Source organism: Mycobacterium sp. NGS15 (assembly GCF_059813245.1).
The window spans coordinates 113,304-170,974 of sequence record NZ_JCALEF010000001.1; the positions used below are offsets into that span (position 1 = coordinate 113,304).

Sequence of the window (57,671 nt, forward strand, 5' to 3'; positions counted from 1 at the left end):
CCGAGAGCGCACCCAGCAGCCCGGCGAGGGCAATGGTCACGATGGCGGCGATCAACACCCGCTCAGTTTAAGCGGGATATGAGGACGGTTATGCCGCGGGCGGTGCCGGTGGGATGAGCGGAGGCAGGGTGGGCAGGGGTGGCAGGCCCGGGATGCCCGGTGCTGGCGAAGGCGGAGCGTTGGGGTCCGCGGGCGCGGGTGCCCCGGGAGCAGGCGTGACGGGAGCCGCGGGCAGGGCATCCGGATCGGCGAGCGCATTCGGGTCGGCCACCGGCGCGGTGACCGGTGCGGCGTCTCCGAAGCGCAGTCCGTTGACGATCAGGTCTGTCGCGGGAGCCTCGGCGATGGCGTTACCGACGGTGGTGGTGACGGCCAGCTGGACCAGGTACCGGTCCTTTCCCTGCGTGATGATCGCGGCACGGCGCGAGGTGTTGAGGGTTTCACCGTCCTGACGGAAGGTGCCTTCCACGACCGAGGACGGAAAGCCCTGGTAGGTGACCAGCGAGGCGTCTGTCGGCTGCCAGCCCTGCAGTGCCTTGACCTCGACGGGGCCGTGTGAGATGGCCTCGTTGGTGTCGAACTCGCCGATAAGCTTGCTCATCGTGACCTGCGCGTTGGACTGGTAGAGCCCAGTGCCGTTGGCCTTGCTGACAATCACTTGGTAGGCGTTCGGGACGTTGGGATCCGGTACGTTCGCCCAGTTGTTCGGTATCGGGATGCTGACGCGGGGTGCGCCGTGGCTGTTCTTGGTCAGCGGTTCCAGCTTCACGTTCTTGGAAGCGAAGAACTCTGTCAGCGTGCCTTCGTTGGCGGGTGCGAGCCCGCCGATCGGTGCGGCAGGCTGCAGCGGATTCGTTGACGCCGTGGGTGCCGCCACCGGTGCGACGGGGGCTGAAGTGGCAGCGTTCGGAGTGGCCACCGGTGCCGGAGGCACGGGCTGTGGGTCCGCCAACGCGATGGCGGTGGTCCCGGCGAGCAGTGCCGCGACGGAGGCCGTGGCCGCCGCGAACCTGACTGAATACCGTTTGGTCGTCACCTTCTCTGTCCTTCCGGCTCTGTCCGATGCGTCATGTGAGATTGTCTGCGCGTTGTGGATGACAACCGTGAGCGCGGAGGTGCCGACGGCGGTGTCGACAGGCGGGCTTTCGGTTGTGGCGGTCCCGAAGTTAATGAGCGCAGCTGAGAAACCACCCCGGACACCCCCGGAAGTGGCCGGATTGTGACCAGAGTGATTAACTCTCGTCGCCAAAGCGGCGATTTCTGTTCGCTGAGCTGCCGCATTTACCCTTGATGCGTGACCGAAGCCCAGCAGGACGCCACCGGAGATTCAGCGGAAACCGCTGAATTCCCCATGCATCGCTATACCGCGCAGCTCGCCGGGCAGATCGAGCACCACTGGCAACAGAGCTGGGCCGACCGCGGCACGTTCCATGTGCCGAACCCGGTGGGGTCGCTCGCACCTTCCGACGGCACCCCGATTCCCGCGGACAAGATGTTTGTCCAGGACATGTTCCCGTACCCGTCGGGTGATGGGCTGCACGTCGGACACCCGCTGGGTTACATCGCGACGGACGTCTATGCCCGCTTCCACCGGATGCGCGGCGCCAACGTGCTGCATGCGCTGGGGTTCGACGCGTTCGGGCTGCCCGCCGAGCAGTACGCGGTGCAGACCGGGACGCACCCGCGGGTACGCACCGAGGCCAACATCGTCAACTACAAGCGTCAGCTGGGGCGTCTGGGCCTGGGCCATGACTCACGCCGCAGCTTCGCGACCACCGACGTCGACTTCTACAAGTGGACGCAGTGGATCTTCCTGCAGATCTACAACGCCTGGTATGACGTCGACGCCCAGCGGGCCCGTCGTATCGACGAGCTGGTGGCCGAATTCGATTCCGGTGTACGTACGCCTACCGACGGCACGGTGTGGGGCGACCTGAGCGATGGTGAGCGCGCCGATCTTGTCGACTCGTATCGCCTTGTTTACCAATCGGATTCGATGGTCAACTGGTGTCCGGGGTTGGGTACCGTGCTGGCCAACGAAGAGGTCACCTCGGATGGCCGCAGTGAGCGCGGCAACTTCCCGGTTTTCCGTAAACGGTTGCGGCAGTGGATGATGAGGATCACCGCGTACTCCGATCGGCTGATCGACGACCTGGAATTCCTGGATTGGCCCGACAAGGTCAAGACGATGCAGCGCAACTGGATCGGTCGTTCACAGGGTGCGTCGGTGTTGTTCGCCGTAGCAGGCGCCGGCGATATCGAGGTATTTACCACCCGGCCCGACACACTCTTCGGCGCCACCTACATGGTGTTGGCTCCCGAGCACCCGCTTGTTGATTCGCTGGCCGGTGCCAGCTGGCCGGAAGGGACCGACGCGCGGTGGACCGGTGGTCAGGAATCACCACGTGCGGCGATTGACCAGTACCGGCGCTCCATCGCCGCAAAGAGTGATCTGGAACGTCAAGAGAACAAAGAAAAGACGGGCGTGTTCACGGGCGCGTATGCGACAAACCCGGTGAGCGGTGACCCGGTGCCGATCTTCATCGCCGACTATGTGCTGGTGGGTTATGGCACGGGCGCCATCATGGCGGTGCCCGGGCATGACCAGCGTGACTGGGATTTCGCGCATGCCTTTGGTCTGCCTGTGCGGGAAGTGATTTCCGGTGGTGATGTCACGGAGGCCGCATACACGGGCGATGGCGCGTTGGTGAACTCCGACTATCTGAACGGGCTGGACGTCGTCGCCGCGAAGGCCGAGGTGACCCGCCGGTTGGTGAACGACGGACGCGGCGAATCGCGCATCGAGTACAAGCTTCGCGACTGGCTCTTTGCGCGCCAGCGCTATTGGGGCGAGCCGTTCCCGATCGTCTATGACGCGGACGGCCGACCGCTGGCGCTGGGCGAGGATTCGCTGCCCGTCGAGTTGCCGGAGGTCGAGGACTATGCACCGGTGTCCTTCGATCCCGACGATGCGTCGAGCGAGCCCTCACCGCCGCTGTCGAAGGCCACCGATTGGGTGAATGTCGAGCTGGATCTGGGTGATGGGCTCAAGCGGTACACACGTGACACGAACGTGATGCCGCAGTGGGCGGGCAGCTCGTGGTACGAGCTGCGCTACGCGGACCCCGACAATGCTGACGCCTTCTGCGACAAGCAGAACGAGGCCTACTGGTTGGGTCCGCGTCCGGCCGAGCATGGGCCGGATGATCCCGGCGGCGTCGACCTGTACGTGGGTGGCATGGAGCACGCCGTGCTGCACCTGTTGTACTCGCGGTTCTGGCACAAGGTCCTCTACGACCTCGGACACGTCAGCTCCCGCGAACCGTATCGGCGGCTGCTGAACCAGGGTTACATCCAGGCGCACGCCTACACGGACGCACGCGGCATGTACGTCCCGGCCGCCGAGGTGCTCGAGGAGAACGGAAAGTTCTTCTGGCCCGGTCCCGAGGGAAAAGTGGAGGTGAAGCAGGAGTTCGGCAAGATCGGAAAGAGCCTCAAGAACTCGATCTCGCCGGATGACATCTGCGACAACTACGGCGCCGACACGCTGCGCGTGTACGAGATGTCGATGGGCCCGCTCGAGCTCTCGCGTCCATGGGCGACAAAAGATGTCGTTGGCGCGTACCGATTCCTACAGCGGGTGTGGCGCGCGGTGGTCGATGAGGAGACGGGCAAGGTCCGAGTCACCGACGAGAACCTGACCAGTGAGGGCACGCTGCGGGCGCTGCACAAGACGATCGCGGGAGTCGCCGAAGACTATGCAGCCCTGCGTAATAACACTGCTGCGGCCAAGCTGATCGAGTACACCAACCACCTCACCAAGGAGTATCCGGCAGGCGCTCCGCGCGCTGCGGTGGAGCCACTGGTGCTTCTGCTCGCACCGCTGGCGCCGCACCTGGCCGAGGAACTGTGGAGCCGGCTGGGGCGTGATGAGTCGTTGGCCCACGGCCCCTTCCCGGAATCCGATGAGCGGTGGCTGGTGGCCGACACGGTCGAGTACCCCATCCAGGTGAACGGCAAGGTACGCGGACGCATCACGGTTGCCGCCGACGCGCCTGCGGCCGATATCGAGGCGTCGGCCCTTGCCGAGGAGAAGGTGCTCGAGTTCCTGGCGGGTGCCACCCCGAAGAAGGTCATCGTGGTGCCGGGCCGCATGGTGAATCTGGTCGTCTAGGGAGCACGCTTGGATTGGGCCGTCGGTAGCCTTCCTTTTCAAGATCACGTTCAAGATCACGGAGGCCAGGATGGGCGGATGGACGCACACGATGCCGACGGCGTGATGATGCCGGATTTGGCGGCCGTTGCCGAAGCGGTCACCGCCACGATCCGCGAGGGTGATCGCGGTAAGGGCGAGTTCTTGGCCTACCTGGACCGGGCACTTCCTTACAGCGACATCTGGTGCCTGCCCCTGCGCGGCGACTGATTCAGTTCTGCCGCACCACGATCTGGTGAACGCGAGCATCGCGCGGAAGGCTCACGGCATCGGCAACCAGCTGCGCGACCGACTCGGGGCGCATGTACTCAGCCGGATTGTATTCACGCCCTTCATGTTCGGTGAGTTCCTGCTGCATCGGCGTGCTGATCCGGCCGGGATGCACCGAGGTCACCCGAAGCTGCGGCTCCTCGGCCCGCAACACATCGGCGAGTCCGCGCAACGCGAACTTGCTCGTCGAGTACGAGCCGATACCCGGGTGGGCGTTGATCCCCGCCCCGGAATTGATGAACACCACGTCACCCTGCGCCGCGCGTAGCGCGGGAAGAAGCGCCTTGGTGAGCGCTACCGGCGCTAGTACGTTGATCTCCAGGGTCTTTCGCCAGTCGGCCAGGCTGGAGTCGTCGATCGTCGCCGGGTACGAGACCCCGGCGTTGTGCACCAGAAGGTCGAGTTCGCCGATATTGGCTGCGGCCGCCAGCACCGCGTCCTCGTCGCCCAGGTCCACCGGCCACGCGGTGGCACCCAATCCGGCGGCCAGTTCGTCGAGCCGGGCGGAGGGCCTGCCGCCCAGTAGGAGGGCGTGAGTAGGGGCGAGTGCGCGCGCGATCGCGGTGCCGAGTCCGCCGCTTGCGCCGGTGATGAGAGCCAGGGGCATGCGGGCCAGGCTAGCCTCCTTCCGCCGAATGTCGACTTCTAGCGGGTTCCCCTCGCACTGTCGGGCCGAAAGTGCGCTTTCGGCGAGAGGGAACGGCCGAGTACGCCGCACAATGGACGGATGCCGTCCCACCCGATGTTCACTCCCACGCAGCTGGCGGCTCGCGCGGCGTACCTGCTCCGAGGAAACGATCGGGGGACGATGACCAGTGCGGCCCCCAAGTTGTACCCGCACATGTGGAGCTGGGATGCGGCCTTCGTGGCGGTAGGGCTGGCGCCGCTGAGCGTCGAACGTGCCGTTACCGAGCTGGACACGCTGCTCTCGGCGCAATGGGCCAACGGGATGATCCCGCACATCGTGTTCGCCAACGGGGTCGATGGGTACTTTCCCGGGCCGGCACGCTGGCGGACTTCGGAACTGGCTGCGAACGCGCCGTCGAATTGTCAGACATCAGGTATCACCCAGCCGCCGGTGCATGCCATAGCGGTGCAACGCATCTTGGATCACGCGCGTCGGCGGGGCCGCAGCGCCCGGGGGATTGCCGAGGCCTTTCTGGACCGGCGATGGACAGACTTGATGCGATGGCATCGTTGGCTCGCGGAGGCACGAGATCAGAACCAGCACGGCCGAATCACCCTGTATCACGGGTGGGAATCCGGGATGGATAACTCGCCGCGCTGGGATAGTGCGTACGCCAATGTGGTTCCCGGCGAGCTACCGCCGTATGTGCGGGAGGACACCGCGATTGTCACGGATCCGTCGCAGCGCCCCAAGGACGCCGAGTACGACGTCTATCTGTGGCTGCTGGAAGAGATGAAGTCGGTCGGGTATGACGATGCGCGGCTGCCTGACGTGATGAGCTTCGCCATGGAGGACGTGTTCGTCTCGGCGATCTTCGCGGTGGCCTGCGAGGTGCTTGCCACCATCGGCGAGGAGCACGCCCGGCCCCGCGCCGATGTGCGGGAACTGCACGGCTGGGCCGACCGATTCCGGAGCGGGGTTATCGACACCACCGAGGAACGCAGCGGTGCGGCAAGGGATTTCGACGTCAAGACGGGTAAGTGGGTTGCGACCGATACGGTGGCCATGTTTGCGCCACTGCTCTCCGGTGGTCTTCCGCGCCCGCAGGAGCTGGCACTGCTGAGGCTGCTGGAAGGTCCGCGATTCTGCGGCCATCCTGACCTGCGATATGCGCTGGTGCCGTCGACGTCGCCGGTGTCCCGGGACTTTCGTCCGCGCGAATATTGGCGGGGCCCGGTCTGGCCGGTACTCACCTGGCTGTTCTGCTGGGCGTTCGAGCGGCGCGGATGGAGTGAGCGTGCCTTCCTGCTACGGCAGGAAGGATTGCGGCAGGCGGGTGACGGGTCCTTCGCCGAATACTACGAGCCGTTTACCGGTGAGCCGTTGGGCAGCATGCAGCAATCCTGGACGGCCGCAGCGGTACTGGACTGGCTGGGCTGAGCATCAATCTTGCCCCGCGAGGCGCCGCAGCAGTGGTGTCATCCGGAATGCCACCAACTCGTGCATGGCAATCGCGATGGACGTTCGGGCGATGCCCGGGATATCCAGGATGTTCCCGGCGATTCGGTAGAGGTCGTCGCTATCGACGGCCACCACCTTGATCATCAGGTCATCGGCGCCCGCCAGGCCGTGCACCTGCACCACCTCCGGTACATCGGCGAGTGCTACGCCAATGGCCGCCAGCTGATGCTGGTCGATGCGAGCCGTGACGTATGCCGTCATGGGATAGCCCATCGCGCGCGGCACGATTTGATGGTCGATACCGGCCAGCGCCTCGTGCTGGTCCCAGCGGGTCAGCCGCGCCTGCACCGTGTTGCGGGACAGATTCAGCCGCTGTGCCAGCTCCACTCCGGACGCACGGGGGGTTTGCGTGAGTGCGAGTAACAACTTTGCATCGGTGGCGTCCAGAGTGGTCATAGCGCGCAGTATCGCACAGGACGGCACGGCGAATATGGGCAGAATGCTTAATTCGGCACGCATCGGTTGCGCAGTATGACTATCTGATGCACTGTGAGACATGACACAACCACAAGGTGGTGGTCATCGGTGGGCGGCGCATCACTTCGTTAGCGAGGCGGGTATGGAAACCATCCAGCTCCTGGATCCGGAAGGCAGCCGGGTCGAGAATCCGGCGTACACGCCGCTGGTCGCGGACATTGGCGATCAGCAGCTTGTCGCGCTGTACGAGGACATGGTGGTGGTCCGTCGCATCGACACCGAGGCCACGGCCCTGCAGCGTCAGGGTGAGCTCGCGCTGTGGGCACCGCTGTTGGGCCAGGAGGCCGCGCAGGTCGGCTCGGCCCGAGCGCTGGCGCACGACGACTTCGCCTTCACCAGTTTCCGTGAGCACGGCGTCGCGTACTGCCGCGGTGTCGAGCCCACCGCCATGCTCCAGTTCTGGCGAGGTTCAACGCAGTCGGGCTGGAATCCCCGCGACCACAACGTGACTGCACCGGCGATCATCGTCGGCGCGCAGACGCTGCACGCCACCGGATACGCCATGGGTGTCAAGTTCGACGGGGCGGATACCGCGGTCGTCGCATACTTCGGCGATGGCGCCACCAGTCAGGGCGATGTATCGGAGGCCTTTGCCTTCGCATCGAGTTTCGGTGCGCCCGTTGTCTTCTTCTGCCAGAACAACCAGTGGGCCATCAGCGAGCCGGTCCGGGTGCAGAGCCACCTACCGCTGGCGGCACGCGGCAGCGGATTCGGTGTACCGGGTATTCGGGTGGACGGCAACGATGTGCTGGCGGTGATGGCCGCGACGCGCGCGGCATTACGGCGCGCGCGCGAGGGCAGCGGGCCCACCCTCATCGAGGCGGTCACCTATCGGATGGGGCCGCACACCACCTCTGATGACCCAACCAAGTACCGCAACTCCGCCGAGCTTGAGGAGTGGCGTGCCAAGGACCCGCTCTCGCGGGTGGAAAAGTACTTGGCAGGACGAGGAGCCCTGACAGATTCGGAGAAGCAGCGCATCGCGGCGAAGGCCGACGAGGTCGCCGCCGAGATGCGCGCCGGATGCCTCGGCACGATCGAGCCGACGGCTGCGGACATGTTCAATGACGTATACGCAGAACCACATTCGCTCGTCGCCGCGGAACGACGCGACTATTTGGAATACCTCGCCGGCTTTGAAGACGAAGGGGTCGATGAGGCGCTTGCGCGAAGAGAAGGGACCTACGCATCATGACCAGAATGACGATGTCCGGTGCCCTGAACGCGGGTCTGCGCGCGGCCCTGGAAGACGATGACAAGGTGATCGTCATGGGGGAGGACGTGGGCAAGCTCGGCGGCGTCTTCCGGGTCACCGATGGGCTGCAGAAGGACTTCGGGGACCATCGGGTGATCGATACGCCGCTCGCCGAGTCCGGAATCATCGGTACCGCAGTGGGTTTGGCCATGCGTGGATATCGCCCGGTGTGCGAGATCCAGTTCGATGGCTTCGTGTACCCGGCCTTTGACCAGATCGTCAGTCAGGTGGCCAAGCTGCACTATCGGACCAAGGGTGCGGTGGGCATGCCGCTGACCATCCGTATCCCATTTGGCGGTGGAATCGGTGCGGTGGAGCACCATTCAGAGTCGCCGGAGGCGTACTTCGCGCACACGGCCGGCCTGCGGGTGGTGGCGTGCGGATCGCCGCAGGATGCTTACGACATGATCCGCCAGTCCGTGGCGTGCGATGACCCGGTCATCTTCTTCGAGCCCAAGCGCCGCTACTGGGAGAAGGGCGAGGTCAGCACCGAATCTCAGGATCTGCTCCCGCTGTCCTCCGCCCGCATCGTCCGGCCCGGCACCGCGGCCACCATCGCCGCATACGGTCCGATGGTCGCGGTCGCCACCGCCGCGGCGGATATGGCAGCCGCGGAGGGTGTGTCGATCGAGGTGGTGGACCTGCGCTCCCTCTCGCCGGTCGACTTCGAGACCCTGGAGGCGTCGGTGCGCAAGACCGGGCGGCTGGTGGTGGTTCACGAGGCGTCGGTGTTCATGGGGTTGGGCGCGGAGATCGCGGCACGCATCACCGAGCGGTGCTTCTATCACCTGGAGGCTCCGGTCCTGCGGGTCGGCGGCTTCGCCCTGCCGTACCCCGCCAACAAGGTGGAGCACCACTACCTGCCCGACGCGGAGCGGGTGATGGACGCCGTCGACCGCGCCATCGCCGCCTAGGAGGAATGCGAAATCCATGGCAGTCAAACAGTTTCTGCTCCCGGATCTCGGTGAGGGGCTCACCGAAGCCGACCTGATCTCCTGGAAGGTGAAGGTCGGTGACGAGGTGAAGCTGAACCAGGTGCTCGCCGATGTGGAGACGGCGAAAGCGATGGTGGAGCTGCCGTCCCCCTACGAAGGAACCGTGGTGGCGTTGGAGGCGGCCGAGAATTCGACCCTTGCGGTCGGGTCGCCGCTGATCTCGATCGAGGTTGCCGGTGCCGAACCGGACGCGCCCGCGAACCTTGTCGGCTACGGTCCGTCGGAATCGAGTGGCCAGACGCGTCGTCGGCGGCGCACGGCAGCGGGGTCGGCCGCGCTCGCGCTGGTGGAAGAGACGGCGGCGCCCACGCCGATAACAGTGCAGCCGGCGGCCGTGGACCAGCCCCGCCCCGCCGCCAAGCCGTCGGTCCGCAAGCTCGCTGCCGAACTCGGCGTGACTCTCGACCTGATCGCCGGGACCGGGATCGGGGGCAGCATCACCCGACAGGATGTGGAGGCCTACACCCGCAGCCTGACCGCCCGCGCTCCGCAGGTCGAGCCCGCGGTTTCGCTGGGAGGGGAGACGCGGATTCCCATCGCGGGTGTCCGCAAGCACACCGCCGCCGCCATGGTGCGCAGCGCCTTCACGGCGCCGCATGTCACCGAGTTTCTGACGGTCGACATGACCGCGACGATGGAGCTGCTTGCCGAGTTGAAGGCGAAGCACCCCGACCTCAAGCTCACCCCGATGACACTGGTCGCTCGGATGGTGCTGCTGACGTTACGGTCGCACCCCTCGCTCAACTCCAGCTGGGACGAACAAGCCGGAGAGATCGTCATCAAGCACTACGTGAATCTCGGCGTCGCCGCCGCGACCGAGCGCGGACTGGTGGTTCCGAACGTCAAGGGCGCCCAGGGGATGTCGTTGCGCGAGTTGGCCGTGGCTTTCGCGCAATTGGTGAGCACCGCGCGTGAGGGAAAGACCGCGCCCGCCGATATGACCGGGGGAACCTTCACGCTGACCAACATCGGAGTGTTCGGCGTCGACGCGGGCACCCCGATCCTCAATCCGGGTGAGGCGGCCATCTTGGCTCTGGGCTCGATCGCCAAACGCCCCTGGGTGGTGCACGGCGAGCTCGCGGTCCGTGACGTCACCACGCTGGCGCTGTCCTTCGACCACCGGCTGGTCGATGGTGAGCAGGGGTCGAAGTTCCTCGCGGATCTGGGTGCAATGCTCACCGATCCGCGCATGGCACTGGTGGTGTAGCTACACTCCTAGCAAACCCTGATCGGGGGTTGCGGGGATAGGGGTGTGTATGCGCCGAGGTATCGCGCTGTTGTGTGTGGCGCTTAGTTTGGCTGCTTGCACGCGGATTGCCGATGGTGAGGCGCTGGTGCCGGTAGAGAGGGGGAGCTTTTACCGAGAGATTCGGCCGGTAGATGGCAAGCTCCGCGGGCGGCTCCTTACTCCCGAGGAGATACGGGAAGTTACCGGCCTCCCGAGGCTGCTGGAGGTGTGGGAGCCGGTCGACGGCATGTTCGGGTCCACCAGCCCCGATCGTGCCTGTGGAATCGGCTATTCACTGGCCGAGAATGTGCAGTACGCGGGGTACGCTGCGGCACGGATCGAGGGCTACTCCCAAGAATCCGACGAGGCGCGGATGTATTCGGTGAGTGATGCGCTGGTGGTGTTTGCAGATGCGGCCGTCGCGCAGCGTGAGTTCCGGTCCTTCTCGGGCAAGATGTCGCAGTGTGATGGGGTTACGACAGATACGGGGCACGAATTCGATTCCGACGCCTGGACTCTGAGCGTCACCAGCGCCGATACCGCCGATGAGGTGGCGTGGACGCGTAGCGTGGTCGACTCGAGCTGGACCTGCTACATGGCCGCACGACAGCGGACCAACTTCGTGGCATCGTCGATGTTCTGCACCCATGGTTCTGATAACAAGGCGGGCGATGTGCTGGACCGATTGACGATGAAGCTCTCGGAGACACGGTAATGCGCTGGGTACCAATCATTTTGCTCAGCCTTTCTGCGCTGTTTACCTCGTGCACGCATGCGGTCGCGGGTGAGGCCGCCGCCCCCGCCAAGCCGGAGAGGCTCTACCCGGTGTTGCCGCCGAGGCAGGCCGACCTTGAAGATCGCCTGCTGTCGGCATCGGATGTTCGTGCGGCAGTGGGTCTTCCGGAGGTCAAGACCATTCCGCCGCTCGACACGGTGCTCTCGACGGCGAACACCGTGTCCGATTGCGCGTACGGGTACTCCCTGGCCACCCGGCAGCAGTACCTGAGCTTCAGCGCGGCACGCATCCAGGCGTACTCCGAAACCGTCGGAAAGGTACGCAGACACACCATCGGCACGGCGCTCATCGTGTTCGAGACCGCCACCTCGGCCAGCCAGCAGTTCGAGCAGTTTGCCCAGCGCATGTCCAGATGCGATGGAGTGCATGGCACTACCGCGGTGGGTGGCGTCCAGGAAAGCTGGACGCTCAGCATCGTGCACAGCGGTCGTGACGAGGTGAACTGGACGCGCACCACCGACCGCTCACCGTGGTCGTGCCGGCTGGTGGCACGACAGCGCGCGAACTACGTCGCCTCGGTGATGTTCTGCCGTCTCGATCCGGAGGACGACAAGACCGAAGCGCTGTTCACGCTGTTGCTGGACAAGCTCGCTCGCTGATCGAGCACAGCAGCCCTTGCGTTATCGGCGTCGCCTCTTTAATGTATCGATCGCCACATTAATGGAGGAGACTCGGATGCTGCAGGACAAGGTCGTCGTCGTCACCGGTGGGAGCCGCGGCTTGGGGCGAGCGATGGTGCAGGCGTTCGCGGCCCACGGCGCCGACGTGGTGATCGCGAGCCGGAAGATCGACTCCTGTAACGAGCTGGCCGCCACGGTGGAAGCCGAGCATGGCCGCCGTGCGCTCCCGGTGGCCTGCAATGTCAGCTCCTGGGCACAATGCGATGAGCTGGTCGACACGGTGTACCGCGAATTCGGCCGCGTGGACGTGTTGGTGAACAACGCGGGACTGTCCCCGCTGTACCCCAGCCTGGACCAGGTGTCGGAAGCATTGTTCGACAAGGTGATCGGGGTCAACGTGAAGGGCCCGTTCCGGTTGTCGGCATCGATCGCCACCAAGATGGCGGCAGGAGCCGGCGGTTCGATCATCAACATCAGCTCGATCGAAGCGGTGCGGCCCGACGCCACCGCGCTGCCGTATGCGGCGGCCAAGGCCGGTTTGAACGCCCTGACCCTCGGGCTGTCGCATACTTTTGGACCGACCGTGCGTGCCAACACGATTCAGTGCGGGCTGTTCAACACGGATATCGCGGCGGCCTGGCCGGAGGGATTCGCCGAGGCGCTCATTCCCAGCATTCCGTTGCGGCGTGTCGGTGAACCGGAGGATATCGTCGGCGCGGCACTGTATCTCGCAAGCGAAGCGTCGGCCTACTGCACGGGAACGACGATTCGCTTGGATGGTGGCATCCTGTGACGGAGGCCAGCGCCAAACCGCGACGGGGCCGGCCCCCCGCGTCCGACGGTGATGCCGCGGCGACCCGCCGGCGGATCATGGACGTGGCAACGGAACTCTTCGCGGAAAAGGGATTTCACGCTACAGGCGTCGCAGAGATCGGTTCGGTGGCAGGTGTGCGCGGTGGTGCGCTGTACTACCACATCGGATCCAAAGAGGAACTTCTCTGGGAGATCTTGCGCAGCTACATCGACGAGATGCTCACCGAGGCAGCGCATATCGCGGGCATGAACACCGCGCCGGACAAGCGTCTGCGCACGCTGATCGGCTCCTACGTCATCCTCATCGTCAAGTACCGCAAGCAGGTCGCCATCCAGGTCCGCGATGGTTCCGCGCTGACCGGTGAGCGCGCCGCGGAACTGCAGGAACTACGCGACGAGTTGCAGCGCTGTTGGCAGCGCGTCCTCGATGAGGGCCACGAGGCCGGGGTGTTTCGCTCGGCCGATCACCTGATCACCAACGCGATCCTCGGGATGCTCAACATGGTGGCGGTCTGGTATCGGGCCGACGGCAAGAGCCCGGCACAGATCGCCAAGCGCATCGCCGACATGGTCTTGGACGGTGTCCAGATGAACTGTCCCAGTGAACCCGAACCGACAGGAAGTGACTGACATGGCATGGGATTTCGAAACCGACCCGGAGTACCAGGAGCTGCTGGACTGGGCCGAGGAGTTCGTCCGCACCGAGGTCGAACCGCTCGATTACGTGTTCCCCAATCCGTACGATAAGTCCGACAAAGAGGCCATGGACTACGTACGTCCACTCAAGGAAGAGGTCAAGCGGCGCGGCCTGTGGGCCTGCCACCTCGGACCCGAACTGGGCGGTCCGGGCTTCGGGCAGCTCAAGCTGGCGCTTCTCAACGAGATCCTGGGCAGGTCGGTCTGGGGGCCTTCGATATTCGGATGTCAGGCACCCGACACCGGCAATGCCGAGATCCTCGCGCACTACGGGACGGAAGCTCAGAAGGCCACCTATCTGCAGCCGCTGATGGACGGTGACATCGGCTCCTGTTACGTCATGACCGAACCGCAGGGCGGATCCGATCCGACGTTGTTCAAGACCACCGCAGTGCGCGACGGCGACGAGTGGATCCTCAACGGGGAGAAGTGGTTCAACTCCGAAGCGCGGCACGCCGCCTTCTGGATCGTCATGGCCGTCACCAACCCGGACGTCAGTCCGTACCAGGGGATGTCCATGTTCATCGTCGACCCGAACGCCCCCGGAGTCGAGATCGTCAGAAATATCACCGTGCACGGGTTCAGCGAGGACGAGGCATATACCCGCTTCACCAACGCCCGGATTCCCGCCGAGAACATGCTGGGTGCCGAGGGCGCCGCGTTCGTGATCGCGCAGACCCGTCTCGGGGGCGGTCGCGTGCACCACGCCATGCGCACGGTGGCCCAGGTGCGCAAGGCATTCGACATGATGTGTGAGCGTGTCATCAGCCGGGAAGCGCGTGGCGGCACCATCGCCAAACTGCAGATGACGCAGGAGCGCATCGCCGACAGCTGGATCGAGATGGAGTCGTTCCGTCTATTGGTGCTCCGTACCGCCTGGCTGATCGACAAGCATCAGGACTACCTCAGGGTGCGCAAGGACATCGCGGCCATCAAGGCCGCCATGCCGAAGGTCATGCACGATGTAGCTCAGCGCGCGCTGCATCTGCACGGCTCGCTCGGGGTGTCCGAGGAGATGCCGCTGGCCAAGATGTTCCTGTACTCGGAGGTGATGGGTCTGGTCGACGGCCCGACCGAGGTGCACAAGGTGACCATCGCCAAGGAGGTACTCAAGGACTACACCCCGTACGAGGGGTTGTTCCCGCCGAGCCACATCCCGGCGCTGACCGAGAAGGCGCGGGCGCATGTGGCGGCCCGGCTGGAACACCGGGTGGGCAATCTGTAATGGCCGCGCCGCAGCATGTAGATCCGAAAAGCGTTGATTTCGACATTGTTTCGCGCTGGATGGACGAGCAAGGGCTCCCCGTGGGTGAGGTTGCGGATATCTCCGCGATCACGGGAGGCACTCAGAACATCATGGTGCGGTTCACCCGGGGCGGCCGCGAGTACGTGTTGCGGCGGCCGCCGAAGCACCTGCGTGAGGCCAGCAACAATGTGATCCGCCGCGAGGCGCGATTGCTGGGAGCATTACGTGGGCAAGGAGTTCCAGCGCCGGAACTCATCGCGGCCTGCGTCGACGAGACGGTGCTGGGTGGCGCGGTGTTCTACCTGATGGAGCCGGTCGACGGATTCAATGCCTCGGTTACCCTGCCGGAGTTGCATGCCAGCAGTGCGGATGTCCGGCATCAGATGGGATTGGAGGCGGTCAGCGGTATTGCTGCGCTGGGCGCACTGGACTACCAGACGCTGGGACTGGACGGCTACGGCAGTCCCGACGGCTTCCTGGAGCGCCAGGTGCCGCGCTGGCTCAAGGAGCTCGACTCGTATGCCAAGCATGAGGGATATCCAGGCCCGGATATCCCGGGCCTGCAGTCCGTCGCGGATTGGCTTGAGCAGCATCGGCCGTCGCAGTGGAAGCCGGGAATCATGCACGGCGATTTCCACCTGGCCAACATGATGTTCCGTCACGATGGCGCGCAGTTGGCGGCGATCGTGGACTGGGAGATGTCGACCATCGGCGACCCGCTGCTGGATTTGGGGTGGCTGCTGGCGACCTGGCCGTCGGAGGCCGACGATGCGTCACTGGGTGGAGCGCTCGTACAGGCCGGAAACCTGCCCACGCCCGGGGAGCTCGTGGCTCACTACGCCGAACGCACGGATCGTGATCTGAGTGCGATGGACTGGTACACGGTACTGGCCTGCTTCAAGCTGGGCATCATCCTGGAGGGTACGCATGCCCGTGCGTTCGCCGGGAAAGCGCCTGTGGCGGTGGGTGATTACCTCCATGGTCTGACCCTGCAACTGTTCGGGCGAGCGGTGGCAATTACCGGGTGACCGGTTCCTCGGGTAACGGGTCGCGTCGCCGGGTCAGCCGCAGGACCACGAAGGCGATCAGGATTACCGCCCAGGACAGCAGGCTGGCCCACAGCTGCGAGCGGGTGCCGTCCTGAAAGCCCATGGCAACCAGAATCGCCACGATGGCACCGGCAGTGAGAATCGTCAAGACCGGATAGCCCCACATCTTGACGATCAGCTTCTCCGGGGGTGTGCGGGGCCTGAGCACCAGCTGCGATACCGCAATCATGAAGTACACAAAGAGGATTACCGCGCCGGAGGAATTGAGCAAGAACAGAAAGACGGTGTCCTCGGCGACGTATGCCAGGACTACGCAGACGAATCCGATGAACGAGGACGCCAGGATGGCGTGCACGGGAACACCACGGGAGTTGACGCGTAGCCAGCTGCGTGGCGCCTCGCCCCGCCCTGCCAACACAAACAGCATGCGGGAGGCGGTGTACATCGCGGAGTTGAGACAGGACAGTACGGCGGTCAGCACCACTATCCGCATGATGTTGTCGGCGTGCGGAATTCCCATGGTCTTGAATGCGGTGACGAAGGGCGAGGTGCCCAGGGTGGGGCTATCCCAGGGCACGATCACCGCGATAAGAAAGATGGACCCCACGAAGAAGAGCCCAATCCGGTAGATGACCGAGTTGGTGGCTCTGCTGATGGCGCGCGCGGGGTCCTTGGATTCGGCGGCCGCGATGGTGGCTATTTCCGGGCCGACCATGGAGAACACCACGACCACGATGGCGGAGAAGATCGCACCGGCGCCATTCGGTGCGAATCCGCCCTTGGTGAGGTTGGAGAAGTCCATCTGTTTGTCCGGCCACCAGCCCAGGACGAACAGCGTGCCCAGGACCAGAAAAGCGATGATGGCAAGGACTTTCACGCTCGCGAACCAGTACTCGAACTCACCGTAGGAGCGCACCGAGAAGAGGTTGGTGGCGGTCATGGCCACCATGAGGACAAGCGCGATGAGCCACAAGGGAGTGCGCGGCCACCAATCTTGGACGATCTTGCCACCGGCCACCGCCTCGAATCCGACGACGATCACCCAGAAGTACCAGTAGAGCCAGCCGACAGAGAATCCCGCCCAATCGCCGAGTGCGCGGCGGCTGTAGTCGGCGAAGGAGCCGGTCGACGGATTCGCCACTGCCATCTCGCCGAGCATGCGCATCACCAGCACGATGAGCACGCCGGTGATGGCATAGGTCAGGAAGGCGGCCGGTCCGGCCGCCTTGATGGTCGCACCGGACCCGACGAACAGGCCGGCGCCGATCACACCGCCGATCGCGATCATCGTCAGGTGGCGCTTCTGCAGCGAGTGCTGCAGACCGCCTTCGCTGGACGATTCCGTGGTCGCCATGGGTGTCTCCTTCAGCCGGGTAGGTCGATGTTGCACCCCGTAACCAGATCGTGCAGCGCGTTGCCAGGAATTTCGGGGGCCTGCGGGAGGTTCCTGGAGGTCGTGAGCCACTTCGGTATCTCCACCTCATCGGCCGACGGATACGTGACCCCGGATGTACTGGCACGCGCCGTCGAGGAACGCGGATTCGATTGGCTGTTGTTCGATGACCATTCGTACTTCCCGGTCGACACACCCGATCAGATCGATGCGGAGTTTCGTGCCCGGCTTCCGCTGATCCGGGACCTTCCCGTGGTGCTGACCTACGCGGCCGCGGCCAGCGAGCGGCTTGTGGTGGGTTCGGGGGTCGCATTGCTACCTCAGCGCGATGTGCTGCATACCGCCAAGGCATGGGCGACCCTGGCCACATTGTCGGGTGGCCGTGCGGTACTCGGAGTCGGTGTCGGATGGAATCTGGGCGAGCTGCATAACCACGGCGCCGACCCCACGGTGCGCGGCGCGAAACTCGACGAGCAGTTGGCCGTCCTGAAACTGCTGTGGGCCGATGAGGTGGCCGAATTCCACGGAGAGCATGTCGATTTCGGGCCTGTCGCGGCGAATCCGCGCCCGGAATCACCCATCCCGATTTACGTGGGTGGCCCGAGCCGGGCGGCACAACGGCGCGCGGTGCGGCTGGGTGATGGCTGGTTGCCGTACGCGGAGACGTCGACGCCCGCAGATGTGCGTGAGGCGCGCTGCCGGTTCGCCGAGCAGGGGCGCGCGGACCTGCCGGTCAGTGTGAGCGGCACGGCCGCGGACGAGCGTGTTGCCGCCGAATATCTGGACGCCGGCGTGGACCGGGTGTTGTTTCACCTTGATCCGCTGAACGAGGCAGAAACCTTGACCGAGCTCGACAGGCTCGCCGCCCTCGCGAATCGACTGCGCGCCAGCAAATAAACACAGAGGGCATACCCCGTGGGTACGCCCTCTGTGTTGAGAAGTACGTGAGCGCTAGCCCTCGATGAACTGCTCCAGCTGAACACGCGCGACATCGTCGGCGAGCTGCTTCGGCGGGCTCTTCATCAGGTAGGCCGAGGCCGGAAGGATGGGGCCGCCGAGTCCACGGTCGAGCGCGATCTTCGCCGCACGCACCGCGTCGATGATGATGCCGGCCGAGTTGGGGGAGTCCCAGACCTCGAGCTTGTATTCGAGGTTCAGTGGCACGTCACCGAACGCGCGGCCTTCCAAGCGGACGTAGGCCCACTTGCGGTCGTCGAGCCATGCGACATAGTCGGACGGGCCGATGTGCACGTTCTTGTCGTACACCTTGTCGGCCAGCGAGCCGTTCAGGTTCGAGGTGACGGCTTGAGTCTTGGAGACCTTCTTGGACTCCAGACGCTCACGCTCGAGCATGTTCTTGAAGTCCATGTTGCCGCCGACGTTCAGCTGGTAGGTGCGGTCCAGGGTGACACCGCGGTCCTCGAACAGCTTGGCCATCACGCGGTGGGTGATGGTTGCACCCACCTGGCTCTTGATGTCGTCGCCCACGATCGGCACGCCGGCGTCCTCGAACTTCTTGGCCCACACCGGGTCCGAGGCGATGAATACCGGTAGTGCGTTGACGAACGCCACCTTCGCGTCGATGGCGCACTGCGCATAGAACTTGTCGGCCTCTTCAGAACCGACCGGCAGGTAGGAGACCAGGACGTCGACGTTGTTGTCCTTCAACGTCTTCACGACGTCGACGGGCTCGGCGTCGGAAATCTCGATGGTCTCGGCGTAGTACTTGCCGATGCCGTCCAGGGTCGGGCCGCGCTGCACCAGGACGTTGGTCGGGGGTACGTCGGCGATCTTGATGGTGTTGTTCTCGGAAGCGGCGATGGCCTCGGACAGATCGAAGCCGACCTTCTTGGCGTCCACGTCAAAGGCGGCGACGAATTTCACGTCGCGCACGTGGTACTGGCCGAACTTGACGTGCATCAGACCCGGAACATTGGAGTTCTCGTCCGCGTCCTGGTAATACTGCACACCCTGGACCAGCGAGGACGCGCAGTTGCCGACGCCGACGATGGCTACCCGCACCTCAGATGTGTTGTTGGACATGGACGGTTCTCCTTTACCGATGGACATACTTAACGCTCCTCGACCCGTGCCTGCGCGGTGCGCTCGGCGGCGATCAAGTCGTTGAGCCACTTCACTTCTCGTTCACTGGATTCCAGGCCAAGCTGGTGCAACTGCTTCGTGTAACGGTCGAACGAACTGCTGGCCCGGGTGACGGCCTCGCGCAGGCCTTCCCGGCGTTCCTCTACCTGGCGGCGGCGGCCTTCGAGGATTCGCATCCGGGCCTCGGCCGGGGTGCGGTTGAAGAATGCCAGGTGCACACCGAAGCCGTCGTCGGTGTAGTTCTGTGGACCGGTGTCCGCCACCAGCTCGCTGAAGCGAGCGCGGCCGGCGGCCGTCATCTGATAGACCCGCTTGCCGCGAAGCAGCACCGTGGTGCCCGCAGGGGCGGAGTCCTCTTCGATGAGCCCATCGGCCTGCATGCGGCGCAGAGCCGGATACAGCGAGCCGTAGGAGAAAGCCCGAAAGGCGCCCAGTAGGCCTGTCAGGCGCTTGCGCAGCTCGTAGCCGTGCATGGGTGACTCAAGCAGCAAGCCGAGGATGGCCAGTTCCAACATGAGGTCACCTCCCAACACCGTGTATGACGCCGGAGCATCTCTTGTGCACCGATCGGGACATAGTATCGCCGCGATATATGCGGGCGCCACACGGGGGAGGGTTTTACCTCTCGGATGGATACACGGTCCGAATGGGACTGCCATCGGGATTGACGTATATCGATCCGTTCTGGAATTCACCGCTCACCGAGATGTCGATCTGTACGGTGTCCGGCGGCCCGGTTTTGTCCTCGCTGGGCTTGATGAAGAGATAGGTGTTCTTCACCTCGCTCGCCTTGATGCCCAGGGTCTCGGGTGCGCCGCGCAGGATCCCGATGATGGTCTTGACGTCGAACTTGCCGAGATCCACCACGTGATCGGCATGCGACCCACTGTCGTCATCGGGGTGGTCCCACCCGCCGTCGTAGCGGTACCGCAGCGTGCGGCGCGGTTCACGCGGATCCGGCCGGGTGAGCAGGGCATAGTCCCCGTAGATGTTCAGTTCGTACCCGGTGGTGTCGCCGAACTTTTGGCGCATCTGATCCAGCAGCCCCGTCAAACCGCCCAGTGACATCAGCTGACGTGGCGGGGTCAGCACGATGGGTGCCACCCCATCCGGTTTGGCGCCGGGGTCCTTGGTGAAGTCCAACGGGGAGCTGGTGTTCCCATACGCGCCCCACCCGACGAGCACGCCCACGAGAACCAGCGCGGCGGACACACCGGCGGGGGCGTACCACCGCCGCCACCGGGGCTGCCCAGGCCGCTTGAGAACGGGCATGCTCGCGGACTCTTTGGAGTTCTGCAGGTCTGAGACCAGCGCGCTCAGCTGCGCCAGCGTGGGGGCGGTGGTGGCGGATGCAACCCGCTCCCGGTGCTCTTCCATGGACAACTGCCCGTCGCTCAAGGCCTCGTCGAGGAGCTTGCAGGTGTCGTTGCGGTCGCTGTCCTTGGCCCGGAGGGGTGTCGCCATGGCTGGAATCGTAGAGCGGGCGCGATCTTGGTGGTCAGGGAGCGGGCGCAACCTCTTTGGGTTCACCGTTACCCGCGACGACCATCCGTCCGGTGCGGTCCTTCTCGGAGACGGTGATGGTGATGTCGACGCCCTCGTCGTTGGGTTTGATCACCATGACGGTCCCGCCGTCGCCCGCGGCGGGCACATTCAGGGTCTCGGGAGCGCCGCGCAGGACCCCGACGATCTTCGTCGGGTCGAACCGGCTCAGATCCCCGATTCGAACATTGCGCCAGGTGCCGGGCATCGCACCGCCGTCGCGGAACCCGCCCTGATACGGGTAGGTGATGGGCAGCTCCGGATCTGCGGGTTCGATGCGGACCAGCGACGCGTTGTTCGCGCGGACGGTCAGTTCGATGCCGACGGTGTCGCCGAACTTGGCGCGCATCTGGTCCAGCAGGCCCGATAGGCCGGGGATCGAGAACAGCTTGGTCGGCGCGATCACCACCGGAGCGACGCCGTCGGCGGACGCACCCGGATCCGGTGGCACCGGGCGCGTCGCGTAGCCCCCGACCCCGGCTCCGACGGTGGCAGCCACGACAGCGGTGACAACGATCGCCGGCCAGCGTCGCCGCTGCGGCTGCGGTGTGGATACGTGGGCCGGAAAGGCGGCGATCTGCAGGTCGGAGACCACGCCGTTGAGCTCGCCGAGAGTCTGAGCACTGGTGGCCACGGCGATCCGCTGACGGTGTTCTTCCGAGGAGATCTGGCCGTCGCCAAAGGCGGCATCGAGTGCCTTGCACGTGACGTCTCGGTCAGAGTCCTTGGCACGGGTCGCCATGCGAGGAATCGTAGAGCGGTCGCGCGATCGCCGGGTCAGCCCCAGTACGCGAACTCGCAGACCGGGTTCGGCTCGCTCTTGAACGACACCAGCATGTCGCCCATCGTGATCGTGCAGCCCGTAGCGCCGGCGCCGGTGGACCGGACCTCGGAGTTCGCCTCCTCGACAACGTCGATGGTGTGCTCCCAGGGCAGCGAGACATCCTTCTCGACGTGGGCTGGACCGCCGTTTTCCTTCCACGTCACGGTCGCCGTTCCGGTGCCGATCACCTTCAGGACCGCGGAGCCGACGACCTTGCCGGTGCCCTTCACCCCAGCCGGCGCGGAGGCGGTCGTCGCCGGACCGTCGACCGGGGCCGGCCGCGTCGTGGACGTGGCCGTTGAGGTGGCTGCTTGCGTCGATGAGGTGTCGGCGGACTTCCCGCACCCGGATGTGATCGCGGCGATAACCGCAAAGCCGGCCAGCGCCGGTAATAGCCGAGGAAATGTCACCTTGCCCCCTCTTCCTGACAACGGGTCAATCGTAACGAGTGGAACGCGGACAGAGTTCGGCTTCGCAAAGGACATGCTGTCTGCGTGGGCCGGGGTCTGCCTGCGCGTAATCGGACGTACTCTGGTTACCGTGCGATTGCAGAGACAGGTGGTGGATTACGCGCTCAAGCGGCGATCCCTGCTGGCCGAGGTCTATTCCGGGCGTACCGGCGTGGCTGAAGTCTGCGACGCGAACCCGTACCTGCTCCGCGCGGCTAAGTTTCACGGCAAATCGAGTGCCGTGATGTGCCCGATCTGCCGCAAGGAGCAACTGACGCTGGTGTCGTGGGTTTTCGGCGAGCACTTGGGAGCGGTATCCGGCTCGGCCCGTTCGGCCGAGGAACTCGTGATGCTAGCCACTCGGTACCCGGAGTTCGCCGTGCACGTTGTCGAGGTATGCCGGACCTGCAGTTGGAATCATTTGGTGAAGTCGTATGTCATGGGCGCCCTCCCGGCGCCGAAGGGGACCACCCCACGTCAGCGGACAACTCGTGCCCGGACGGCCAGTGAATAGGCCACAAGGTGAGGGCGGCGTGGTTGGCGGGCAGAGTCCGGTAGCTCCCAGCGGCGGCTCGGATTCACCGCGCACCCCCAGCATGGACGATCGCCCGACGTCGATCCTGGACCCCGTCGAGGATCTGCCGCTGTACCGGCGCGATGAGGACGCTGTGGCCGCGGCGCGCGCGGCGCTGGAACGTGACGACGACGAGGGCATGGGGCAGGAACTCCCACCCCGGGCGAGTGGGCCTGGTGGTCCGCCGCGTCCCCCGCAGCGACGCCGTAAGCGAAAGAGCAACGGCTGGAAAATATTCCGCCGTGTGATGATCGCGCTGGTTCTGCTGGCGATCGTCATTCCGCTGGCGACGTTCGCGCTGGCGTATTCGGTGGTCGACATCCCGAAGCCGGGTGACATCCGCACCAGCCAGGTGTCCACCATTTTGGCCAGCGACGGCACCACCGAGCTCGCTAAAGTTGTTCCGCCGGAAGGAAACCGGGTCGATATCAAGATCGACCAGGTGCCCCAGCATGTGCGTGCGGCCGTGATGGCCGCCGAAGACCGCGATTTCTACGGCAACCCGGGCTTCTCCTTCTCGGGACTGCTGCGCGCGGTGAAGAACAACATGTTCGGCGGCGATACTCAGGGCGGTTCCACGATCACCCAGCAGTACGTGAAGAACGCGATGGTGGGTTCGCAGCGCGCCGGCCTCGGCGGTCTCACCCGTAAGGCCAAAGAGATCGTCATCTCCACCAAGATGTCCCAGTCCTGGTCCAAGGATCAGGTGCTGGAGTCGTACCTCAACATCATCTATTTCGGGCGCGGCGCGTACGGCATCTCGGCGGCATCAAAGGCCTACTTCGACAAGCCGGTCGAACAGCTGACCGTGTCCGAGGGCGCATTGCTGGCCGCACTGATCCAGCGGCCGTCGCGGCTGGACCCCGCGGTGGACCTACCCGAGTCGACGAACCGGTGGAATTGGGTGCTCGACGGCATGGTCACGATTGGCGCGCTGTCCGCGGAGGATCGCGCCGGGCAGGTGTACCCGGCAACGGTGCCGCCCGAGCAGGCCGCCGCGCAGAACGCGACTACGGGCCCGAACGGCCTCATCAAACGCCAGGTGATGGCGGAGCTCACCGACCTGTTCAATATCGACGAGCAGACGTTGAACACCGAGGGCCTGCAGATCACCACGACCGTCGACACCAAGGCACAGCAGGCCGCCGAGAGCGCAGTCAACAGCACCCTGCAGGGCGAGAACCCCGACCTGCGGACGGCGGTGGTCTCCGTCGACCCGCGCACGGGTGCGGTCAAGGCGTACTACGGCGGATCGAATGCGCAGGGCCTGGACTATGCGCAGCAGGGTCTGCAGACCGGCTCGTCTTTCAAGGTGTTCGCGCTGGTGGCTGCACTGCAGCAGGGGATCGGTCTGGGCTACCAGCTGGACAGCTCGGAGCTCACCTACCAGGGCATCACCATTAAGAACAGCGAAGATGCTTCGTGTGGAACGTGTTCGGTGGCTGAGGCGCTCAAGCGTTCGCTGAATACCAGCTTCTACCGGCTCATGCTGAAGCTGAAGAACGGGCCCGATGATGTGGCGGCCGCCGCGCACTCCGCCGGTATTGCCGAGAACTTTCCCGGTGTCTCACACACCCTGTCCGAGGATGGTCAGGGCGGCCCGCCCAACAACGGTGTCGTGCTGGGCCAGTATCAGACCAGGGTGATCGACATGGCTTCGGCGTACGCGACCCTGGCGGCGTCGGGGACCTACCGCAAGCCCCACTTCATCCAGAAGGTTGTGAACGCCGACGGTCAGGTGCTTTTCGATGCAGGCTCCTCCGACAACACCGGCGAGAAACGCATCTCCGATGACGTGGCGAATAACGCGATCTCGGCGATGAAACCGATTGCGGGCTACTCGCGCGGACATGCATTGGCCGGGGGACGAGAGTCGGCCGCCAAGACCGGTACCGCACAGTTGGGCGACACCAAGGACAACAAGGACGCCTGGATGGTTGGTGTCACCCCGTCGCTGTCGACGGCGGTATGGGTGGGAACCGACGACGGCAAGCCGATCAAAAACAGTTGGGGCGGACCGATTTACGGTTCCGGCCTGCCCTCGGACATCTGGAAGAAGACCATGGATGGTGCGCTGGACGGCACCAACAAGGAGACCTTCCCCAAGCCGGGCGCCATCGGCGGTTATGCCGGTGTGCCCGTCTACGTACCGCCGCCCCCATCACCGAACGGTCCACCAGCGCCCGCACCGGGCGGCGGTGGCGAGGTGACGGTCATTCAGCCGACCATCGAGATCGCGCCGGGTATCACCATTCCGGTGGGGCCGCCGACAACGATTCCGGTTGGTCCGGCGCCACCACCGGCGGGTGACGTACCGCCACCTCCGGGGCAGTAGGCAGGTGCCGGCCGAATCCCGTGCGACGGTGTCTCCCGAGAAGCTCGCCGATGACCTGCGCAGCGCCGACGATCGTGACTTTCCCAGTCGCACCGATGCGATGGGTGCCGAGCTATCCGAGGTGGTCGGCGGGCCGCTGGGCCGGCACGCGCTGGTCGGCAGACAACCGTTCTGGACGCCGCTGCGAGTGGTGTTCGTCATTGCGCTGGGCTTCCTCATCCTGGGATGGACCAGCAAGGCGCCCTGTCTGCAGCAGAGTGGAACCGGCAACGGTGCTCAGCGCGTGGCCAATTGGGATAACAACCGCGCCTATTACCAACTGTGCTATTCGGACACCGTGCCGCTCTACGGTGCAGAGCTGCTGAATCAAGGCCGCTTCCCGTACAAGTCGAGCTGGCTGGAAACCGATTCGGGCGGGCATCAGAAGATTCAGTACGACGGCACCCCGGCGGTCCGGTACATGGAGTACCCGGTGGTTACCGGGGTGTACCAGTACACCGCGATGGCCCTGGCCAAGACCTATACCCAGGCCAGCGACCTGTTGGGGCTGCCCATTGTCGCCGAAGTGGTGATGTTCTTCAACATCGTGGCCTTCGGATTGGCGCTGGCCTGGCTGGTGACCATATGGGCCAGTGCGGGTCTGAGCCCGCGGACACGTCCATGGGATGTGGTGATGATCGCCGCGTCCCCGATCGTCATTTTCCAGATCTTCACGAATTTTGATGCTCTCGCAACGGCTTTCAGCATGACGGCGCTATGGGCGTGGGCGCGCAAGAAGCCATGGCTTGCTGGTGTGCTGATCGGGCTGGGCGTGTCCGCCAAGCTCTATCCGTTGCTGCTGTTGTTCCCGCTGCTGTTGGTGAGCCTGCGGGGCGGCAAGATGCACGAGTTCTCGAAAACCGCCGCCGCCGCACTGGCCAGCTGGGTCGTGGTGAACGCACCGGTGGCGATGCTCTTCCCGCGCGGGTGGGGGGAGTTCTTCCGGCTCAACACGCGTCGCGGCGACGATATGGACTCGCTGTACAACGTCTTCAAGTCCTTCACGGGGTGGCAGGGCTTCGACGGCCCGCTGGGCTTCTGGGAACCGCCGGTCATTCTCAACGCGGTATCAGCGGTGCTGTTCGGAATCTGTTGCCTGGGCATCGGATATGTGGCACTAACGGCTCCGCGGCGTCCGCGCGTGGCGCAGCTGGCCTTCCTGGTGGTGGCGGTGTTCCTGCTGACCAACAAGGTGTGGAGCCCACAGTTCTCACTGTGGCTGGTGCCGCTGGCGGTGGTGGCCCTGCCGCACCGCCGAATCCTGTTGGCGTGGATGACCGTCGATGCGCTCGTGTGGATTCCGCGGATGTACTACCTGCTGGGTATGGAGAACAAGGGACTGCCCGAGCAGTGGTTCACCGGCACGGTGCTGGTGCGCGACATCGCGGTGATCGGGCTGTGCGCCCTGGTGCTGCGTCAGATCTACCACCCCAGCGAGGATTTGGTACGCACCCACGGCGACAACACCGACGATCCGGCCGGTGGGCCGTGTGACGGTGCCGCCGACGACATGCCGGGATGGCTGCCCTCTTGGCTGCGGCCGCGTAAACCCACGCCGCATATCGCCCGCACGTAGCCCGCTCCAGTCGGCGATTTCGCCGGTCAGGGGGCTGTGCGGTAGCCTTGGCCGGTTGCCGACGCAGGCGACTCTCCTGCCACGGACACGCCGTGGCCGCACTAGACCACAGGAGGTGATGAGTTTCTCATGCGTCAGTACGAAATCATGGTCATTCTCGACCCAACCCTTGACGAGCGCACCGTAGCTCCATCGCTGGATACGTTCTTGAACGTTATCCGGGGTGACGGCGGAACCGTTTCGAAGGTGGAGGTCTGGGGCAAGCGCCGTCTTGCCTACGAGATCGCCAAGCATGCCGAGGGCATCTACGCGGTGATCGACGTGGTCGCGGAGCCCGCCACCGTGTCGGAGCTTGACCGCCAGCTGGGCCTCAACGAGTCCGTGCTACGGACCAAGGTCCTGCGTACCGGAGCCCGCTAGAGGTCCTACGGAAGTCAGTCGACTTCCGTAGGCTGCCGGTTAACCACGCCAGCTGACAGACACGAGGAGGAACCGTGGCAGGTGACACCACGATCACGGTCATCGGAAATTTGACCGCCGATCCAGAACTGCGTTTCACACCGTCCGGGGCAGCCGTCGCCAACTTCACTGTGGCTTCGACTCCCCGCATCTTCGACCGACAGAGTTCGGAGTGGAAGGACGGAGAGGCGCTGTTCCTGCGGTGCAATATCTGGCGTGAGGCCGCCGAAAACGTGGCCGAGAGCCTGACCCGCGGGTCCCGTGTCATCGTCACTGGCCGGCTCAAGCAGCGCTCCTTCGAAACCCGCGAGGGCGAGAAGCGCACCGTCATGGAGGTCGAGGTCGACGAGATCGGCCCGTCTCTGCGGTACGCGACTGCCAAGGTCAACAAGGCCTCGCGTGGTGGTGGCGGCGGCGGAGGTTTCGGTGGCGGTGGGGGTGCCAGCGCGGCTCCCCGCTCCAACGAGCCTGCCGACGATCCGTGGGGCAGTGCCCCGGCCTCCGGTTCCACCGCGGCCGACGACGAACCGCCCTTCTGATCTGGGCGATACAACTTACCTAGCTAGAAAGAAAGAGATTCACCATGGCCAAGACGACTAAGCGCCGTCCTGCCCCGGAAAAGCCGGTCAAGACACGTAAGTGCGCGTTCTGCACCAAGAAGGCGCTGAACATCGATTACAAGGACACCAACCTGCTCCGCACTTACATCAGTGAGCGCGGCAAGATTCGTGCCCGCCGGGTTACGGGGAACTGCGTTCAGCACCAGCGTGACATCGCGATCGCGGTGAAGAACGCTCGCGAGGTGGCCCTGCTGCCGTTCAGCTCGGCGACGCGGTAGGACCGGAGGGACATCTGATGAAGCTGATTCTGACGACCGAGGTCGAGCACCTCGGCACTGCCGGTGACACCGTTGAGGTCAAGGACGGTTACGGACGCAACTACCTGCTGCCCCGCGGACTGGCGATTGTCGCCACTCGCGGTGCGGAGCGCCAGGCCACCGACATCCGTCGCGCCCGTGAGGCCAAGGAGATCCGTGGCGTCGAGCACGCTCACGAGATCAAGCAGGTGATCGAGGGCCTGGGTGCTGTGAAGCTGACGGTGAAGACCGCCGGCGAGGGCAAGCTGTTCGGTTCGGTGACTGCCGCTGACGTGGTGGGTGCCATCAAGGCCGCCGGTGGACCGAACCTGGACAAGCGGACCGTCACCCTGCCGAAGGCGCACATCAAGCAGATTGGTTCGTACGCGCTCGATGTGCATCTGCACGCCGGTGTGGCAACCAAGGTCACTGTGGATGTAGTCGCCGCAGGCTGATCGATCCGAAATACTGCCGGGTCAACGGCGTCGCGGGTTTCCGCGGCGCCGTTGCCGTATCTGCTGGCGAACGTATTGTACGCGTGTGCCACTCCAGCGAAGCTACCTCTAGTTAACCTAGAGGGTTGAGAGGGGTAACAGAACACGCCCGAGCACGCAACCTGATGCGACACGCCGGACGGATTCCCATCCACAGTCCTGTCAATTAGTTGACCGGCCGCCAACTGGGAAAAGTGCAGGAATGTAGGTAGCTATCCCCAGGTTGTCCCCAACCCCCTAACACCGGGTTGGGCAGTAGTCCACACCCCATGCCCAGGCTCATCCACAGGTGCACTTGGCAGGGCCGCTAGCAACATCTAACGTCTACCGCGGCGCGCCGGGACCACGAGGATTGTCAGTCGCCGTCGTTACCATGACTGCGAACATACGTTCGATCTGAGTTGAGTAGGAGGACCGCGCGCCGTGGCAATAGTCGACGATTTGGGCCAGTCCGGTCCAGTTGCGCCTCCCGGGGAGGAGTTCGGCCGTCAACCACCGCAGGATGTGGCTGCGGAGCAGTCCGTGCTCGGCGGGATGCTGCTGTCCAAGGACGCCATCGCCGATGTACTGGAGAAGCTGCGACCGCACGATTTCTACCGGCCCAACCACCAAAGCGTGTACGAGGCCGTCCTCGATCTGTACGGCAGGGGAGAACCCGCCGATGCGGTGACCGTGGCCGCCGAGCTGGACCGGCGCGGGCAGCTGCGCCGGGTGGGTGGGGCGCCGTATCTGCACACGCTGATCTCCACCGTGCCGACCGCCGCCAACGCGGGGTACTACGCGGGCATCGTCGCCGAGAAGGCGCTGCTGCGCCGGCTCGTGGAGGCCGGGACCCGCGTGGTGCAGTACGGGTACGCCGGGGCCGAGGGTGCCGATGTGGCGGAGGTGGTGGACCGCGCCCAGGCCGAGGTCTACGACGTCACCGACCGACGGATGTCGGAAGACTACGTGCCCCTGGAAGAGCTGCTGCAGCCGACGATGGACGAGATCGATGCGATCGCGTCGGCCGGCGGTATGTCCAAGGGTGTGCCGACGGGCTTCACCGATCTGGACGAGATCACCAACGGTCTGCACCCGGGCCAGATGATCATCGTGGCGGCGAGGCCTGGTGTCGGTAAGGCGTTGGCCCTCGATACACCGCTGCCGACGCCGACCGGATGGACCACCATGGGTGAGATCCGGGTCGGTGATGAGCTGCTCGACGCCGAGGGCAAGCCCACCCGGGTTGTCGCCGCGACCGAGGTAATGGCCGACCGCCCCTGCTACGAGGTGAAGTTCTCCGACGGTACGGTGATCGTGGCCGACGAACAACACCAATGGCTGACCGAGACACGTGCATCGCGCAAATCCGCGCAGGCGGCTGCGACGGGATACAACAGGACTCGGAATCAACGGACGTTCGCAGAAGTGCGCACCACACGCGAGGTCGCGGAGACCTTGCGCTGCGCGACGGCGGATAGGCGTCTGAACCATTCGGTGGTCAACGCCAAACCGGTGCAACTGCCCGCGCGTGATCTTCTTGTGGGCCCTTACACGTTGGGCGCCTGGCTCGGCGACGGGACGAGCGCGTCGGCTCAGATCACTTGCGCTGACCCAGAGATCGTGATGCATATCGAAGCCGAAGGCATTGAGGCGCATCGTTCCCTGACGGCCAAGTACCGGTATCAGCTGATGCTCCCGGATGTTCACATGGCGGAACGTGACTGCGTTGTCTGCGGTGAATCATTCATCCCAAAAACCAGCCAGGTACGAACATGCGGCCAGTCGTGCGGTGGCCGCGCGCGATGTGTCTCGGAGCCCGTTGCTGCGCCGACATGTGTGCGGTGCGGGCACATATCCGCTGGCGGGCACCTTTGCCAGACCTGCCACCGCTCCGTCGGTACGTTGCAGGCCCGCCTGCGGACCGTCGGGGTGTTGGGCGACAAACACATCCCGATCGATTACCTACGCGCCTCCGAGTCGCAGCGCCGAGCTCTGCTCGCCGGGCTGCTGGATACCGACGGCACGGTGACTGCCGGTGGGTCGGTTCAGTTCGCGGTCACAAGTGCACGGCTAGCCGCGGATGTCGCGGAGTTGATTGTGAGTCTGGGCTATCGCTGCCAAACCTCGACCAAGCGGGTGCGGGGGCGCAGCGAGGCTTCGTCAACCGCGTATACCCTCACGTTCGCGTGTGAGGACGAGGTGTTCGCGTTGCCGCGTAAAGCATTGCTGCACAAGGAACGTCGGGCAGGCAAGGGGACTGCGCGTTCTGGCTCGCGATTCGTTGTCGACGTGCGCCCGATCGCGAGCGTGCCGGTGCGGTGCGTCGAGGTCGACAATCGGGATCATCTGTATCTGGCCAGCAGGTCCATGGTGCCGACCCACAACTCGACTCTTGGCCTCGATTTTATGCGGTCGTGTTCCATCAAGCATCAGCTGCCCAGCGTCATCTTCTCACTGGAAATGAGCAAGACCGAGATCGTCATGCGACTGCTCTCGGCCGAGGCGAAGATCAAACTGGGCGATATGCGTTCGGGCCGGATGAGCGATGACGACTGGACGCGGCTGGCGCGGAGGATGAGCGAGATCAGCGAGGCGCCGCTGTACATCGACGACTCCCCGAACCTGACGATGATGGAGATACGCGCCAAGGCGCGTCGGCTCAACCAAAAGGCCGGGCTCAAGCTGGTGGTGGTCGACTACCTGCAGCTGATGACCTCCGGTAAGAAGCATGAATCCCGTCAGCAGGAAGTTTCGGAGTTCTCCCGAAATCTGAAGCTGTTGGCCAAGGAGCTTGAGGTGCCGGTTATTGCGATCAGTCAGCTGAACCGTGGTCCCGAGCAGCGCACCGATAAGCGGCCACAGGTGTCCGACCTTCGTGAATCGGGCTCGCTGGAACAGGACGCCGACATGGTGATCCTGCTTCATCGGCCCGATGCCTTCGAGCGGGATGATCCGCGCGGTGGCGAGGCCGACCTGATTCTCGGTAAGCACCGTAACGGCCCGACGGCGACGATCACCGTGGCTCACCAGCTGCACCTCTCGCGCTTCACCAACATGGCGCGGTAGCCGAAAGCCGTGTAGGTTCTCAGTTTCGGCTTCATATTCTCATTTATGATTTCATCTAACTTTCATATGTGTCTCAAATATGAAAGTTAGATGCGGCGGCTGGCTGCCGAGCTCTGACCTGACGCATGCGTTGGTACAGCGTGCTTGAGACACAGACGGCCAGCGGGGGAGTCGTTGGTGAGTTCCTGCGCACCCTTGTCCTGCTAGCAGTGCTGGGCTCGAGATCTCGACTGTCGCGCTAGCGATCGGTTGCTCGGTTCGACCGTCGGTCGGTAACGGGTGGTGTGGGCTTACGAGGGGTTGTGCTGATTGGCCTCGCCACTGCTCCGCAGGCAGATCGCGTAGACGGATATGAAAGATCCTTTAGCAGCTGCGACACGCCCGGACTGTGGCACTGAAATACGCAGATTGGTGATCCACAGGTTGTGAGTTAGTAATGAGAGGCGTGGAGCGTACACGTGTACCCCGACGGATTCTTTTGTCCCCAGCGCGGATCCACGTAATTGGCCGGTCTATCCACATGGCGCTAACAGCTCATGGACAAGCTCCGGCTTATTTTGTCATGTTAGCAGATTAGCGTTTCGGTCATGACTACACCTGGCTACCTGGCCTACATCGATGAATCGGGCCAGCGCTCCCGGACGGGGCGATCGAGTCCGCATTTCATTCTGTCGGCGGTAGTGATTCAGGCAGACAAACAAGCAGAGGCAACGGCATTCGTGGCAGCGCTGCGGAACCGGCTTGGGCGGCGGCCAAGCGACACCCTGCACTGGAAAAACTACAACCAGCACGACAAGCGGCTGCTGGCTTCGTCCGCGTTGGGCGGACAGAAGTCGTTGTTCCGCGTGTGCTCAGTCGTCGTATGCAAAGACCACTTACCTGAGGAGCCCGGCAGGTGGAACCAGGATCTTGCGTACCTATACACCTTACGGTTCCTGCTGGAGCGGCTTTCGTGGATAGCTCGCGATGGCCAGCGAGGGGGCGGTCTCCGATACACACTTGCGCACGTCCGGCACTTCAAGCTGTCGAAGTTGCGGCAGTACGAGTACCGACTTATGGAGCAGGGAACCGAAATCAGCTGGAATCACCTCGATCCCGCAGGTGGGCAGATCGACCAGCCAAATCGGGTGGATCTTCTTCAAATCGCGGATATCGCCGCGTCAGCCACCGGTGCAGCATTCAACCCTAGGCAAGGTGATGGAACGGTCCAGACTCAGTACCTGAGGAAACTGGAGCCCGTGATGTACCGCCGCCAGGCCGGTTCGATCACGTCCTACGGACTTAAGATGCATCCTTGGAATTCAAAAACGAAAGCCGCCTACCCGTGGGTGGCGGCTCTCGGTTAGCGCGTGCTGGCCGGCTCAAACCTCAAACGAGGGTGCTGGCTTGAACCACCGGCAGACGGCCATCCACGTGCTTCTAGTGTTGCATCGTCGGCTGCGCTTACGCAACAGGCGCGCCAACCAGGATCGAGCTGAAGAATGGCCACGAAACTAAGACAAACTCTAGTGGCCACAACGCGAGCCAACCGCAAAACTGGCAGGTCAGAGGACCGATATTGGCCAAGGGAACTGAGAATCTACAGTTAGATGCGGCGGCTGGCTGCCGGCTTCTGACCTGACGCATGCGCTGGTACAGCGTGCTTGAGCCACTGATGGTCAGCTGGGGCACCGCTGGTGAGTTTCTGCGTACCCTCGTCTCGGCAGCAGTCTTGGGCTCGGGATCTCTACTGTCGCGTAGCGATTGGTTGCTTGGTTCGAGCGTCGGTTGGCAACGGGCAGTGGGCTTACGCGGGGTTGCGTTGATTGCCTTCCCACTCGGCGAACATGGTCTGTACTAGTTCGCGAACTTGGGACGCGGCATTCCGCAGTTCCGTCACGTGAGGCTCGTCAGTATCGAAAGCTTCCTCTGGAGAGCGGTTTTCTGTGGCTTCCCAGCGCAGTCTTTCCTCGCACTCGCGTAGGTGTGTGACGGCACGCCCTAAGTCTGGACTGAAAAAGTAGGCGTCCGATTCCCAGCGGGCCGCATCGCGGGCCATTTCTGCTTGGCGCACACCTAAATTGGCGTAGGCCTGTGTGGGGTACAGCGGAGTCCCATCGGGCAGTGAGTCAAGGGTCGCGTTGTACGCGAGGGCTTGTCCATCTGCGGCCAGACGATTGACGTGCATCAGCGTGGTCATTCGAGAGTCGTCGCGGCGTAGGGCCAGTGCGGACTTGCGGTCAGCCTCGGCGATCTGCACGTCAATGTCTTTGAGTCGCTGCAAGGTCTGATTCTTTGACTTCTCGACCTGTGTCGTTAGGCGCCTTTGTAAATGTGCGTTCAGAAGGCCAAACATGCCAACGGAGATGCCTCCGCTACCCATCACTGAAATAGCAACAGTCCACCAATCCGCCATGCTGGGCAGCCTCGCATACTCACAACACGCGGGAAAGCAACTCGGCCGTAGAGTGAGACAAGCTCTCGGGGTTGGTGCGGACGAGGCGTTACCAAACGTGGATAGGCGGTTGCGCGTTTGGCGTCAGTTGGGTGTGTATAAACGAAATAGACCTGTTTGAGGTGTTAGTGAACGCAAAGCAGGTACAGGTGCGTGGGCTTGGAGGATTGCGGTGGCCCGAGTCGCGCTGGGTAGCAAGGTTATCCATATCGGTAAGGAAGCTCTCTTCTTCGCGGGGCAGTACCTGGAAGTCGGAGAGACAGCTTCAAGAATCGAACCGGTCACCGCGGGAATTAGTGTTCGGTATAGCGGAGACGTCGATTTCTATCGCGTGCTGTCCCGCCACCTCCAAGGCGGCATGGTCGCCGACATCGATGTATCAGCTGCGCCACCCCGAGGGACTGAAACCGACGACGAGGACTCAAGTCAATGACCACACAAACATGGACAATCCGCGACCTGCCAGTACTGCGCGCCATCGTCGATCTCCACGATGAGGGAGGAGACGCTGACGAAATAGGGCTATGGGAACTCCAGCAGCGCAGCGGATTTGATGAGGAGACCGTCCAGAGAGCGCTACGGGTGCTTAATCTGCAGCCGTACTTCGTGGGCGCCCAGGTCATCGACAACGGCCAGATTTGGGCAGTGGGTGCGCCCACCGCCGAAGCGTTGCGAGTGGTAGGTCAATGGCCATCCCCCGAGACACTGCTTAACGGGCTGATCGAGGAATTGCAGCGGGCCGCCGAGAATGAGGATTTACCTCGCGAGGAACGAAGCAAGTTGAAGCGCACAGCAGCATTCCTCGGGACCTCAGCGTGGCAGCTCGCGCTCAACGCGCTGGGCGGTGCCGGCGGCAATCTGATCGCAGGTACTTAAGGCCTAGAGCTAGGATTCATCTACGCAATCACGCCCTTCAACTTCTCGGCGATCGCTGGAAACCTGCCCACAGCGCCAACGCTGATAGACAACACCGTGGTGTGGAAGCCCGCTGGCACCAGGCGGTCGCAGCCTATTGGACTATGAAACTTCTTGAAGCCGCCGGACCCCCACCGGGGTTATGAATCTAGTTACCGGGCCAGGGCCATCGGTGTCCGAATTGCTGGCAGGCAACTTGTATATCAACGACAAGCCCGCTGGAGCAGCCGTGGGCCAACAGCCTCTTGGAGGTGCGTGCGCCTCGGGAACCAATGATAAGGCAGGCTCCCTACAGAACTCACTGCGTCGGACATCGACACGAATTATCAAGAAACCGTTGTCCCCCAACAGATCGCCGGTGCTAGCACCGGGGGCCGATACCGGCCAGAGTTACGGTGATCCGTACGTCATTACGTGACGAAGTAACAGCGTGACGTGGTGCAGCCCGACAGCCTGTGATGTATGCGTGGACCTCAGTATCGAGAGCAGTGCAAGCTGGTGTATCTCATGCAATGGGCGTTCGTGTGGGCCGATATCGTCGATGGGTCAAATCACGGCCAACGCCCAAGGCGCCTGGTAGTGGTGAACATGAGGGGGAAAATATGCAGAAGGCTACAGGCGGATCATTCTGGGTCGCAGGAGCGCCCGAGCCATGTGTGCGCGGTGAATTCAGCCTTCACGCCGGCAAAGATCCTGAGGTAGAACTGCAGGACGGCCTTGTTGATGATCCGCAGGTGCGTCGTTTTCCCGGCGGTGTCGGCTATACCGGCTCAGCCGAGGACTCGGTCGCATCGTTCTTGCCGATCACATTGCACGGCCAGCTCGACACCGGTGAGCCGATCACCTTGCTCAACGCCCGCAACCATGGCGGTCCTGGCCAGGCGTTCTTCGGTAGGCCGCGGTACGCTGCTGACACCGCTGTCCTGGGCGAACATATCGACATCGACCAGCCGATCAACGCCATACGGTTCCGGCTCGGGCAGCGCTACTGGCTAGATCATCTCGATAAAGACAGCACCGTAATCAATCCCGACGGCGCCACCCTGAGTGTCCAGGCATCAGAAGATGGCAACTGGCTGGTCTACACACCAGCGGCCCCAGCCACCCTGCGCCACCTTCAGACTCTCGTGGTTTCAGGGGTTGGGGCGTTAATGGGGCTGGTCCTGCACTCATCGCTGGCCGCCGAAGATATCGAGCTGCGTGTGCAGGCCGACAAGCCGTGGCGCCGGTTGCTCAGCGATGCGTTGAATTGCTCTGCAACACAAACGAATCTGGATTCGTTGTTGCCTCGCGAAGTCCTGACATTGGAAGTTATTGCCCGCTGGATCCCGATGAACGATCGGCTAGACGGTCTGGCGGCCGCTGTCATCTCGCCAATACAAGGCGCGCTGCAGGCCGAGACCCTTGTTCTGACCTCGTTGGTCGAGGGTCTACACCGCAGGTTGGCCTATCAGCAGTCGAAGTTCCCGGCACTGCCCAAGGAAGCCAGAAAGGCGATCCTTAGCGCGGCTCGAGAAGCCGCACAAGCCCAAGCCCAGGCCTATGGCATCGACCCCAGCGCCGCCGCCGAATCTGTGCAGTTCCTCACCGATGTGAGCTTCCGTATGCGGGCAACACAGATCGTGAACGAAGTATGTTCTGTTATCCCCGAACTCAAAGAGTCCGTCCCCGATCTCCCAGGGCAGATCACCAAGGCGCGTAACGACTTCGCGCACCATCTCATCGTGGACCACCAGAAGGAACCCCTTGAGCTGTCCTACCTTCGGTGGTTGATTGTGGTGACGGCAACACCGTGGCTGCTGCGGGCGCTGCTTCTGCTGCACGCGGGCATCGCTGCTGACATCATTCGCGAAGGCTTCCTGGGCTCCAATAGATTCGAGCATGCACGCGCGAACATCGCGCAATTCGTTCGAGAACTCGGATGGGAACTACCTTCACCGCCGATGTAACGGCCTGACCGCACGCGCTCAAAGCCACCACCGCAGAGTCGGGGACCCCCATCACTGCACAGGGGGTAGCCGCAGCCCAACACCAGATAGCCCTACCGCTGCGTCTCCGTGCACACCGTGAATTTGCGTACCGCATGCGGGAAACCGCCCGTAGGACCGCAGCCCGCGTTCGTGGTGGTGTTCAAAATGACCTTCAACGGCTTTTCACGGTTCGGCTTCGACGTGTCATCACAGGCCGAGTGCACCGCCGTGACCTTCCCGATACTAAGACAATCGGTCACACTCCACGCGAAATCCAAACAGGCCGTGAACTGCCCCTCGTCAGGATTCATGTAGGGGCATGCTGTGAAGGTTCCTCCGGCCCGATAGCGCTATAAGAACTCCGAGCAATTTTTAATCGAGGTGTTGCTGATGAGTGAAATCGACGAGCAGATCGTGGGGTTGCTTGAGACCGACGGCCATCTGACGCATCGGTAGATCGCCGAAGCAGTGGGTTTGTCCCGGTCGACGGTGGCCGCACGGTTGACGCGACTGCTGGACAGCGGTGAGGTCGTCGTACGCGGCGTGGTGCATCCGGCGATGATCGGCCGCGGGTGGCTGGCACACGTGAGCCTGGTTGTTGACGATCGCGCCAGCTTGATTGCCGGGAAGATCGCCCAAAGCGCCGATATCCCGTTCGTATCGGTGACGACCGGCGTACATGGGGTCGTTGTCGAAGTGCGCGCCGGTAGTGCCTGGGATATGGATAGGACGATCGGTCACTTGCGAGCACTCGATGGTGTTGTCGCAGTTGATACGTTGACCTATGTCGAGGTAGTCCGGGATGTGGTGGGGCCGGTCGGTGAGGTCGATATCCAGGTAGACCAGATCGATTTGGCTCTGCTGCAGGTGCTTCAAGATGATGGACGGGCCTCGTTTGTCGATCTTGCTGCAGCTGTTGGTATTTCCGCTGCCGGTGCTCGCCGGCGGGTGATGCGTCTGATTGCTTCCCAGGTCGTGCGGATTGGGGCGGTGGTGCGGCATTCGGGAAAAGATCGTCAGACCGCGCTGGGTTTCGGGGTCCGTTTGGCCGGCGACCACAACGCGGTGATCGAGAAGATCACCGCGTTGCCTTCGGTGATCTTTGTGGCGCGCACTCTGGGCCGTTTCGATCTGTTGGGGAACCTGAGGGCTTCCTCGGCGGGGCAACTCGTCGAGCTGCTGGACAGCGTCCGCTCAATGGCTGGCGTCAATGCGGTGGACAGCTGGACTCATCTGCAAGTCGTAAAAGAAAGCTACAGCGTCAGTTTCGATATTCACCGTTGAGGGTGTCCAGTTACGAGGGTATGCTCGAGCGAGTTTGCCTGCCTGCCTGCCAGTCTCGGTACTGAGCGTTCGGCGGGTAGCGATTGGTGTGGATTACCGGTTGAAGGCAGCCATTATCCGACCCAAGGTAGTTCGTGGAAGAAGATGTGCGTCAACGCTTGCGAGGTACTGGCGAAGTTCGGCCTCGGTTCGGCACCCCCTGCTGATTTCGCGTTCAAGGCCGGCGTGGTAGAGGCGGTGAGCGGGTCCGTCCTCTGTCAGCGGGGCCAACTCCGTACGAAGTGATAGGCGTGCGGCAGCGATGGCGCTGCGAAATGCGTGTTGTACTTGTGTTTCCATGGCTTTACGGTCCGCGATCTGCGGGTCGATGGCTGGCTCGGGCGGCAGTTTGTCCCAAAGATCTTGCAAGTAATCGTCCTTGCGTTGATGGCGACGTATTTCCAATGGGTTGAGGTCGTGCCGAAGCCGGTTGCAGGCAGCCACGATTGCGTTGGGGATGGCGGTGGCAGTGGCGGTAGCGAACTGATCCTGCAGATCGTCGGCATCATCGAGTGGTCCGACAGCTCGTTGTTGTCCATCGGTGTTAGCGACATCATCAAAGTCTTCATCATCTTCGGCATAGCCGTATTCGACATCACGGCAGTCTTCGATCACCTCGGTCTCGACGTCATCATCGGCTTCGGGATGGCCTGCCAGTTTCGACCACAACAGTTGTTGCGCAAGTACAGCTCTAAGCTGATTAGCTAGGGTCACGCAGGCGGCAGTGCGGGCCGATTCGTACGTCGTGGACGCCTCGGCGAGTGTGCCGGCTTGCTCATCGTGATCAAGGTGTACTGAACGTATTGCTGCCAGGTACCGAACCCCGGGCTCAACGACGAGATCACTGATCACGGCGAAGGCACCGGTGTATGCGTTAAGACTGGCCAGACGGAGTTGAACGGATAGCGCCTGCCAGTAGGCCGATGAGAGTGCTTCGGCTTGGTGAAGACATGCAGCGATGCTGTCACGTGTTGTTGGACTGAATAATTCAACATCAAGGTAGTCTTCGGGCCAGTGCGTGATCAGGAAGGCACTGCGCGGGGTGACGATCCATAGCGGATTACTTCCTTCGCGTTTGGTGCTGATCTCGTTGACCTCGTTGACCTCGTTGAGTTTGGCGACGCAGGCCTGGTAGGTCTGATCGAATTCTTCTGGCCAGATGGGCTGTGGCGGTAGGCGCAATGGGGATCTGTTGCATTCTCGGCCGTCTTCGTGGGCTTGATGCCATGACCGAGACATGTTGGTGTGCCATTGGGTGATCGCTGGGCTAACAAGACGACGCACCTCGCGCAAGATAGCCTGAATTTTGTCCAGGTCCTCATATCCGGCGGCCAAGTGCTCAGCACGCCACTTGCTAAGGCCCCGGCGCCGCCAGCTGATGGCGTTGAGCATCAGAAATGCCGCGATCGTGAAGCTCAAACCCAGTAGTTGTTTGTCTCCGATGCTCTGACTGATTCGTGCTGCCGCTGAGCGGATTTGAGGTTGGGCTGTGACCCATGCGGTGGCGCCCAGGCTGTAGAGACCGAACCACGTCAGCAGCCAGCGACCGATTTCTGCAACAAATGTGGCCACCGATCCTGAGATCGTGATGAGCACGCTAGCGCCGGTGCCGCTGCGTGTCACCTTGCCGAGGCGATCTTTTCGGGGCTGATCGGGCACTAGGCCACGCCGGTACACCGTGTGCAGTTGGGCATCGCGCAACCAGCTGTCGACACGCACACCCCAGCGCGCATATCGGCGACGCTGTTCAATGCGCGCCCCAAAGGAGGCTGCCGCAACGAGCCGTCTGGCGCGCTCACGCAAATAGTCGGCACCAAAGTAGATCACTCCGTGGACCACTATGAACCCGATGCTCACCGTGAACGTTCCCGCCATCCACACAAGCAGCCATACAGCGGCCTTATCCGAAAACGTCGAATATTGCACTTGCCCCCAAAGATGCTCATAGGGAACCCGGTACGGATACGTCACAACATCAAGGAACGTCATCTACATAAACCTTCTTTCACCGCGCGACAGGAACCGGGATAGTGCAAAAGCGTCCCGTGGGGCACGATTGTGGTCCAACACGGTGACTACCGCATCGCCGGTCGCCAATCTGATGCCATTAGTTATCTGAGATGGCGGAGCCGACAGACCCGGGCTAGCGTCAAATGCCCATTCGGCCGCCTCTCTTCTGCTCATATGCGGCGAAGAGTCCACCTGCACTGGGCCACAAGGATGTTCATTCGTACTGTGGGGGAAGATTATCGGGCAGTGCGCAGAGATCCTGGGTAGCTTTTGATCATGGCGAAATCCAGGAGATGCAAATCAGGAGCTGCGAAGAGAAAGCCAGGGCGCAGGAAGATAGTACTGGGGTTGGGTTCGTATGTGCCGGAGGAATTTCCAGAGTCTGCAGAAGTGACTGAGCAGCGGCTGCGCGCGATGCCTGCCGAACTACTGCCGACCTTGGGGCTCGCGGAATCGTACTTGGGGTGCTCACCGATCCGGCAAGCCGACCAGGCGACATTGGCATGCTGGGTCATCATGACCAGTCTCATGGAGTTCGGGATTCACCCGGAGGTGGTTGGTGCTCGTGTCGAAGTAGCCAGCGATCGTGGCGGTGTGATCAGCTACGGCGACTGTAATCCGTCCTTCAACTTAAGCGAAGGCACTGTCGGACATGTGGTGTTGATCGCCGACGGAAAGTTTCTCGATCCCACGGGAGGGCAGTTCCCTGAGATAGCGCGTGCCGGTGGCGTACGTGCAGTAGGAGCCAATCTGGAGGGAAGTGTCCAACAGGCACTGCGCCGTGGCGCGATTGTGCAGCTTCGGATGTTTTCTGATGACGGTCCGGTTCAGGCTGTTTACCGCTTGGGAGCCCAGGGGTCAGCTGACGCGGCGATGACGGGGTTCATTGAGCAGCCGAACGCCGTTGAGAATGTGGCCAGAATGAGTAGCAACCTGTCGTTGATCTTCGCGCGGACAGTCTCTGAAATGCCTGACAAACTCGCCGAGCTGGAACGAAACCCGGTGTACCGCAAGATCGTGGCCAAGGCGCGCAGAGTTGCCAACAGGGATATCGTGGCCGACGAAAGCGGGCTTCTCCACATCGTGCCCTAACCTGCGCCAGTGGTGCATCTGGTACCGATTCGCCGCATGAACGAACGGACCGAGGTAGCTGGCACGTGCGGTCTGTGAACGCAACGAACCCACGGACCACGCATTGGAATACTTGCCGGTTTCGTTGTCAACGCCTATACAGGTACGGATTCGACGCGGTTGCGACACTAAATATTTCGCGCCACTGCCGCCAGCCGGCGGGGCGGGCAAGACGCAGCGAGACATCGGAATCAGCTTGTATTCCATTGAGAATCGGCTTGAACTTGCGTTCGGGCGGGCAGAGCGCCGCAGCGGCCCGGTACTCATTGAGGAGCCGGTCTGCTTGGCCTTCCAGGAAAGCCAGTGCGGGATCACATTCTTCGGCGAAATAGACCCCGAGTTCGACGAGGGTATTGCGGAACTGCAGGTAGTCGCGAAGTTCATCAACGCTTTCCATCGCGGACAGGATGAGAATCCAGGAGTGCAACTCGGCGGTGGCTACGCGCCAGTGACGGTGTTCTGGCTCAAGAACCTCCATCATTTCAGGATCGCCCAAGGTGCCGCCATAAGGGTGTAGCACGATACCCAGACCGACGGTGTCGGCGTTGCCGAAGTGCTCACCGTCTGCCCCGTCAATGATGGGAACGCCGCGGGTCAGCGCGTCCAGGCACAGCGTGAGTTGTTTGTGAACTTTTCCGATTTGTATGTGAAAGTTCTTGCCAGTGCTGTCCATAGCATCTGCGGACTCCATGGCTTTGACCTCGCCGACCAGTTGCACGACGCCGTTGGCGAGGATGCTGACATCGACATCGGGTTTGCCGTTGGCGAGCCGGATAGTGCATTCCCGAGGCGGGGTGCTGACACCAAACCCTAAAGACTCAATGATGCATTGCTGGGCAGCACGTTCAAACAACTCACCCTTGGTGATCTTGTGCTTGCGTACACCCGCCTGCCACAGTGCGGTCTCGGCCGCAGTCAGCAAGGCGCGATCCATGGCCATAAGGGTGCTGGTGGTTGCCATCGGGACCAGGCCCTGATCGAATTCGACCCAAGGATGCGACTCCAGCTTCATCGAGCTGACGGCCTGAGTGAATGTCATTTTCGCTTCGCCGGCCCGAACGGACATGTGTTTGGCCAGGGTCATACCGGGTGCGTTGTGCGGTATCGGTGGGGCATCGAGCATGGACATGTAGTAGACCGCGCTGTCGAAGCAGCCCCGCATGTTGTGTTCGGTGAAATCGGTGAGATGAGTAGCGAATTCGGGGTCGGACTGGATTTGTCTACAGATCTCGGTGGCGATCATCTCTGCGGCCCAATGGAAACGAATGACCAGCGACGAAGTGCGCTGCATCAGTTCGCGCTCAGGTGCGGCCGAGACTGCCAGCGATTGGTCAAGATCGCGATCCTTGTGCCGGTTGATCATCACGGTGGCGCCCCACCAGCGGCCAGCCCGGCGTAGGAAGTTTTTAAGGAGGTCGACGTCGGTGCTCTCACCGGTCGCGCTGGTAGCGAGCACCCAACGGAAACGATTCAATGACCCCGCATCACCGACCGCGGTCAACAGATCATCGGGTAGCTGCACCCAGCAGGCGGTCAATGCGGCCTGAGGGGAGAGCTCGTGCAGCAGATGGTCGCAGAGCCGGGCAGTTTTGTGCGCCAATGTGATCCACCGTTGCAGATCAGGTCGACGAGTGCGTGGCAGAAATTCTCCGCGTTGGAGACCTTCCATGTATTCGATGTTGTCAGCGATCGTGGCCTGGTATTCGTGCTGTGCCCATTCAGGGAGCAGTGGGTAGAAGCATTCGTAGGGCGACACGTCAAATTCGGATGTCATGATCGGTTGCTTGACTTCTCCCCGTTGCTGATGAGCGGTGCTGACTTCGACGATATCTTGGCGCAGTCCCAGAGACGGAATTAGAAAGGCGCGAACAGTGGGTGGATCAACACGCCGTGAGGCAATCTGCTGGGCTCTGTTCGATACGGCGCTTCCCGGTCGGCGGTGGTTGTCGGCCCTTAGTGTCAGTATCAACGGTTGTGGGGAAACGGCAGGGAAAGCGTGCGCGACGGCGGCGGCGTATTGCGAAGCGTGTAAGGCCGTCGGATAGCAATGCAGCTACGTCTTCCGGCAGGCCTGCCGTTCGACCTGGGACGATGGAGCTACCTGACATGAGTGACCTTCCTGCGGGGGCGCAGCGTGTCGTGGAGGCGTTGTACGGGATGGTGCGGCACACGATCACCGCGACGTCTGTGGGCCTGGTACCGCTCGATCGGGAAGGCCGCCTTGAGCTGCTCTCGGGCATCGACAGCAAGGCTGTGTTGGTAGCGCTGGGCGAGATGCAAGCCGAGCTCGATGTGGCGATGCTCGGCAGTTTGGCGACGTTGCCGCACGAGGCGATGCGCATCGTGGATTCGCAGTGGTACGAGCCGGTGAGGCAGCAGCTCGCGGCTGGGCATCGGCTGGCGCCGCCACAGACAGTCGTGCGACTAATGCGGGAGGTAATCGAATCAGGCGAGGGGCCCCGGCTCGGTGTCAAGGACGACGATGCTCTGCTCCAGCTGCTGTTATCAGTGAATGAAGAGCATGGCGCCTCGGCGGGCTGGGCTGCTCGGTTCAACGCGGACATTCACCGAGTCGACGCCGAGATGCGCTCCATGCCAGAGAGCGAGCTCATAGCGTTCGCCAACGAAATGGCGGTCGACGAGGCGGCCTCGGTGATGTTCAATGCCTCGCGGTTGCCCGAACACATGAAGTGCATGACCTACGAATTCTGGTACGAGTCATGGGCGCAGAAAGTTAGGGACGAGCTTGGTGATACTCCCGCCGACACTTTCCGTGAAGCCACCGGGATCAGCATGGATGAGTTCCTACTGGCAGGCGACGTGATCACGCACGTTCTGCGGGCTGGATGCCCACGGTTGGACCTGGGCGTCCTCAGCGAGCACGGTGTCAGTGACGAAGTGGTGCAGTACGTTCGGCGGAACATGGTCCGCGACCTGGATGAGTTCCGCACTATGTCGCAGCGAGATCGGGAGCGCGGCGACGTGCGATCACAGCGGTACACGTTCACGCGGTACCCGCTCCTCGATCTTGGCGACAGCACCGTGCTCGCACTTCGGGCTCAGTGGGGCATGGACCGGTTCTTCGGGAACGCTCCCGAGTTCGATGTCCAACAGGGCTTCATAGAACAGGGGAAGCCACAGCGAGCAAAGCAGTTTCAAGATGCAGTCAAGCATCAATTTGAGCAAATCGTCGGCCGCATGGTCGACCGAATTGCTAATCACAGCACGGTATTCGATTCAATAATTGGCGAAGAGGAAATGCAGGACGCATGGACCGTGAAGAAGGGGCAGCGACCGAAAGCGTGCGATTGGATGCTGCCAACCGACAATCGGTTCACGTGGCTCATCGACGCGACTCACCGCCCACTGCAGTCTCCGCTTGCTGAGGGTGTGGGCAGTGGAGAGGACTTCGCCTCCAACCTCGAAGCGTTCCTGACAAGCAAGAAGGCCCGCCAGTTCGAATCCGTGATCGACCATCTGATCGAACGAGGCTGGGATGGCGCATCATTCACGGATATGACGTTCGCCCCCTTCGTGGTAGTGCCAGATGTAGGGCTACCGAGCACGCCGATGTCGATGATGCTCATTGCGCTCTGTGCACGCGAGATGATGGCGGCATATGAGGGCAGAATGCTAACGCCCGCTGTCATTTCGGTCTCCGATCTCATGCTGCTCGAAGGGCTAGCGGAGACGCCCGGGTTCGAAGTAGTGAACCTGATCCGAGGGTGGCGACAGGTGGGGGTTATGCCACTCCAGCAGTACCTGCAGGCTTGCGGTTTCTCTGATCGACCGTGCCCGCGACACATGGCTATGGCCGCCGCGGATTTGGATGCACGGATACGAAGGGCGCAGGCCACGTGAGGAACCAACGGCTCGGGGTGCCTCTGTTCAGGGGCTGTTCGAAGCCAACTCGGGATGAGGCCATTGCGGTGAGATTGGAATATCTGCCCGCCCTCTCGCCCGCATTCTTGAACTTGGTTCATCGTTGTGCGCGTGACGGTTGTGCTGTAGGTCCCTGGACAGGGTTTTCGTGAGCGCCAATCGCTGTCCTGCGGTCTGCTGGTTGTATCAATCAAGGGGCCTGCACTTTTCGGTGGGCATCTAAGGAGGGAGGGCAACGTGAACCGTTGGCTGGTCTTGGCTGAATCAGTCGCTAGGCGTCGGCGACGGCGGTGGCCCGATCAGGCTCAGGGGATGCTGCTACCACCGGTGGTCGTTCCGCTTGAAGCCACGACGGGAGACCAGGTGGTGCTTTGGCGATCTAAGTACGGCGGCGCGATCGTTGCGATCGGGACAATCGTTGAGACGGTCCCCGTGGAAAGCGACAGTAGTGTGACCCAAAGGGCATTGAGCCGCCAAGATATTGAGCCGACCTATGCGTACTGCTGCGCTCAGGTGAAATACCGGTTCCGGTTGATGAGCACTCCGTTGACTAGCGACTACCTCCAGCTTAGTGAATTAGACATGATCATCGGTCAGGTGCCTGCTGGGGGATACGAGTGGAGGAATCCCACCGCGGGAACCTCCGCTCTTCGGATCGATGGGGGGAGCTGGCGTCAGCTGAGTGGTTTGGTCAAACACGTACCGCCGCCGCTGGAATGGCCCACGGGATGGCATATTGAGCCGGGCAACATCGTCAAGTCCCGGCATCAAATACATGCCGTGTACGGGGGTAACGGGAGGGCCCGGATCGCCTCAAGTGCTACGACGCCGAATCTCATGATTTTCTTGCGCCCGGGCTCGGAGAGCCCTGAGGGCACGGGCCTTCAGCAGGACGGGACCGTGCAGTTACTGGGAGCTGTTGAGGATATGTCTCCGTGGGCGGACCAGAACCTGTTGGTGCTCGACCATGTCAATCAGGGCGTGCCGGTGCGGATGTTTCAGAAAGTTCGTCAGGGATACCTCTACTGCGGAGAGTACGAGGTCGCGCAACGACATCCGATCGACCGATGGGAAGTCGTTGATCGCGGCGTCAACAGCAGGGGGAAGGCGTGGGAGCGTAAAGCGCCCGTGCTACGGCTGCATCCAGTCGGTGCTTGCGGCATCCAACCGGATGCAGAGGACGAGATGCGCGGACGTCCTATCGGGCTGTCTCTTGAACATCGGGTAGTCGTCGATGGCCGCGGGGTTGCGTCTGGGACGGTCTATGTCGAGAAGTCCGGTAATGAACCCACTTTAATCCGTAGGCTCCGTTCAGTTTTGGAATGCGATCAGGGCGCTGCGGAGTCGATCGCAGCGCTCGGAGACGCACAGAGTGTGGCAGCGCTCATCCAGCTCACGCAGCGACGCCGAGCGCTAGCTGAGCTGCGCTCGGTTGTCGAATCGCCCACCAGTGTTGAACACGATATTCAGAAGCTGTTGCAGGATATGCCGTGGGTCTTCGGTGGCGAGTACCTATCTGGGACTGCGCGCAGGCGCCTTACCGCTCTGGATCAACTGGATATGTCACTGATCCGGCCTGACGGGTCGCTGCACGCCGTCGAACTCAAGAAAGCTGAGATCGGAAAGCTTGTGCGCCGCCGGGGCAAGAATGGGGAGCTGGTGGTCGGCGCACGTGTGAACGAGGCTGTGGGGCAAGCGATGAACTACCTTCGAAGCTTGGATGAACAGCGCGATCATATCCTCAACGTCTTCAAAATCGATTGCAGGCGAGCATCGATCACGGTTGTTATCGGGCACACGGCTTTTGTCTCGGCGGACTGCGACCGTAAAGAAATACTGGAGGCAATCCGCACGTATAACAGTCACCTGAGCAGAGTCTGTGTCATCACCTACGACGAGCTCTTGGACAGGGCCGAAGGAGCGTTAGCGCTCGGTGGCCTCGCGCAGAACAACTAAGACAACGAGAGAGCACCCCGTCAAAATATTGCCGACCAGCTGCTATGTGTCAGATCGATGAGATGGTGTGCTTCGTGGGGCTCTGAGCGTTCCCTGTTCAGTAACGATGATCGTGGCGGACTGATACGGACGCCTGGAAGTATGTCGCAACGGATACCCAGCCTTTGTCGCCCACTGAGCGAATTCTCCATCGTGGCTAGTGCGCAAACCCTCTCGAATGGCGGTCTGCGCGGTCCTATGCGTTTTGGAGTGTTGCTGGGCTCAGCTCGGCACTACAGTTGCGGCGGCGATGTTTGTCATCAAAGGTGATCCAACAGATGTAGATGCGGTTAGCGCGACGCTTTTCGTGAAGTCACTGTTCATACGCATCGCCTCCTTCCTTTTGCTGTCTCGAAACCGAGAGAACATGTTGGGAATGACGTTGAGTAGTACAGCCACCACAACCATGGCGAGTGCCAAGCCCGGGGTTACCGGGCTCAGTCCAGCAACGTTGATGAGCTTACCTTCAGGTTGTGTCGAAGAAGCGGGCGGCCTGTTCACGGATACGCGCGAGCCGTTTGGATACCGCGCTGTGATTGCTGTACCCCAGGATCTGGCTGACTTCGGTGAGAGAGGTAACGCCGTTGCGGAGCACAACGACGATTTCGCGATCTTTTGGGTTGAGGAGGGTGAGGAAGTCGCTGCAGGCGAGCTGACCGACGATCTCGGTCTCTGGTCCATGGACCGGGACGGTGTCCTCGAGTTCGATGAAGGTGACTTGATTTTGGATCGGGTGTGGTTGAGCTTGCGTTCGAAGTCTTCTCTGGCGTGTGACCATCGGTCTGAGAAGTCGTCGTGAACTCGGTGGGAGCGCACGGCGTCGAGAATGCCGCGCAGGCGGCCGGTCCGGTCGGCAGCTTCGATGGTGCGTTCGACGAAGTACGCGGCTTCGGACTCACCCGACCAGATATCGGCGCCTTTACGCGGGGCAGCTGCGGTAACTCCTTCTAGGATTTCACCGTTATTCAGCTGTACCGGGCCTGATGTGATGCCGGTCTCGACGAGCGGCCAGGTTCGCATCTCATCTTCGATCGCTTCGGTGACGGCGGGAAGCCAGAAATCGAGGTTGTGCGCCAGGATCCGGACTGGGTCGTCTTTGGTGAATCCCGAGGCGGGAGAGCTGGGCATGAGGTGACGCCAGACGGTGGCGCCCCAGGCTCGGGTGAGGCGCTGATGGAAGTCGGAGGGCAGGTACGGGTCTGGGCTGGTGAGTTCAGCCCAGAATGGCCATTGACCGGCGTGCAGTAGTGGTAGCCCGAACCGGTCGAGGGTCGTGCGGGGCAGTAAATGAAAAAGGGGTGCGTAGTCGTAGTACCGGGATTCGGTACGAGGAATGAACACGATGTTGTTGTCACCAAGGTCGGCGATTCGTGTGAGATCGGCAGGAAGATGTTCCCAGTCTTGGGCGTCGGGATCACTAGCGTCTCTGAAGAATCGCCGACGGTACTGGGCAGCCTCCCACAGGGTGTTCCAGCGGGCCACTGAGAAGACCCTGGCGCCGTAGGTATCGAGATCGGCTGAGGGGCTTGCCGGCATGGGAATGGGCACGAATTCGGGACGTTGGGGAACATCCGGCCGTATCACCGCTTGAAAGAACGCCGCTGCCGCGGACATGCTCCACATGCGGGGATAACTGTCAGAGCCGCCGTGTTCGTGATTAGGGCTTAACAGGACGTCACGGCCGGGCTCGTAACGGTCGTAGTCATTTGGACTGGCAGTTTCGGTGTCCTCAGACATGATGGTCATACCTATCTCACGACACACTGGTGCCGATCCGTTCCATCGAAACGGAACAATCTCCGTCGGCCCGGATCGCCGCCGACAACCAGCGCGTGGTGGCTTTGTCGGTGACCGTGCGTGGAATACACGGAAGGCTACGCCGCGGCCTCCACCATCTCCCTCCTTGGGGAGCGGCCATCGTGCAGAGGCTCGCGGTGTACGTCCGTTACCTCTTGAGCGGCGATTCTCTGCAGAATCCCACCAAGATCCGATATCCGTCACGTGACGTATAGGTGTCGCGCAGGCCGACAGGATCGAGCGTGGAGCTGCAGAATAAGCGGGCTGTTCTAAGACGCTGGTGAGGATGCGCGTAGGAATTGAAGTGAACACTGAGATTTCGGCGGTGAGTCCGTGGGAATGGACAACTTCAAGTGCGAGGTCAGGCTGTTGCGCATTTGAAAGAAGGATTCAGAACCTACAAGCCGCTGTAGGGTCTCAGATCCCGTGGCATATTCGCGCCGCTGATGTCGTACGGGCGTCATATGCGACATTGGCTTGAGCCGGTGTGGTTGGTTCGGCGTGTCGGCGGGAGAGGTGCCCATATAGGGGTTTCACGATTGACGTGGGCAAGTCATTATGACGTTATAATATCTAGGTGACCGTGCATTCGGAGAAGCTGCCGCTGTATGCCCAGGTAGAGCAGGAACTGGCAGAGAGCATTCTTTCCGGAGAACTGGTGCCTGGCACGCGGTTGCCTACGGAGGACACGCTTATCGGGCGGTTTCAGGTAAGTCGGATCACTGTCCGTCGTGCGATGCAGAACCTGTCGGCACGCGGACTTGTCGAGATCCGGCACGGGGTAGGCACTTTTGCAGCTGAGCCCATGATTGAGCAGCCATTGACAGAGCTGCGCGGATTCGTTGAGGACATGGACAACGCCGGGGTCCGGGCGACCGCGCGAGTGGTGAGCACGCGAACAGCCGAGGCTACTGCCGAGATTGCCGAGGCGTTGCAGGTCAACGTAGGGGCGCCCGTCACAGTTCTCGAACGGGTGCGGTTGGGCAACGGCAGGCCACTATCGTTCGATCGGACCTATCTGACGCATGACCTGGGATCTCAAGTCGTCCAGCACGATCTTGAGGTTCATCCTGTCTTCACTCTGCTCGAGGAGCAGTACGGCATCCCTCTAGTCGACGCCACCTACAAGCTAGAGGCTGTTGCAGCGGAGGCTCATGTCGCTTCGATGCTTGAGATACCCATCGGCAGTGCCATCTTTCTGATTACCAGAACGACTTTCACCGTCGGCGCTAAGCCCGTGGATTACGAGAGGCTGCACTACCGCGGCGATGCGGTCAGCTTCGTGACCAGACTGCGGCGCAACCCCGCGGGAGCCCGTTGAATCCCGCTACGGCGGCAGTGCTGTTCACCGCGGCGATGGCCGCAGCAGCACTGGGCAGCGCCCTGGGAATGGCCGGAGGAATATTCGTTGTCCCCCTTTTGACTACGTACATGCACGTACCGTTCTCCACCTCAGTTGCGGTGAGTCTGGTCTCCGTCGTGGCGTGCTCCTGCGCCAGCGCCCCGCAATTCCTGTCGGCAAGACTGACCAACATGCGCTTGGCTGTTGTCCTGGAAACAGCAACTGTTTCAGGGTCTTTCGCCGCAGTCGCACTGCTTGGTCTGCTGACGAACCGGCTACTGTACTTGCTCTTCGCGGTCACCATGGTCATCTCGGCGTGGCAGATGTTCACGGGCAGAGAAGCATCGACGCGCCCGCATGCCCCCGCTGCGAGCTCATGGGGAACACGACTGCGGCTACACGCGAGTTATCCTGGCGCTCAAGGTCAAGGCGCCGTCACCTATTGGGTCAACCGACTACCGCTTGGTCTGACGTTGATGTTCGGTGCTGGACTGTTATCGGCACTTCTGGGTATCGGCAGCGGCGTTCTCAAGATACCCGCCATGGATTCGGCGTTGCGCTTGCCCGTTAAAGTCTCTTCTGCCACAGCCAATCTCATGATCGGTGTGACCGCCGCGGGCAGTGCGGCCGCCCATCTTCTGCACGGCGACCTCCGACTCGACCTCGCCGCACCCATCACGCTCGGCTCGGTAGCGGGCGCAATCTGCGGGGCGCCGGTCTTGACACGACTACCCAGTGGCATCCTGCGGGCCATACTCATCCTGGTTCTGCTGGCCCTCGCGGGCGTTATGACTGTCCAGGCCCTGCGAGTCGGAGCGTGATGGGGGCGCCCGCAGACCAACCGGACCGCGCGACATACCTTCTGATGAGTATCGGGAGTGGCGTTAGCTGCCTGATCATCGCCGCCGGCGCGATCATGCACTACACAGCCTGGGCAAGCGCCAGCACAGCGACCATCGGCACCGGAATCACCGTGCTGATCGCCGTCCCCATCCTCCGGCTGCTGGTCATGGCCGCGGTGTTCACCCGCACACGCGAACTTGCGCTCCTGGCAATCACGCTCGCAGTCTTAGGGATGCTCGTCGCCACCGCCACAGCAGGAACCATCTGAATTCCCACCTCCGCGGATTACGCCCGCGGTAGTGGCCAAACCAGCCGGGCTGAGCGACGCCAGGGCGCCCACGTGGATGGCGGCATTTGTTACTCCGGCCCGGGCTCCGCATTCAACCTCAGGGCAGCAGCGGTGGCCGGCCCAAGGACACCGTCCGTCTTGAGGCCACGCGTCCGGCGCTGGAACTCCTTAACGGCAGCTTCGGTGTTCGGGCCAAAGATCCCGTCGGCCACCAGGCGGGGGCCTTGCTCGTTGAGACGGCGCTGGAGTCGGGCGACCTGCGGCCCTCTGGAGCTGCCGAACAGCAGAACATCGGCGTACTCACCTACTGGCACGGGCGGTCTCGGTGTCGGCGCAGGCTTGGCAACGTGGCCGATCTGGTCCTGGATGTCGTGTCGCAGGATATCCATGTCGATAGCCCCCGGATCCCACTTACCCTGGGCGCGACCGGCATATTCTTTATGCCCGATCGTGCGGGCGGAGGTCTGCGCCAGCCGCCGGTTGATCGCCGCACAGCAATTGACCAAGGCGAAGTATTGTGCGTCGGGCCAATTCTGGCGGTGCGGAGCGGTAGGACTAGTACCGGTGTTGGCGCATTCGATGCCGATCAGGTACCAATTGCCCATGTTGGTCGGCAACCACGGATACATGCCCACGCCCGCGTGCCACGCAACGCCGACCGCTACCACGGTCGCCGTGCCATCCCGCGCGATGTGCAGCTGTGACAGCGGCCCCGCAAGGTCAGGGCGACCCTGGGCGATCGAGGCGGCGCTGGTGTTATCGGATCCGGTGTGGTGCACCATGACACCGCGAATATCTTTGAAGTCGCCGTGCCCGCGGCTACGCCAGCCGGGATATTCGATGGGGTTGACTCCCTCGGCGCGCAGGATGTCGACAATCCAGACCGGATCGCCGGTCCAAGGTCCCGTCTGCGGCATAGCGGGTCCTTCCCCGCGTCGTCGGTAACAGTGGAATGCCAACCGTCAACGCGATCGAACACGCGGTGCGGACGCCGAAGTCCGATGCGTATCTGAATTCTACGCCGGGTATGTGATGTCTTGTAACTCAAGCTTTTCCACTCTCAGGCGCCTACAATTGATGGTGTCAGCTCGGCCGTCTTCACTGGCGGTAGCTGGGGCCAGTCTCAACGTGAGGGGTGAGTCAAATGGTCAGAACACATACCGTGGTTGCGGGCGACACACTGTGGCAATTGGCCTTGCGTTTTTATGGTGATGCGGAGCTGTATCGGTTGATTGCCACCGCCAGCGGGATCGCCGATCCTGCCGCCATTGGTGTGGGGCAACGGCTGGTCATTCCCGATGCCACGAGATACACGGTGGTTGCGGGAGACACGTTGTCGGCGTTGGCGTTGCGTTTTTATGGTGATGCGGAGCTGTATCGGTTGATTGCCGCCGTCAACGGCATTGCCGATCCCGCTGCCATGGACGTGGGACGGGTACTGGTCGTATTTCTCGGGCGCAGTGACGGGTTTGGGCTGACGATCGTGGACCGCAATGAGGACGACCCGCGCCTGTGGTACTACCGGTTCCGGACCGACGCGATCGGCTGGAACCCCGGCGTCAATGTCCTACTTCCCGACGACTATCGCACCAGTGGACGCACCTATCCGGTCCTTTACATGCTCCACGGCGGCGCCGCGGACTTCCGCCAGTTCGACTTTTTGGGCATCCGCGACCTGACCGCTGGAAAACCGATCATCGTGGTGATGCCTGACGGCGGGCAGGCGGGTTGGTACTCGAACCCGGTCGGCTCGTTCGTCGGCCCACGAAACTGGGAGACGTTCCACATGGCCCAGCTGATTCCGTGGATCGAGGCGAACTTCCGAACATACGCTGAGTACGACGGCCGCGCGGTTACCGGGTTTTCGATGGGTGGGTTCGGTGCGCTGAAGTACGCGGCCAAGTATTACGGCCACTTCGCCTCGGTGAGTAGCCATTCCGGCCCGGCGAGTCTTCGCCGGGACGGGGGCCTCGTCGTGCATTGGGCGAACCTAAGTTCTGCCGCCGTCGAACTGGGCGGTGCAACCGTCTACGGCGTGCCGTGGGACGAGGCCCGAGTCAGTGCCGACAACCCGGTCGAACGGATCGAGAGTTACCGAAACAAGCGGATTTTCCTCGTCGCGGGTACCAGTCCGGATCCGGTCAACTGGTTCGACACCGTGCAGGAGACCCAGGTGCTTGCCGGCCAGCGGGAGTTCCGCGGACGCCTCAGCGACGCCGACATCCCACACGAGTTTCGTGAGGAGCCCGGTGGCCACGTCTTCCGGCCCGACATGTTCGTTCTCGACCTCGACGGGATCATCGCGCGGCTGCGCTCCGCGAGTAACAGCGTGGCCGTCTGAGACCTCGCCGACAGCCACCAGCGTGTGGTGGGTTGATCGAATACGACGTCACTGATGGAAGTTCCACTGGCCGACATCCTGGGCCAGGGCGTCGCTGACGTCGACTTCGAGCCCGCCGACAACCGGGCCCGGATTGGATGCGGTGCTCACGATGCGTTGGTAGAGGACCGCGCCCGGGAAGACCTGGCCGCGAGACCAGGACCGGGTCTGCCAGGCCCACACGTGGCCGGGGGAGCGCGAATTGCCGATCACGCCATCGGCGGCGGCCCACTGGCACGGATTGACACCCCCGTAGATGCCGGTGCGCTGCACTCCCAACACTGAATTGATGCCCCGAAACCACGGCAGCGCAACGTCATTCCAGGTGTCGCGGTTGATGTCGTCGTCGACGGAAAAGAAGACCGGTGCGCTCTGTCCGCCGCCCGCGGCAGTGTGCAGCTGCCAGGCGGTGCGAGCGTCTTCGACGCCGCCGGCGAATCCGCGCGTAAAGTCCGAAGGCGCTGTCCCGCCGGGCTTTCCGTACTGGAAATTGCTGACGATCACCAGCCCGGCCGCAGTGAGCGCCTGAGCGTAGGGCCGCGTGATCGGTTTGGCGCCCATGGAGGAGCCGGGACGTGACGTGGAGACGTAATTGATTACCCCTGCATGTCCGGCGGCCTTAATGTGCTCCGCCGGAATCTGTCGCATGGCGAAGTCGATCAATGTGGGAGCGGCGGCCGACGCCGTCGGTGTGCCGGCACCGAGCGATGCCGCACCCAGCCCAGCCAGTGCCGACACGGCTGTGGCGTAGCGCAGCGCGTCACGCCGGGTTACCGAGCGTGAGGAGCGCAGAAAGCTGTTAGTCCCCGACCAGTCTTGCATCGCAGGATGTTAACAATGTGGCTGTTGTGAAAATCGTAGCCTCACCGGTGCATCCGATAACGCTCTTGTATCAATGCGAAGGACCTCGTGATCGTCACGGGCGCAGTCCTTCTCGACGGCAGGGGCCCGATTAGTTGCTGTAGAGATGCAGAACTTGCGCCGCCGCTGTGGCGATATCGCCGCTCAGCCTCACGACGGGCGGGCCGCCGCGCTGATGGATGACGTTCGCCAGGACGATCACGTACGTATCCGAAGCCGGGTCTATCCATAGTGTTACTCCGGTGAAGCCGGAGTGGCCGAAGCTGCCGATGGGAAAGAGCTTTCCGCGCGGTTTGGAGAGTTCTGTATCGATATCCCAGCTGAAACCACGGAGGTTCTGTCCCGCAATCGCCGGATAGCTCGGTGCAAGCAGGGGATCTGTTGGGTTAGAGGCCTTTTGGATAGCCTGGCGGGTGGCGTTGTTGGCCGCCTGGAGCTGGGTCGCGGTGTGGCCGGGCTGCTGCGGACTCGTCATCAATTCAAGCGTGGATTGCTTCAGCGGGAACACACTTGGGCGCCCGGCGAGCCGATCGAGAAGCGCCCGCGAGTACCGGCCGAGGTCGTCGGCCGTGGAGAACACGCCGGCGCTGCCGGTCACACCGCCCATCCGGCGCGCCGTCGGATCGTGCACGGTGCCGCGAAGCAGATGGCCGTAATAGGGGTTGATGCCCGGAGTGTCTTCGTCGTGGGCCGTCGGCGCGATGCGCCTCAAAAGATCGGTGCTCCAGGCGCCCGGCGGGCACGGCGTAACGGTATGCGCGCTCGCATCAAAAGCAATTGCCGTACCGATGATGTGGTGGGGGCCGCACGCCTTGGCTGCGGGAAGGTACCGAGTGTCGGCCATGCCCAACGGTGCAAAGACGTTGTGCTGCACATAAACATCCAAAGGCTCTTCGGTGATCTTTTCGATCAGTGCACCGAGGATGATGAAGTTGATATCGGAATAGTGGAACGTTGTGCCGGGGTCGAATGCTAACGGGGCGGTGAGTGCGCGATGGATGCCGTCGGCCTTGTCTGCCTCCATCAGACCCCAGGGACCCTGATGGCTCAAGTCACCTCCGGAGCCCGAGGTATGCGTGAGCAGCATGCGAAGCGTCACCTGGGCGCGCCGTGGGTCATTGGTGGGGTTGAAGTCCGGCAGATATGTCTGCACGGGTTCGTCGATTCGAACCAGGCCCTTTTCGTACAGCTGGAGAAGAGCCACGCTCGTCGCGAGGGGTTTGGTCAACGACGCCAGGTCGAAAATTGTGTCTTCGGTCATCGGCTCGGCGGGCGCGGGCGCCCCATCGAGGCCGGGTTCGTCGGGGAGCTTGCGCCACCCGAAAGCCTGTCGGAAGGCAACTGCGCCAGCGTGCCCTATCTCAACCACCGCACCGGGCAGCCGAGGTGCCGAAACCGCGTCGTTCACGAGTTGGGTGACCGGCGCGAAAGGGCCGTGGGGAACCACGCTCGGCGCAGGGAGCCGATGCGCTGAGTTCCCGCATGAGGGCACCCCGGAGAGGGCAAGGAGAACTGTTCCGACGACACAGGCCCGGGCGACGCGCGATCCTGGCATCTTCACCTGGTCGACGGTAGTGCAGCGGCGGCGAGCATCATCCCGATAGCAGCTCCGTACGTATTCAATTTGTTACCGAATCCCAGGATATTCACAATTAACGCGAAGTCGATATTCAGGGGGTGAGAGTAAAAGTAGGCGCGAGAAATAATCATATTGAAGAAAAATATTTGATTGCCGATCGTGTGAGGCCTGCTTAGCATCGGAAGTATGCCAACATTTGATGTGAATTCTGTGGACTGGGACGAGTTATATCGGGGAGAAGCGGTCTATGCGCCCGGTGATCCGGGCTGGAACATCGGTGAGATGCAGCCCGAGATAGCCGCTCTGCACCGGCAAGGTCGTTTCGAAAGCCCTGTTCTAGACGCTGGATGTGGAATCGGGCTAACGTCGTTGGCGCTAGCGGGGCACGGCTATCAGGTTGTGGGGCTCGATTTATCTCGCGGCGCGATAGAAAAAGCAAAGAAGGCTGCCGCACCGCTCGGTTTGGACGTTGTTTTTGATAGTGCTGACTTGACCTCCAATGTCGGTTATCGGAACCATTTCAATACAGTGATCGACGGCCTTGTATTCCATTGTTTACCCGATGAACTCCGGGAAAACTATGTGCTGTCCTTGGCGCGAGCACTTAAGCCGGGCGGCAAGTTTTTTGCACTTGTTTTTGCTACCGAGGCCTTTCCGCCGGATGCAGGATTCGGGCCGCGGCCGTTCACGGAACAGCAGTTGCGCGACATCGTTGGGCAGCACCTAGTTGTCGATGAAGTACGGCGTGCCCGAGCGTGGGTGAATGTTCCCGACCAGCTGCCTGAAGGCTTCGAATACCGCAATGTGACGATCGGCTCCGATGGGCGCGCACAACTGCCGGCCTGGCTGGTCTCGGCGCATCGCAGCTGACGTTGTGATGACGGCCGTGTCCCTCGTGTCGGAGACAGAGATGCGGGCCACGGGTGGCTAGTCCCCGGAGTTCCGCGTCTCCACGCGATCGGCGACGCGTTGGTCTGCCGGGTTGGGGGACTGACGCAGCCCGTCGATGACACCGGTGCGATTGCGCTCGGGCTGGTTCTGCGACATCTTCGTCTTGCCTTCGACACGATCGATGCTCAGTTCGATCCCGACGATGGCGCGGATCTGTGCAGTGGTGAATGCTGCTGGGGCATCATCGATTCCCCAGGGCGACTCCCTGTTCTGCTCATGCCGGTCCGTGAGTTCGGTGACGAGCGTGCGTACCCAGTCTGCATCGTCATGAGCGGCGAGCTTGCCGTGAACGGTCACGACTTCGTAGTTCCAGGTGGGTACCACCTTGCCGGTTTCGCCCTTGGTGGCATAGAAACTGGGGGAGATGTACGCCTGCGGTCCGGGAAAGATCGCGACGGCCGGTCCGGTTCGTTGCCAGTGCGGGTTAGCCCGAGACACGTGCCCCACCACGGTCTTGGTTGCGGCCCGATA

52 protein-coding genes and 2 pseudogenes (2 of these 54 cut by a window edge) are annotated in these 57,671 nt (G+C 62.6%); 37 read left to right on the forward strand and 17 right to left on the reverse strand.

The window, feature by feature from the left end:
- Together AC5Y5C_RS00590 and AC5Y5C_RS00595 are read right to left on the reverse strand one after the other, a co-directional pair.
- A pseudogene (locus tag AC5Y5C_RS00590) lies at positions 1–58 on the reverse strand (hypothetical protein) (its annotated part extends 311 nt beyond the left edge of the window); the annotation flags it as partial.
- A 30-nt stretch (positions 59–88) separates the two neighbouring features.
- A complete protein-coding gene (locus AC5Y5C_RS00595) occupies positions 89–1,036 on the reverse strand; it encodes an LpqN/LpqT family lipoprotein (protein WP_499968070.1) in 948 nt (315 codons plus the stop codon).
- A 315-nt stretch (positions 1,037–1,351) separates the two neighbouring features.
- On the opposite strand from AC5Y5C_RS00595, the gene leuS reads away from it, so the two are divergent.
- Together leuS and AC5Y5C_RS00605 are read left to right on the forward strand one after the other, a co-directional pair.
- Positions 1,352–4,174, forward strand: a complete 2,823-nt coding sequence (gene leuS, locus AC5Y5C_RS00600) for a leucine--tRNA ligase (protein WP_499969252.1) — start codon at positions 1,352–1,354, stop codon at positions 4,172–4,174.
- Between the two features lie 78 nt (positions 4,175–4,252).
- Positions 4,253–4,423 (forward strand): hypothetical protein, encoded by a 171-nt coding sequence (locus tag AC5Y5C_RS00605; protein WP_499968072.1) that lies wholly within the window; start codon positions 4,253–4,255, stop codon positions 4,421–4,423.
- A gap of 1 nt (position 4,424) precedes the next feature.
- Here AC5Y5C_RS00605 and AC5Y5C_RS00610 read toward each other — a convergent pair whose 3' ends face one another.
- Positions 4,425–5,090, reverse strand: a complete 666-nt coding sequence (locus AC5Y5C_RS00610) for an SDR family oxidoreductase (RefSeq protein ID WP_499968074.1) — start codon at positions 5,088–5,090, stop codon at positions 4,425–4,427.
- Positions 5,091–5,210: 120 nt separating this feature from the next.
- Here AC5Y5C_RS00610 and ggh point away from each other — a divergent pair, with 120 nt between their 5' ends.
- Complete coding sequence (ggh, locus tag AC5Y5C_RS00615) at positions 5,211–6,551, forward strand: glucosylglycerate hydrolase (RefSeq protein WP_499968076.1); 1,341 nt, start codon at positions 5,211–5,213, stop codon at positions 6,549–6,551.
- Positions 6,552–6,554: 3 nt separating this feature from the next.
- Here the strand turns inward: ggh and AC5Y5C_RS00620 are convergent, their stop codons facing one another.
- Complete coding sequence (locus AC5Y5C_RS00620; protein ID WP_499968078.1) at positions 6,555–7,028, reverse strand: Lrp/AsnC family transcriptional regulator; 474 nt, start codon at positions 7,026–7,028, stop codon at positions 6,555–6,557.
- A gap of 163 nt (positions 7,029–7,191) precedes the next feature.
- Here AC5Y5C_RS00620 and pdhA point away from each other — a divergent pair, with 163 nt between their 5' ends.
- The 9 genes from pdhA (at position 7,192) to AC5Y5C_RS00665 (ending at position 15,786) form a co-directional block, all read left to right on the forward strand.
- Positions 7,192–8,304, forward strand: coding sequence for a pyruvate dehydrogenase (acetyl-transferring) E1 component subunit alpha (gene pdhA, locus AC5Y5C_RS00625; RefSeq protein ID WP_499969253.1), 1,113 nt, complete (start codon positions 7,192–7,194; stop codon positions 8,302–8,304).
- Between the two features lie 11 nt (positions 8,305–8,315).
- Positions 8,316–9,278 carry an alpha-ketoacid dehydrogenase subunit beta gene (locus AC5Y5C_RS00630; protein ID WP_211196787.1) on the forward strand — a complete coding sequence of 321 codons (963 nt, stop codon included), beginning with the start codon at positions 8,316–8,318 and terminating at the stop codon, positions 9,276–9,278.
- A 16-nt stretch (positions 9,279–9,294) separates the two neighbouring features.
- Positions 9,295–10,566 carry a dihydrolipoamide acetyltransferase family protein gene (locus AC5Y5C_RS00635; protein WP_499968080.1) on the forward strand — a complete coding sequence of 424 codons (1,272 nt, stop codon included), beginning with the start codon at positions 9,295–9,297 and terminating at the stop codon, positions 10,564–10,566.
- A 49-nt stretch (positions 10,567–10,615) separates the two neighbouring features.
- Positions 10,616–11,302, forward strand: a complete 687-nt coding sequence (locus AC5Y5C_RS00640; RefSeq protein ID WP_499968082.1) for a sensor domain-containing protein — start codon at positions 10,616–10,618, stop codon at positions 11,300–11,302.
- Positions 11,302–11,982 carry a sensor domain-containing protein gene (locus AC5Y5C_RS00645; RefSeq protein WP_499968084.1) on the forward strand — a complete coding sequence of 227 codons (681 nt, stop codon included), beginning with the start codon at positions 11,302–11,304 and terminating at the stop codon, positions 11,980–11,982. Before AC5Y5C_RS00640 ends, AC5Y5C_RS00645 begins: the two co-directional genes overlap by 1 nt.
- A gap of 76 nt (positions 11,983–12,058) precedes the next feature.
- Complete coding sequence (locus AC5Y5C_RS00650) at positions 12,059–12,796, forward strand: SDR family NAD(P)-dependent oxidoreductase (RefSeq protein WP_499968086.1); 738 nt, start codon at positions 12,059–12,061, stop codon at positions 12,794–12,796.
- Positions 12,793–13,446 (forward strand): TetR/AcrR family transcriptional regulator, encoded by a 654-nt coding sequence (locus AC5Y5C_RS00655; protein WP_499968088.1) that lies wholly within the window; start codon positions 12,793–12,795, stop codon positions 13,444–13,446. The genes AC5Y5C_RS00650 and AC5Y5C_RS00655 overlap by 4 nt, the downstream gene beginning before the upstream one ends.
- A 1-nt stretch (position 13,447) precedes the next feature.
- Positions 13,448–14,737 carry an acyl-CoA dehydrogenase family protein gene (locus AC5Y5C_RS00660; protein WP_078362405.1) on the forward strand — a complete coding sequence of 430 codons (1,290 nt, stop codon included), beginning with the start codon at positions 13,448–13,450 and terminating at the stop codon, positions 14,735–14,737.
- On the forward strand, positions 14,737–15,786 hold the full coding sequence (locus AC5Y5C_RS00665; protein ID WP_499968091.1) for a phosphotransferase family protein: 1,050 nt from the start codon (positions 14,737–14,739) through the stop codon (positions 15,784–15,786). The genes AC5Y5C_RS00660 and AC5Y5C_RS00665 overlap by 1 nt, the downstream gene beginning before the upstream one ends.
- Here the strand turns inward: AC5Y5C_RS00665 and AC5Y5C_RS00670 are convergent.
- The gene (locus tag AC5Y5C_RS00670; protein ID WP_499968093.1) at positions 15,776–17,161 is read right to left on the reverse strand and encodes an amino acid permease; all 1,386 of its coding nucleotides are present in this window, start codon (positions 17,159–17,161) and stop codon (positions 15,776–15,778) included. The genes AC5Y5C_RS00665 and AC5Y5C_RS00670 overlap by 11 nt on opposite strands.
- Before the next feature lie 102 nt (positions 17,162–17,263).
- Between AC5Y5C_RS00670 and AC5Y5C_RS00675 the strand changes: the two genes are divergently transcribed.
- On the forward strand, positions 17,264–18,097 hold the full coding sequence (locus AC5Y5C_RS00675; RefSeq protein ID WP_499968095.1) for an LLM class F420-dependent oxidoreductase: 834 nt from the start codon (positions 17,264–17,266) through the stop codon (positions 18,095–18,097).
- A gap of 54 nt (positions 18,098–18,151) precedes the next feature.
- On the opposite strand, the gene AC5Y5C_RS00680 is transcribed toward AC5Y5C_RS00675, so the two are convergent.
- The 5 genes from AC5Y5C_RS00680 to AC5Y5C_RS00700 form a co-directional block, all read right to left on the reverse strand.
- On the reverse strand, positions 18,152–19,243 hold the full coding sequence (locus AC5Y5C_RS00680; protein WP_078289988.1) for an inositol-3-phosphate synthase: 1,092 nt from the start codon (positions 19,241–19,243) through the stop codon (positions 18,152–18,154).
- A gap of 29 nt (positions 19,244–19,272) precedes the next feature.
- Positions 19,273–19,818, reverse strand: a complete 546-nt coding sequence (locus AC5Y5C_RS00685; protein ID WP_078328780.1) for a PadR family transcriptional regulator — start codon at positions 19,816–19,818, stop codon at positions 19,273–19,275.
- 103 nt (positions 19,819–19,921) lie between these two features.
- On the reverse strand, positions 19,922–20,767 hold the full coding sequence (locus AC5Y5C_RS00690; protein ID WP_499968098.1) for a DUF1707 SHOCT-like domain-containing protein: 846 nt from the start codon (positions 20,765–20,767) through the stop codon (positions 19,922–19,924).
- A gap of 34 nt (positions 20,768–20,801) precedes the next feature.
- Positions 20,802–21,587: a DUF1707 SHOCT-like domain-containing protein gene (locus tag AC5Y5C_RS00695; RefSeq protein ID WP_499968100.1), complete on the reverse strand. Its 786-nt coding sequence runs from the start codon at positions 21,585–21,587 to the stop codon at positions 20,802–20,804.
- Positions 21,588–21,622: 35 nt separating this feature from the next.
- Entirely contained in the window at positions 21,623–22,078 is a 456-nt protein-coding gene (locus AC5Y5C_RS00700; RefSeq protein WP_499968102.1) for a hypothetical protein, read from the reverse strand.
- Between the two features lie 130 nt (positions 22,079–22,208).
- Here AC5Y5C_RS00700 and AC5Y5C_RS00705 point away from each other — a divergent pair, with 130 nt between their 5' ends.
- From AC5Y5C_RS00705 to AC5Y5C_RS00745, 9 genes are all read left to right on the forward strand, one after another.
- Positions 22,209–22,631 carry a DUF5318 family protein gene (locus AC5Y5C_RS00705; RefSeq protein WP_499968104.1) on the forward strand — a complete coding sequence of 141 codons (423 nt, stop codon included), beginning with the start codon at positions 22,209–22,211 and terminating at the stop codon, positions 22,629–22,631.
- Positions 22,632–22,713: 82 nt separating this feature from the next.
- Positions 22,714–25,026, forward strand: a complete 2,313-nt coding sequence (locus AC5Y5C_RS00710) for a transglycosylase domain-containing protein (RefSeq protein WP_499969255.1) — start codon at positions 22,714–22,716, stop codon at positions 25,024–25,026.
- 28 nt (positions 25,027–25,054) lie between these two features.
- Positions 25,055–26,641 carry a glycosyltransferase family 87 protein gene (locus tag AC5Y5C_RS00715; RefSeq protein ID WP_499969257.1) on the forward strand — a complete coding sequence of 529 codons (1,587 nt, stop codon included), beginning with the start codon at positions 25,055–25,057 and terminating at the stop codon, positions 26,639–26,641.
- 129 nt (positions 26,642–26,770) lie between these two features.
- Positions 26,771–27,061: a 30S ribosomal protein S6 gene (rpsF, locus tag AC5Y5C_RS00720; RefSeq protein ID WP_030097640.1), complete on the forward strand. Its 291-nt coding sequence runs from the start codon at positions 26,771–26,773 to the stop codon at positions 27,059–27,061.
- 74 nt (positions 27,062–27,135) lie between these two features.
- Complete coding sequence (locus tag AC5Y5C_RS00725; RefSeq protein WP_499968106.1) at positions 27,136–27,639, forward strand: single-stranded DNA-binding protein; 504 nt, start codon at positions 27,136–27,138, stop codon at positions 27,637–27,639.
- Positions 27,640–27,683: 44 nt separating this feature from the next.
- Positions 27,684–27,938 (forward strand): 30S ribosomal protein S18, encoded by a 255-nt coding sequence (gene rpsR / locus AC5Y5C_RS00730; protein WP_005064619.1) that lies wholly within the window; start codon positions 27,684–27,686, stop codon positions 27,936–27,938.
- 17 nt (positions 27,939–27,955) lie between these two features.
- Positions 27,956–28,411: a 50S ribosomal protein L9 gene (gene rplI / locus AC5Y5C_RS00735; RefSeq protein ID WP_499968110.1), complete on the forward strand. Its 456-nt coding sequence runs from the start codon at positions 27,956–27,958 to the stop codon at positions 28,409–28,411.
- Positions 28,412–28,873: 462 nt separating this feature from the next.
- Positions 28,874–31,498: a replicative DNA helicase gene (gene dnaB / locus AC5Y5C_RS00740; RefSeq protein WP_499968112.1), complete on the forward strand. Its 2,625-nt coding sequence runs from the start codon at positions 28,874–28,876 to the stop codon at positions 31,496–31,498.
- 587 nt (positions 31,499–32,085) lie between these two features.
- On the forward strand, positions 32,086–32,844 hold the full coding sequence (locus AC5Y5C_RS00745; protein WP_499968114.1) for a DUF3800 domain-containing protein: 759 nt from the start codon (positions 32,086–32,088) through the stop codon (positions 32,842–32,844).
- Positions 32,845–33,284: 440 nt separating this feature from the next.
- Here the strand turns inward: AC5Y5C_RS00745 and AC5Y5C_RS00750 are convergent, their stop codons facing one another.
- Positions 33,285–33,761: a hypothetical protein gene (locus AC5Y5C_RS00750; RefSeq protein WP_499968116.1), complete on the reverse strand. Its 477-nt coding sequence runs from the start codon at positions 33,759–33,761 to the stop codon at positions 33,285–33,287.
- Positions 33,762–34,361: 600 nt separating this feature from the next.
- Between AC5Y5C_RS00750 and AC5Y5C_RS00755 the strand changes: the two genes are divergently transcribed.
- From AC5Y5C_RS00755 to AC5Y5C_RS00770, 4 genes and pseudogenes are all read left to right on the forward strand, one after another.
- Positions 34,362–34,808, forward strand: coding sequence for a hypothetical protein (locus AC5Y5C_RS00755; protein ID WP_499968118.1), 447 nt, complete (start codon positions 34,362–34,364; stop codon positions 34,806–34,808).
- 12 nt (positions 34,809–34,820) lie between these two features.
- A pseudogene (locus tag AC5Y5C_RS00760) lies at positions 34,821–35,031 on the forward strand (aldehyde dehydrogenase family protein); the annotation flags it as partial.
- Between the two features lie 418 nt (positions 35,032–35,449).
- The gene (locus AC5Y5C_RS00765; RefSeq protein WP_499968120.1) at positions 35,450–36,796 is read left to right on the forward strand and encodes an ApeA N-terminal domain 1-containing protein; all 1,347 of its coding nucleotides are present in this window, start codon (positions 35,450–35,452) and stop codon (positions 36,794–36,796) included.
- A 495-nt stretch (positions 36,797–37,291) separates the two neighbouring features.
- The gene (locus AC5Y5C_RS00770; protein ID WP_499968122.1) at positions 37,292–38,101 is read left to right on the forward strand and encodes a winged helix-turn-helix transcriptional regulator; all 810 of its coding nucleotides are present in this window, start codon (positions 37,292–37,294) and stop codon (positions 38,099–38,101) included.
- Positions 38,102–38,194: 93 nt separating this feature from the next.
- Here AC5Y5C_RS00770 and AC5Y5C_RS00775 read toward each other — a convergent pair whose 3' ends face one another.
- Positions 38,195–39,799 (reverse strand): hypothetical protein, encoded by a 1,605-nt coding sequence (locus tag AC5Y5C_RS00775; protein ID WP_499968124.1) that lies wholly within the window; start codon positions 39,797–39,799, stop codon positions 38,195–38,197.
- A gap of 627 nt (positions 39,800–40,426) precedes the next feature.
- Here AC5Y5C_RS00775 and AC5Y5C_RS00780 point away from each other — a divergent pair.
- Positions 40,427–41,242, forward strand: a complete 816-nt coding sequence (locus AC5Y5C_RS00780) for a hypothetical protein (protein WP_499968126.1) — start codon at positions 40,427–40,429, stop codon at positions 41,240–41,242.
- 127 nt (positions 41,243–41,369) lie between these two features.
- Here the strand turns inward: AC5Y5C_RS00780 and AC5Y5C_RS00785 are convergent, their stop codons facing one another.
- Complete coding sequence (locus tag AC5Y5C_RS00785; protein WP_499968128.1) at positions 41,370–43,055, reverse strand: hypothetical protein; 1,686 nt, start codon at positions 43,053–43,055, stop codon at positions 41,370–41,372.
- A 332-nt stretch (positions 43,056–43,387) separates the two neighbouring features.
- On the opposite strand from AC5Y5C_RS00785, the gene AC5Y5C_RS00790 reads away from it, so the two are divergent.
- The 8 genes from AC5Y5C_RS00790 (at position 43,388) to AC5Y5C_RS00825 (ending at position 51,408) form a co-directional block, all read left to right on the forward strand.
- The gene (locus AC5Y5C_RS00790) at positions 43,388–45,142 is read left to right on the forward strand and encodes a hypothetical protein (protein WP_499968130.1); all 1,755 of its coding nucleotides are present in this window, start codon (positions 43,388–43,390) and stop codon (positions 45,140–45,142) included.
- Positions 45,143–46,120: 978 nt separating this feature from the next.
- Positions 46,121–47,119: a Shedu anti-phage system protein SduA domain-containing protein gene (locus tag AC5Y5C_RS00795; protein WP_499968132.1), complete on the forward strand. Its 999-nt coding sequence runs from the start codon at positions 46,121–46,123 to the stop codon at positions 47,117–47,119.
- Between the two features lie 289 nt (positions 47,120–47,408).
- Entirely contained in the window at positions 47,409–47,957 is a 549-nt protein-coding gene (locus AC5Y5C_RS00800) for a hypothetical protein (protein ID WP_499968134.1), read from the forward strand.
- Positions 47,954–48,109, forward strand: a complete 156-nt coding sequence (locus AC5Y5C_RS00805) for a hypothetical protein (RefSeq protein WP_499968136.1) — start codon at positions 47,954–47,956, stop codon at positions 48,107–48,109. The genes AC5Y5C_RS00800 and AC5Y5C_RS00805 overlap by 4 nt, the downstream gene beginning before the upstream one ends.
- A gap of 815 nt (positions 48,110–48,924) precedes the next feature.
- Positions 48,925–49,170, forward strand: coding sequence for a hypothetical protein (locus AC5Y5C_RS00810; protein WP_499968138.1), 246 nt, complete (start codon positions 48,925–48,927; stop codon positions 49,168–49,170).
- A gap of 362 nt (positions 49,171–49,532) precedes the next feature.
- Positions 49,533–50,276, forward strand: a complete 744-nt coding sequence (locus AC5Y5C_RS00815; RefSeq protein WP_499968139.1) for a GntR family transcriptional regulator — start codon at positions 49,533–49,535, stop codon at positions 50,274–50,276.
- Complete coding sequence (locus AC5Y5C_RS00820) at positions 50,273–51,118, forward strand: sulfite exporter TauE/SafE family protein (protein WP_499968141.1); 846 nt, start codon at positions 50,273–50,275, stop codon at positions 51,116–51,118. The genes AC5Y5C_RS00815 and AC5Y5C_RS00820 overlap by 4 nt, the downstream gene beginning before the upstream one ends.
- A gap of 44 nt (positions 51,119–51,162) precedes the next feature.
- On the forward strand, positions 51,163–51,408 hold the full coding sequence (locus AC5Y5C_RS00825) for a DUF1634 domain-containing protein (RefSeq protein WP_499968143.1): 246 nt from the start codon (positions 51,163–51,165) through the stop codon (positions 51,406–51,408).
- A gap of 89 nt (positions 51,409–51,497) precedes the next feature.
- Here the strand turns inward: AC5Y5C_RS00825 and AC5Y5C_RS00830 are convergent, their stop codons facing one another.
- The gene (locus AC5Y5C_RS00830) at positions 51,498–52,346 is read right to left on the reverse strand and encodes a peptidoglycan recognition protein family protein (protein WP_499968145.1); all 849 of its coding nucleotides are present in this window, start codon (positions 52,344–52,346) and stop codon (positions 51,498–51,500) included.
- A gap of 227 nt (positions 52,347–52,573) precedes the next feature.
- Between AC5Y5C_RS00830 and AC5Y5C_RS00835 the strand changes: the two genes are divergently transcribed.
- Complete coding sequence (locus tag AC5Y5C_RS00835) at positions 52,574–53,770, forward strand: alpha/beta hydrolase-fold protein (protein WP_499968147.1); 1,197 nt, start codon at positions 52,574–52,576, stop codon at positions 53,768–53,770.
- A gap of 48 nt (positions 53,771–53,818) precedes the next feature.
- Here the strand turns inward: AC5Y5C_RS00835 and AC5Y5C_RS00840 are convergent, their stop codons facing one another.
- Both AC5Y5C_RS00840 and AC5Y5C_RS00845 read right to left on the reverse strand, forming a co-directional pair.
- Positions 53,819–54,631, reverse strand: coding sequence for a DUF1906 domain-containing protein (locus AC5Y5C_RS00840; RefSeq protein WP_499968149.1), 813 nt, complete (start codon positions 54,629–54,631; stop codon positions 53,819–53,821).
- 130 nt (positions 54,632–54,761) lie between these two features.
- Positions 54,762–56,225, reverse strand: coding sequence for a serine hydrolase domain-containing protein (locus tag AC5Y5C_RS00845; RefSeq protein WP_499969259.1), 1,464 nt, complete (start codon positions 56,223–56,225; stop codon positions 54,762–54,764).
- 210 nt (positions 56,226–56,435) lie between these two features.
- Between AC5Y5C_RS00845 and AC5Y5C_RS00850 the strand changes: the two genes are divergently transcribed.
- Positions 56,436–57,119, forward strand: coding sequence for a class I SAM-dependent methyltransferase (locus AC5Y5C_RS00850; RefSeq protein ID WP_499968151.1), 684 nt, complete (start codon positions 56,436–56,438; stop codon positions 57,117–57,119).
- Between the two features lie 57 nt (positions 57,120–57,176).
- On the opposite strand, the gene AC5Y5C_RS00855 is transcribed toward AC5Y5C_RS00850, so the two are convergent.
- Positions 57,177–57,671, reverse strand: the 3' portion of a protein-coding gene (locus tag AC5Y5C_RS00855) for an FMN-binding negative transcriptional regulator (protein ID WP_499968153.1). The gene runs 126 nt beyond the window's last position; only the last 495 of its 621 coding nucleotides appear in the window; its start codon lies beyond the right edge, outside the window; the stop codon is at positions 57,177–57,179.

Coding starts and splice junctions, on each gene's coding strand:
- AC5Y5C_RS00830 (WP_499968145.1), bottom strand. CDS start 52,346: ATGCCGCAGACGGGACCTTGGACCGGCGATCCGGTCTGGATTGTCGAC.
- pdhA (WP_499969253.1), top strand. CDS start 7,192: ATGGAAACCATCCAGCTCCTGGATCCGGAAGGCAGCCGGGTCGAGAAT.
- AC5Y5C_RS00695 (WP_499968100.1), bottom strand. CDS start 21,587: ATGGCGACCCGTGCCAAGGACTCTGACCGAGACGTCACGTGCAAGGCA.
- AC5Y5C_RS00710 (WP_499969255.1), top strand. CDS start 22,714: ATGGACGATCGCCCGACGTCGATCCTGGACCCCGTCGAGGATCTGCCG.
- rpsR (WP_005064619.1), top strand. CDS start 27,684: ATGGCCAAGACGACTAAGCGCCGTCCTGCCCCGGAAAAGCCGGTCAAG.
- AC5Y5C_RS00785 (WP_499968128.1), bottom strand. CDS start 43,055: ATGACATCCGAATTTGACGTGTCGCCCTACGAATGCTTCTACCCACTG.
- AC5Y5C_RS00745 (WP_499968114.1), top strand. CDS start 32,086: ATGACTACACCTGGCTACCTGGCCTACATCGATGAATCGGGCCAGCGC.
- AC5Y5C_RS00825 (WP_499968143.1), top strand. CDS start 51,163: ATGAGTATCGGGAGTGGCGTTAGCTGCCTGATCATCGCCGCCGGCGCG.
- AC5Y5C_RS00840 (WP_499968149.1), bottom strand. CDS start 54,631: ATGCAAGACTGGTCGGGGACTAACAGCTTTCTGCGCTCCTCACGCTCG.
- AC5Y5C_RS00630 (WP_211196787.1), top strand. CDS start 8,316: ATGTCCGGTGCCCTGAACGCGGGTCTGCGCGCGGCCCTGGAAGACGAT.
- AC5Y5C_RS00635 (WP_499968080.1), top strand. CDS start 9,295: ATGGCAGTCAAACAGTTTCTGCTCCCGGATCTCGGTGAGGGGCTCACC.
- AC5Y5C_RS00605 (WP_499968072.1), top strand. CDS start 4,253: ATGGACGCACACGATGCCGACGGCGTGATGATGCCGGATTTGGCGGCC.
- AC5Y5C_RS00690 (WP_499968098.1), bottom strand. CDS start 20,767: ATGGCGACACCCCTCCGGGCCAAGGACAGCGACCGCAACGACACCTGC.
- AC5Y5C_RS00610 (WP_499968074.1), bottom strand. CDS start 5,090: ATGCCCCTGGCTCTCATCACCGGCGCAAGCGGCGGACTCGGCACCGCG.
- AC5Y5C_RS00845 (WP_499969259.1), bottom strand. CDS start 56,225: ATGCCAGGATCGCGCGTCGCCCGGGCCTGTGTCGTCGGAACAGTTCTC.
- ggh (WP_499968076.1), top strand. CDS start 5,211: ATGCCGTCCCACCCGATGTTCACTCCCACGCAGCTGGCGGCTCGCGCG.
- AC5Y5C_RS00765 (WP_499968120.1), top strand. CDS start 35,450: ATGCAGAAGGCTACAGGCGGATCATTCTGGGTCGCAGGAGCGCCCGAG.
- leuS (WP_499969252.1), top strand. CDS start 1,352: ATGCATCGCTATACCGCGCAGCTCGCCGGGCAGATCGAGCACCACTGG.
- AC5Y5C_RS00755 (WP_499968118.1), top strand. CDS start 34,362: ATGACCACACAAACATGGACAATCCGCGACCTGCCAGTACTGCGCGCC.
- AC5Y5C_RS00780 (WP_499968126.1), top strand. CDS start 40,427: ATGGCGAAATCCAGGAGATGCAAATCAGGAGCTGCGAAGAGAAAGCCA.
- AC5Y5C_RS00685 (WP_078328780.1), bottom strand. CDS start 19,818: ATGTTGGAACTGGCCATCCTCGGCTTGCTGCTTGAGTCACCCATGCAC.
- AC5Y5C_RS00670 (WP_499968093.1), bottom strand. CDS start 17,161: ATGGCGACCACGGAATCGTCCAGCGAAGGCGGTCTGCAGCACTCGCTG.
- AC5Y5C_RS00620 (WP_499968078.1), bottom strand. CDS start 7,028: ATGACCACTCTGGACGCCACCGATGCAAAGTTGTTACTCGCACTCACG.
- AC5Y5C_RS00680 (WP_078289988.1), bottom strand. CDS start 19,243: ATGTCCAACAACACATCTGAGGTGCGGGTAGCCATCGTCGGCGTCGGC.
- AC5Y5C_RS00640 (WP_499968082.1), top strand. CDS start 10,616: ATGCGCCGAGGTATCGCGCTGTTGTGTGTGGCGCTTAGTTTGGCTGCT.
- AC5Y5C_RS00660 (WP_078362405.1), top strand. CDS start 13,448: ATGGCATGGGATTTCGAAACCGACCCGGAGTACCAGGAGCTGCTGGAC.
- AC5Y5C_RS00850 (WP_499968151.1), top strand. CDS start 56,436: ATGCCAACATTTGATGTGAATTCTGTGGACTGGGACGAGTTATATCGG.
- AC5Y5C_RS00645 (WP_499968084.1), top strand. CDS start 11,302: ATGCGCTGGGTACCAATCATTTTGCTCAGCCTTTCTGCGCTGTTTACC.
- AC5Y5C_RS00650 (WP_499968086.1), top strand. CDS start 12,059: ATGCTGCAGGACAAGGTCGTCGTCGTCACCGGTGGGAGCCGCGGCTTG.
- AC5Y5C_RS00790 (WP_499968130.1), top strand. CDS start 43,388: ATGAGTGACCTTCCTGCGGGGGCGCAGCGTGTCGTGGAGGCGTTGTAC.
- AC5Y5C_RS00800 (WP_499968134.1), top strand. CDS start 47,409: ATGTTTGTCATCAAAGGTGATCCAACAGATGTAGATGCGGTTAGCGCG.
- rpsF (WP_030097640.1), top strand. CDS start 26,771: ATGCGTCAGTACGAAATCATGGTCATTCTCGACCCAACCCTTGACGAG.
- rplI (WP_499968110.1), top strand. CDS start 27,956: ATGAAGCTGATTCTGACGACCGAGGTCGAGCACCTCGGCACTGCCGGT.
- AC5Y5C_RS00835 (WP_499968147.1), top strand. CDS start 52,574: ATGGTCAGAACACATACCGTGGTTGCGGGCGACACACTGTGGCAATTG.
- AC5Y5C_RS00665 (WP_499968091.1), top strand. CDS start 14,737: ATGGCCGCGCCGCAGCATGTAGATCCGAAAAGCGTTGATTTCGACATT.